Annotated in this window: 52 protein-coding genes and 1 other RNA gene (1 of these 53 cut by a window edge); 33 read left to right on the top strand and 20 right to left on the bottom strand. The window is 49.1% G+C overall.

Annotation, left to right across the window (positions count from 1 at the left end):
* Positions 1-2930: the 3' portion of a hypothetical protein gene (locus ACYZZ0_RS15365; RefSeq protein WP_461537526.1), read on the top strand. It extends 70 nt beyond the left edge of the window; only the last 2930 of its 3000 coding nucleotides appear in the window; the start codon falls outside the window, past its left edge; it ends in the stop codon at positions 2928-2930.
* A 600-nt stretch (positions 2931-3530) separates the two neighbouring features.
* Here the strand turns inward: ACYZZ0_RS15365 and ACYZZ0_RS15360 are convergent.
* The 7 genes from ACYZZ0_RS15360 to bioB form a co-directional block, all read right to left on the bottom strand.
* Complete coding sequence (locus ACYZZ0_RS15360) at positions 3531-3872, bottom strand: DUF2288 family protein (protein ID WP_461537525.1); 342 nt, start codon at positions 3870-3872, stop codon at positions 3531-3533.
* Between the two features lie 96 nt (positions 3873-3968).
* Positions 3969-5774, bottom strand: coding sequence for an acyl-CoA dehydrogenase C-terminal domain-containing protein (locus ACYZZ0_RS15355; RefSeq protein WP_461537524.1), 1806 nt, complete (start codon positions 5772-5774; stop codon positions 3969-3971).
* Positions 5775-6056: 282 nt separating this feature from the next.
* Positions 6057-6731, bottom strand: a complete 675-nt coding sequence (gene bioD / locus ACYZZ0_RS15350; RefSeq protein WP_461537523.1) for a dethiobiotin synthase — start codon at positions 6729-6731, stop codon at positions 6057-6059.
* A 16-nt stretch (positions 6732-6747) separates the two neighbouring features.
* Positions 6748-7560 (bottom strand): malonyl-ACP O-methyltransferase BioC, encoded by an 813-nt coding sequence (gene bioC / locus ACYZZ0_RS15345; protein ID WP_461537522.1) that lies wholly within the window; start codon positions 7558-7560, stop codon positions 6748-6750.
* The gene (locus ACYZZ0_RS15340; RefSeq protein ID WP_461537521.1) at positions 7557-8306 is read right to left on the bottom strand and encodes an alpha/beta fold hydrolase; all 750 of its coding nucleotides are present in this window, start codon (positions 8304-8306) and stop codon (positions 7557-7559) included. Before ACYZZ0_RS15340 ends, bioC begins: the two co-directional genes overlap by 4 nt.
* Positions 8303-9481 (bottom strand): 8-amino-7-oxononanoate synthase, encoded by a 1179-nt coding sequence (bioF, locus tag ACYZZ0_RS15335; RefSeq protein ID WP_461537520.1) that lies wholly within the window; start codon positions 9479-9481, stop codon positions 8303-8305. The genes ACYZZ0_RS15340 and bioF overlap by 4 nt, the downstream gene beginning before the upstream one ends.
* Before the next feature lie 9 nt (positions 9482-9490).
* Positions 9491-10549, bottom strand: coding sequence for a biotin synthase BioB (gene bioB / locus ACYZZ0_RS15330; protein WP_461537519.1), 1059 nt, complete (start codon positions 10547-10549; stop codon positions 9491-9493).
* Between the two features lie 598 nt (positions 10550-11147).
* Here bioB and ACYZZ0_RS15325 point away from each other — a divergent pair.
* The 4 genes from ACYZZ0_RS15325 to ACYZZ0_RS15310 all read left to right on the top strand — a co-directional run bounded on the left by ACYZZ0_RS15325 (position 11148) and on the right by ACYZZ0_RS15310 (position 14837).
* Positions 11148-11870: a double zinc ribbon domain-containing protein gene (locus tag ACYZZ0_RS15325; protein WP_461537518.1), complete on the top strand. Its 723-nt coding sequence runs from the start codon at positions 11148-11150 to the stop codon at positions 11868-11870.
* A gap of 95 nt (positions 11871-11965) precedes the next feature.
* Positions 11966-12955, top strand: coding sequence for a serine/threonine protein kinase (locus ACYZZ0_RS15320; RefSeq protein ID WP_461537517.1), 990 nt, complete (start codon positions 11966-11968; stop codon positions 12953-12955).
* A gap of 94 nt (positions 12956-13049) precedes the next feature.
* On the top strand, positions 13050-14075 hold the full coding sequence (locus ACYZZ0_RS15315; protein WP_461537516.1) for a threonine aldolase family protein: 1026 nt from the start codon (positions 13050-13052) through the stop codon (positions 14073-14075).
* A 69-nt stretch (positions 14076-14144) separates the two neighbouring features.
* Complete coding sequence (locus ACYZZ0_RS15310) at positions 14145-14837, top strand: hypothetical protein (protein WP_461537515.1); 693 nt, start codon at positions 14145-14147, stop codon at positions 14835-14837.
* A gap of 14 nt (positions 14838-14851) precedes the next feature.
* Here the strand turns inward: ACYZZ0_RS15310 and ACYZZ0_RS15305 are convergent, their stop codons facing one another.
* From ACYZZ0_RS15305 to ACYZZ0_RS15295, 3 genes are all read right to left on the bottom strand, one after another.
* Positions 14852-15586, bottom strand: coding sequence for a DNA-3-methyladenine glycosylase I (locus ACYZZ0_RS15305; protein WP_461537514.1), 735 nt, complete (start codon positions 15584-15586; stop codon positions 14852-14854).
* A gap of 94 nt (positions 15587-15680) precedes the next feature.
* On the bottom strand, positions 15681-17057 hold the full coding sequence (locus ACYZZ0_RS15300; protein ID WP_461537513.1) for an endonuclease/exonuclease/phosphatase family protein: 1377 nt from the start codon (positions 17055-17057) through the stop codon (positions 15681-15683).
* Between the two features lie 126 nt (positions 17058-17183).
* Positions 17184-17846, bottom strand: a complete 663-nt coding sequence (locus ACYZZ0_RS15295) for a 5-formyltetrahydrofolate cyclo-ligase (RefSeq protein WP_461537512.1) — start codon at positions 17844-17846, stop codon at positions 17184-17186.
* A 182-nt stretch (positions 17847-18028) separates the two neighbouring features.
* Between ACYZZ0_RS15295 and ACYZZ0_RS15290 the strand changes: the two genes are divergently transcribed.
* Complete coding sequence (locus tag ACYZZ0_RS15290; protein WP_461537511.1) at positions 18029-18802, top strand: helix-turn-helix domain-containing protein; 774 nt, start codon at positions 18029-18031, stop codon at positions 18800-18802.
* Positions 18803-18974: 172 nt separating this feature from the next.
* Complete coding sequence (gene putA / locus ACYZZ0_RS15285) at positions 18975-22151, top strand: bifunctional proline dehydrogenase/L-glutamate gamma-semialdehyde dehydrogenase PutA (protein WP_461537510.1); 3177 nt, start codon at positions 18975-18977, stop codon at positions 22149-22151.
* Between the two features lie 66 nt (positions 22152-22217).
* On the opposite strand, the gene ACYZZ0_RS15280 is transcribed toward putA, so the two are convergent.
* A complete protein-coding gene (locus ACYZZ0_RS15280; RefSeq protein ID WP_461537509.1) occupies positions 22218-22787 on the bottom strand; it encodes a DUF4136 domain-containing protein in 570 nt (189 codons plus the stop codon).
* A 100-nt stretch (positions 22788-22887) separates the two neighbouring features.
* Positions 22888-24378, bottom strand: coding sequence for a sodium/proline symporter PutP (gene putP, locus ACYZZ0_RS15275; protein WP_461537508.1), 1491 nt, complete (start codon positions 24376-24378; stop codon positions 22888-22890).
* A gap of 187 nt (positions 24379-24565) precedes the next feature.
* Here putP and ACYZZ0_RS15270 point away from each other — a divergent pair, with 187 nt between their 5' ends.
* Both ACYZZ0_RS15270 and ACYZZ0_RS15265 read left to right on the top strand, forming a co-directional pair.
* Positions 24566-25345, top strand: coding sequence for a hypothetical protein (locus ACYZZ0_RS15270; RefSeq protein ID WP_461537507.1), 780 nt, complete (start codon positions 24566-24568; stop codon positions 25343-25345).
* 32 nt (positions 25346-25377) lie between these two features.
* Positions 25378-26871 (top strand): Npt1/Npt2 family nucleotide transporter, encoded by a 1494-nt coding sequence (locus ACYZZ0_RS15265; protein ID WP_461537506.1) that lies wholly within the window; start codon positions 25378-25380, stop codon positions 26869-26871.
* Positions 26872-26882: 11 nt separating this feature from the next.
* On the opposite strand, the gene ACYZZ0_RS15260 is transcribed toward ACYZZ0_RS15265, so the two are convergent.
* Positions 26883-27596: an NYN domain-containing protein gene (locus tag ACYZZ0_RS15260; RefSeq protein ID WP_461537505.1), complete on the bottom strand. Its 714-nt coding sequence runs from the start codon at positions 27594-27596 to the stop codon at positions 26883-26885.
* A gap of 202 nt (positions 27597-27798) precedes the next feature.
* Here ACYZZ0_RS15260 and cysK point away from each other — a divergent pair, with 202 nt between their 5' ends.
* The 5 genes from cysK (at position 27799) to ACYZZ0_RS15235 (ending at position 31622) form a co-directional block, all read left to right on the top strand.
* Positions 27799-28770: a cysteine synthase A gene (cysK, locus tag ACYZZ0_RS15255; protein WP_461537504.1), complete on the top strand. Its 972-nt coding sequence runs from the start codon at positions 27799-27801 to the stop codon at positions 28768-28770.
* Positions 28771-28920: 150 nt separating this feature from the next.
* Positions 28921-29376, top strand: coding sequence for an RDD family protein (locus ACYZZ0_RS15250; RefSeq protein ID WP_461537503.1), 456 nt, complete (start codon positions 28921-28923; stop codon positions 29374-29376).
* Between the two features lie 68 nt (positions 29377-29444).
* Positions 29445-30440, top strand: coding sequence for a 23S rRNA (adenine(1618)-N(6))-methyltransferase RlmF (rlmF, locus tag ACYZZ0_RS15245; RefSeq protein ID WP_461537502.1), 996 nt, complete (start codon positions 29445-29447; stop codon positions 30438-30440).
* Positions 30440-31108 (top strand): tRNA (adenine(22)-N(1))-methyltransferase, encoded by a 669-nt coding sequence (locus tag ACYZZ0_RS15240; protein WP_461537501.1) that lies wholly within the window; start codon positions 30440-30442, stop codon positions 31106-31108. The genes rlmF and ACYZZ0_RS15240 overlap by 1 nt, the downstream gene beginning before the upstream one ends.
* A gap of 124 nt (positions 31109-31232) precedes the next feature.
* On the top strand, positions 31233-31622 hold the full coding sequence (locus ACYZZ0_RS15235; RefSeq protein WP_461537500.1) for a DUF4019 domain-containing protein: 390 nt from the start codon (positions 31233-31235) through the stop codon (positions 31620-31622).
* 21 nt (positions 31623-31643) lie between these two features.
* Here the strand turns inward: ACYZZ0_RS15235 and ACYZZ0_RS15230 are convergent, their stop codons facing one another.
* Complete coding sequence (locus ACYZZ0_RS15230) at positions 31644-32462, bottom strand: VOC family protein (protein ID WP_461537499.1); 819 nt, start codon at positions 32460-32462, stop codon at positions 31644-31646.
* Between the two features lie 151 nt (positions 32463-32613).
* Here ACYZZ0_RS15230 and tenA point away from each other — a divergent pair, with 151 nt between their 5' ends.
* Complete coding sequence (tenA, locus tag ACYZZ0_RS15225) at positions 32614-33306, top strand: thiaminase II (RefSeq protein WP_461537498.1); 693 nt, start codon at positions 32614-32616, stop codon at positions 33304-33306.
* Positions 33307-33330: 24 nt separating this feature from the next.
* Here the strand turns inward: tenA and ACYZZ0_RS15220 are convergent, their stop codons facing one another.
* Entirely contained in the window at positions 33331-34053 is a 723-nt protein-coding gene (locus ACYZZ0_RS15220; protein WP_461537497.1) for a hypothetical protein, read from the bottom strand.
* 194 nt (positions 34054-34247) lie between these two features.
* On the opposite strand from ACYZZ0_RS15220, the gene ACYZZ0_RS15215 reads away from it, so the two are divergent.
* From ACYZZ0_RS15215 to ACYZZ0_RS15205, 3 genes are all read left to right on the top strand, one after another.
* Positions 34248-34787, top strand: coding sequence for a hydrolase (locus tag ACYZZ0_RS15215; protein ID WP_461537496.1), 540 nt, complete (start codon positions 34248-34250; stop codon positions 34785-34787).
* Between the two features lie 223 nt (positions 34788-35010).
* The gene (locus ACYZZ0_RS15210; RefSeq protein WP_461537495.1) at positions 35011-36150 is read left to right on the top strand and encodes a hypothetical protein; all 1140 of its coding nucleotides are present in this window, start codon (positions 35011-35013) and stop codon (positions 36148-36150) included.
* Between the two features lie 101 nt (positions 36151-36251).
* Positions 36252-36608 carry a hypothetical protein gene (locus ACYZZ0_RS15205; protein WP_461537494.1) on the top strand — a complete coding sequence of 119 codons (357 nt, stop codon included), beginning with the start codon at positions 36252-36254 and terminating at the stop codon, positions 36606-36608.
* 52 nt (positions 36609-36660) lie between these two features.
* Here ACYZZ0_RS15205 and ACYZZ0_RS15200 read toward each other — a convergent pair whose 3' ends face one another.
* Complete coding sequence (locus tag ACYZZ0_RS15200; RefSeq protein WP_461537493.1) at positions 36661-36897, bottom strand: YdcH family protein; 237 nt, start codon at positions 36895-36897, stop codon at positions 36661-36663.
* Between the two features lie 214 nt (positions 36898-37111).
* On the opposite strand from ACYZZ0_RS15200, the gene ACYZZ0_RS15195 reads away from it, so the two are divergent.
* From ACYZZ0_RS15195 to ACYZZ0_RS15180, 4 genes are all read left to right on the top strand, one after another.
* Positions 37112-37924, top strand: coding sequence for a hypothetical protein (locus ACYZZ0_RS15195; RefSeq protein ID WP_461537492.1), 813 nt, complete (start codon positions 37112-37114; stop codon positions 37922-37924).
* 152 nt (positions 37925-38076) lie between these two features.
* Complete coding sequence (locus ACYZZ0_RS15190; protein ID WP_461537491.1) at positions 38077-40254, top strand: McrB family protein; 2178 nt, start codon at positions 38077-38079, stop codon at positions 40252-40254.
* Positions 40255-40256: 2 nt separating this feature from the next.
* Entirely contained in the window at positions 40257-41582 is a 1326-nt protein-coding gene (locus tag ACYZZ0_RS15185; protein WP_461537490.1) for an McrC family protein, read from the top strand.
* Complete coding sequence (locus tag ACYZZ0_RS15180; RefSeq protein WP_461537489.1) at positions 41582-41977, top strand: MazG nucleotide pyrophosphohydrolase domain-containing protein; 396 nt, start codon at positions 41582-41584, stop codon at positions 41975-41977. Before ACYZZ0_RS15185 ends, ACYZZ0_RS15180 begins: the two co-directional genes overlap by 1 nt.
* A 2-nt stretch (positions 41978-41979) precedes the next feature.
* Here the strand turns inward: ACYZZ0_RS15180 and ssrS are convergent.
* From ssrS to ACYZZ0_RS15165, 3 genes are all read right to left on the bottom strand, one after another.
* Positions 41980-42173, bottom strand: a non-coding RNA gene (gene ssrS / locus ACYZZ0_RS15175) — 6S RNA.
* 98 nt (positions 42174-42271) lie between these two features.
* Entirely contained in the window at positions 42272-42592 is a 321-nt protein-coding gene (locus ACYZZ0_RS15170) for a cell division protein ZapA (RefSeq protein ID WP_461537488.1), read from the bottom strand.
* Entirely contained in the window at positions 42589-42798 is a 210-nt protein-coding gene (locus ACYZZ0_RS15165; RefSeq protein ID WP_461537487.1) for a TIGR02449 family protein, read from the bottom strand. The genes ACYZZ0_RS15170 and ACYZZ0_RS15165 overlap by 4 nt, the downstream gene beginning before the upstream one ends.
* Before the next feature lie 223 nt (positions 42799-43021).
* Between ACYZZ0_RS15165 and ACYZZ0_RS15160 the strand changes: the two genes are divergently transcribed.
* The 11 genes from ACYZZ0_RS15160 to ACYZZ0_RS15110 all read left to right on the top strand — a co-directional run bounded on the left by ACYZZ0_RS15160 (position 43022) and on the right by ACYZZ0_RS15110 (position 56928).
* Positions 43022-43630, top strand: a complete 609-nt coding sequence (locus tag ACYZZ0_RS15160; RefSeq protein ID WP_461537486.1) for a UPF0149 family protein — start codon at positions 43022-43024, stop codon at positions 43628-43630.
* 143 nt (positions 43631-43773) lie between these two features.
* Positions 43774-45090 (top strand): Xaa-Pro aminopeptidase, encoded by a 1317-nt coding sequence (gene pepP, locus ACYZZ0_RS15155; protein WP_461537485.1) that lies wholly within the window; start codon positions 43774-43776, stop codon positions 45088-45090.
* A gap of 37 nt (positions 45091-45127) precedes the next feature.
* Positions 45128-46402, top strand: a complete 1275-nt coding sequence (gene ubiH, locus ACYZZ0_RS15150; RefSeq protein WP_461537484.1) for a 2-octaprenyl-6-methoxyphenyl hydroxylase — start codon at positions 45128-45130, stop codon at positions 46400-46402.
* A 66-nt stretch (positions 46403-46468) separates the two neighbouring features.
* On the top strand, positions 46469-47740 hold the full coding sequence (locus ACYZZ0_RS15145) for an FAD-dependent monooxygenase (protein WP_461537483.1): 1272 nt from the start codon (positions 46469-46471) through the stop codon (positions 47738-47740).
* Between the two features lie 130 nt (positions 47741-47870).
* Positions 47871-48665, top strand: coding sequence for a hypothetical protein (locus ACYZZ0_RS15140; RefSeq protein WP_461537482.1), 795 nt, complete (start codon positions 47871-47873; stop codon positions 48663-48665).
* A 101-nt stretch (positions 48666-48766) separates the two neighbouring features.
* A complete protein-coding gene (locus ACYZZ0_RS15135; protein WP_461537481.1) occupies positions 48767-49150 on the top strand; it encodes a hypothetical protein in 384 nt (127 codons plus the stop codon).
* Positions 49151-49260: 110 nt separating this feature from the next.
* Positions 49261-49602 carry an ArsR/SmtB family transcription factor gene (locus tag ACYZZ0_RS15130; protein WP_461537480.1) on the top strand — a complete coding sequence of 114 codons (342 nt, stop codon included), beginning with the start codon at positions 49261-49263 and terminating at the stop codon, positions 49600-49602.
* A gap of 179 nt (positions 49603-49781) precedes the next feature.
* Positions 49782-51173 (top strand): efflux transporter outer membrane subunit, encoded by a 1392-nt coding sequence (locus ACYZZ0_RS15125; RefSeq protein WP_461537479.1) that lies wholly within the window; start codon positions 49782-49784, stop codon positions 51171-51173.
* Between the two features lie 24 nt (positions 51174-51197).
* A complete protein-coding gene (locus ACYZZ0_RS15120; RefSeq protein WP_461537478.1) occupies positions 51198-52439 on the top strand; it encodes an efflux RND transporter periplasmic adaptor subunit in 1242 nt (413 codons plus the stop codon).
* Positions 52436-55564, top strand: a complete 3129-nt coding sequence (locus ACYZZ0_RS15115; RefSeq protein ID WP_461537477.1) for an efflux RND transporter permease subunit — start codon at positions 52436-52438, stop codon at positions 55562-55564. The genes ACYZZ0_RS15120 and ACYZZ0_RS15115 overlap by 4 nt, the downstream gene beginning before the upstream one ends.
* Before the next feature lie 251 nt (positions 55565-55815).
* Positions 55816-56928 (top strand): LNS2 domain-containing protein, encoded by a 1113-nt coding sequence (locus ACYZZ0_RS15110; RefSeq protein WP_461537476.1) that lies wholly within the window; start codon positions 55816-55818, stop codon positions 56926-56928.
* A 37-nt stretch (positions 56929-56965) separates the two neighbouring features.
* Here the strand turns inward: ACYZZ0_RS15110 and ACYZZ0_RS15105 are convergent, their stop codons facing one another.
* Positions 56966-57592 (bottom strand): hypothetical protein, encoded by a 627-nt coding sequence (locus tag ACYZZ0_RS15105; protein ID WP_461537475.1) that lies wholly within the window; start codon positions 57590-57592, stop codon positions 56966-56968.
* Positions 57593-57671 lie beyond the last annotated feature (79 nt).

Below are 57671 nucleotides of genomic sequence, written 5' to 3'. Positions count from 1 at the left end.
AACCTAAAACCAAAGCTAAAGGTCGCTGGAAAAAAGGTTTTAGTATTCCATGGTTCAAAAAGAAGCCAGCTCAGGAACAGCCTGTCTCAGACACCACGACAGATAGTCAGACTAAAGCCAAAGCTGACAAAGGAAAAAATAAAACTAAAACCAAGCCTGATTTCAGAGCCTATGAGCAGCAAAAAACTCCTGAGGAGACCCAAGGCAGACCTGGCCGAGTAGGCAGCTTCTTTCGCTCTGTGTTCAGCATGACCAAAACCATGAGTTTTATGCGACGTAACCCGGAGCCCGAACCTGTAGATCCACTGGACTCCGATGAAACTCTGGTTGGTAAAGCAGTGAAGTCAGGCCTGGTTAGCAGGGAACAAGCGGGCCAGATGCGGGAGAAATATAGTGAAGAAGTTGTCGATGTCTTGTTAAAAACGCCTTACCTTCAAGAGCAGGTGATACTGGGAAACAAACTCTCCGAATCCGACCTTAAAATGATTGACCTGATGGCAGCTCGTTTGAATGGTCTCAGAGTCATTGCTCATCGACCGGAAAGTGTACTGCAGCGTCAGGCTGATGCCATGTTGGGAAGAACGCTGGATCTGGGGGATGCAGCTCAACTGAGTCCGGTGCTGACCAAATATATTGACTACCTCGGCAAAAGTATTCAGCCGGATTTTGCCAAGAAAGCCTTATTGAAGCTTCTGCTGCAGCAAGTAAAAGACAAAATAAAAGAAGCAGAGCACAAGCCCGGCAGTAAAACCTATAGTGATTTGTTTCGAGCGCTCAAGCAGGTCAAACAGCTGGTGCCTCAGGAGCGAACGCGACAGACTGTTGCCATGTTGCAGAACCGGGTTCGGGAAAATGCTCTCACAATTGTAAAGCGTGAATTCAAGGAGCAGCTTAAACAGCAGCTGGCAGGACTGAACGAGGCCGGAGCATCACGATCTGTTGAACTTAATCTTGATCTGGAACTGGATGGTGGACTGTTTGGAGTGAACCTGCTGGGAGGTAATATTGGTCTCAAGTATGAGTTCCAGGCAGAGGCCGGTGATGACGGCAAAATCCGCGACCAGCATGGTACCTCGGTATCTCTCGGGCTGACCATCGGCAATGATGTGATCAAGGGAAAGGCTGCTGTTGGAGGCGGCGCAGGGATTGAGCGTACTTTTAATAACCTGGATGACTTTGTTGAATTCCACTCCAATGATCTTTTAACAGCGTTGCTCACCCGCAAGCCGGGGAATACACGCCGTGCCCGAAGGGTAAGACAACTGGATGAGCTCAAGCGCAGAAACCTGGCTGAGAATGAACAACTGGTGCAGCGGTTGGTTGAGGTCGGTGCTATCGCTGGTGGCGATCGAATAGGTGCTGAAGCCGCTCGTAAACCGAAATTTCTTGAAGCGAAATTATTGAAAGTTGATGCCAGCATTGGTGCCAGTATGCTGGATGATATGGTCAGTGGTGAGTACCAGATTGAAAATACCCTGACCCGTTATAAAAAGCGGATCGAGTTTATGGATGCGCTGAAAGAGCGTCCTGATCTGGTTGATGATATTGCACCCAAATCATTCTCCCTGGTCTGGGATGGGAAAACGCTTGACGGTGAGGCCGGACATGCCCAGCTGGATAATTTAAAAGGCCAGTTAGAGACCCATGCTGGACGTTATGCCAAGGCACAAGGGCCCAACAAACAACTGGTGCATCAACAACAGCTGGTTCTGCGACATCAGCTCAAGCAAGCAATGTCTTTACTCTATGCGGAATATGATCACTATGGCGCTGTCGTGAACCGTTATGAGGGGCGTTTCAAGGGAGGCAACAAGGCAGAGATTCGCAAGATCAAGCACCGGCTGGAATCTGCGCGTGGAGCCAACGGCCGGGGTACCTATTTAAAATCGCTGATAGCCACACACTGCAAACTTGATCAGCTGTATCGTATGACTTTCAACGAGGATGAAACACCGGTAACCCATGATGCTGCATTCATGACGTTGCTGGACAGCATGGAAACGGATTACCGCCAGCCTCGCATGAATATGACAATGGGCAACCTGCGTGAATTGTCGGCTAAACAAAAAGCCAAATCCAAATCTACGGTGCAGACCGGTACCTTTACTTTCAAGATCCCCAAGACCAAGTACGAGATCAGTGCAGAAGTGTCGTATGAGAAGACGAAAGGTCACCCGAACCCTGACTTTGACGGCACCTCTGCATCTGTCAGCTTCACTCTGACTGGTGGGGCAATGCTATCCGCGGCACTCAAGGCATTCAAAGGTAATCCGCCTGGCATGAGTGCAATGGGATTTGCCAAGAATGAAGAGTGGTTATCACTGGGTGAAAATGTATTACCTGATTTGGGTCTGGATTTCAGTAGTGATGTACAGGTGGTTTTCAATATGGGCAAAGGTGAAAAAGGCTGGCGTCTGGAAAACCTGCGTATTATGGCCGGAGACCGGCTTGGTCTGAACAGTCCTACGGTATCTATACCAGCAGGCAGCTGGGGAGAACTCAAGCTGCAGGCCGGTGCCAGCTTGTCTTCTGTGGATAAACTCTATGAGCGCATTGGCGATGATACCGCAGGGTATATCCAGACCCGGTATAATGGCTGGAAACTGCAGAACGAAGTTGATGGTGATACATCTCGCTGGGCTGAGTTCAAGATGCAGCATGAAGCACAGCTGCGTGGACTGCTGAAAAATATTGGCAAGGAAGGTAGTAATGCCCGTCTTGAGATCAAGGAAATTATCAGTGATCTGAAAAAAGTTGATGAGCTTGGCGGAAAAAAACCGATGAAACAGCTCCGAGATCACCTGTATAAGCTGGCTGAGAATGAACAGTATGACGAAGCGATGGAAGTGTTCGAGCAGATACTGGATTTACAGTATAAGCACCTGTATGTGCCTGAAGCGCGCAGTCGCTTTGGTAAGGTAAAAGCCTGATGGCTTGAGCGGAAACAGCCAGTGAGTAAGAGAGGACAATCTTGCTACTGGCAAACTGGAGTGAGCGGTGGTGACTATGTCTCTCCAACAATGTCACTCAAAAAGGGCTCACTCCATCAGGATTTGAGATTACAGATTCACAAAGTCAGCATCTGTGCTGCGGCAGTGGTAACAACTCCCAGTGTAAAAACAGCTATGAGTACGGAAACCAAGTCAGGCGATCTTTTGTAATGCATATTTCAGTCCTGCAACCTGTACATCATTGAAGCCGGGTAAGCTGCTCAGTTGTACAAGCGTGTATCGTGAGAATTATTAAAATTATGCCGCTGCTAAAAATGCACCGTTATGATCTATGACAAACCAGATTTCAAAAAGTTCATCTCGTTTTTATAAAAAAAGCATAACTTTTTTGTCGAATGTTAGATCATGTAGACGTCAATATATCACTATTGCTGCAGCAGTCGAGATCGGCAGAAAATTTTTATTCTTAAAAGGTTAAAATGAGGGATAAAAGGCAAGAATACGAGACTGATGGCAACAATATGCTGACCAGTCCCGGAGGGTCATTTTCTTCTTTTTAAGGGGCGGAGATTAGCTTGGTTAGTCTGTCTCACGATCCTGAACCAGAACCCATGGCGGTACCACAACAGCCCATAGCATGCGGTCATTCTCGAACCACTTTTTAGCCTGATCATCATTGGCAAACATGATGGACTTTTGATCAATCAGTTTCTCGATTAATGCAGTATTATTTTCGACCAGCAGAGTAGCTGTCTCGATGAGATCCAGATCTGCCCTTACCGCAATAACACGTCCCTGGGCATAGGAGCGTTGTAGCTCAAGCCAGGGGATTTGAGCCGTTTGCAGATTCAGGGTCTGGTTGATAGCGAGAGAATCATCAGTCAAAGGATTTTCCGGCACGTTGTTATTGGACTCAGGCATATAAAAAACAGTCAGAGTAAATACAAAAACAGGAGACTACCATGAAAGTAGTCTCCTGTATGACTGTTAAAAGAGTATGTCGCTAGCTGTTAAGGGTTACAGCAGTTCGCCAAAGTCTTCCTCTTTCATATTCATCAGGTTATCCGGACCGGACTCGATGCAGCTCTTGTGCATCGCAGCACGGGGCAGGATACGCTGGAAATAGAACTCGGCAGTTTGCACCTTGGCGGTATAGAAACCGGTTTCGGTAGTACCTTCAGTCAGCTTTTCTTTCGCGACTCTGGCCATATTGGTCCAGAAATAAGCCAGGCAGACATAGCCCGCATACATCAGGTAGTCGACAGAAGCAGCACCGACAGCTTCGCGGTTCTGCATTGCCGTCATACCCACTTTGGTGGTGATCTCACCCCATTCTTTGTTCATTGCCGCCAGCTTTTCAACGAATGGCTTGATGTCTTCATTGCTTTCGTTGGCCTGACAGAACTTGTGGATGATTTTGGTGAAGGCTCGCAGTGACTGACCCTGAGTCATCAATACCTTACGACCCAGCAAGTCCAGTGCCTGGATGCCGGTGGTGCCTTCGTACAACAGTGAGATTCGGCTGTCACGTACGTTCTGTTCCATGCCCCATTCGCGAATGAAGCCGTGGCCACCGTAGCACTGCAGACCCAGGTTGGCAGATTCAAAACCGGTTTCGGTGATGAATGCTTTTACAATCGGAGTCAGCAGACCCAGCAGTTCATCAGCCTGCTTGCGCTCTTCTTCATCAGTAGACTGGTGCACAATATCAGCCAGCTGAGAGGTGTAGTAAACCAGTGCACGGTTGCCTTCTGTCAGAGCCTTGATGGTCAGCAACATACGTCGTACATCAGGATGGACAATAATCGGGTCAGCCGGGCCATCCGGGTTTTTCGGGCCACTCAGGGAACGCATTTGCAGACGTTCACGGGCATAGCGCAGAGCCCCCTGGTAAGCAACTTCACCGTGAGCAAGACCCTGCAGACCGGTACCAATCCGGGCAGTGTTCATAAAGGTGAACATGCAGTTCAGGCCCTTGTTCGGAGGTCCAATCAGGAAGCCGGTGGCGCCGTCAAAGTTCATGACACAGGTTGCATTGGCGTGGATACCCATCTTGTGTTCGATGGAACCACAAGTGACGTTGTTTCTTTCTCCAACATTACCTGCTGCATCCGGCAGGAACTTGGGAACGATAAACAGGGAAATACCCTTGGTACCCTTGGGAGCATCAGGCAGTCGTGCCAGAACGATATGGACAATGTTTTCAGCCATATCATGCTCACCGGCAGAAATGAAAATCTTGGTGCCGGTGATTTTGTAGCTGCCATCCGCCTGAGGCTCGGCTTTACTGCGCAGCATGCCGAGATCGGTACCACAGTGGGACTCAGTCAGGCACATGGTGCCGGTCCACTCACCGGAAACCATTTTGGTCAGGTAGGTATTTTGCTGTTCTTTGGTGCCGTGAGCTTCGAGTGTATTCATGGCGCCATGACTCAGACCGGGGTACATGCCCCATGACCAGTTGGCCGAGCCCATTAATTCACTCATGACAATACCCAGAGAACTGGGCAGGCCCTGACCACCGTGTTCTGTGTCCTGTGCCAGCGATGGCCAGCCACCTTCTACAAATTGCTTGTAGGCTTCCTTGAAGCCTTCAGGTGTTTTAACGCCTTCTTCACTCCAGGTACAACCTTCTTCGTCTCCGGAACGATTCAGCGGCGCCAGCACTTGTTCGGTGAAGCGAGCACCTTCTTCCAGAATTGCATCCACCATATCCGGAGTCGCTTCTTCAGCACCGGGCAGAGAGGCATAGTGTTGCGGGTAGTCGAGCAGCTCATCTCGCACAAAACGAATATCACGGAGTGGGGCTTTATAGTCCGGCATTTTTTATACCCTCTGAGATGTGGTGATTCGGTGCGCACAAGCTTTGGAGCGTTCTGCGGCCATTATATTTATTTTAGTAGTATTTAAACGTTTGTTTGAAACTTACGTTTAGAAAAAAATCTTGTCAAGAGCGAACGTAATAGAACAAAAGTGATATAAGCCTGCCTGACTGACAGCTAAGTAGAAGATAAAACTGGTAAGGGGCGGTTTTCTGGGCGTTTGCAGAAGGCTGGTGTTGAGATGTAGCCAGTACTCACTGGCTACACAAATACAGGAAAAAATTCAGGCAGGAAGAGTTAAACCGGCACAGGCGAACATCTGATCTTCGTCGTCCAGCCAGGGAACATATCCCAGAAATGGTGCTTTAATCAGCTGTTTGAGTGTTTCAAGATTATCTTCTTTACGGCTCATTTCCGGATCTATCTGGTTTGCGACCCAGCCGGCAATATTCAACCGATCCCGGCAAATAGCTTCATACGTCAGCATGGCGTGATTAATACACCCCAACTTCATGCCAACGACAAGAATAACCGGAATATCAAGTAACCTTGGAAGGTCGGAAAAAGCTTCTTCCCTGTTCAGTGGCACTCGCCAGCCGCCAGCACCTTCTATCAGGGTGAAATCGGCATTGCGAGCCATTGTTTTACGACAGTGATCTGCCAGTACAGGAGCACTTATCAGTATATCGGAATCTTCAGCCGCAATATGGGGTGCAATCGGAGGTTCAACTGCGACTGGGTTTACTTCGGGATAGGGCAGATTGAACGTCATGGCTTCACTCAGAGCCAGCGCATCACCATTTCTCAGACCATCTTCAGTTTCTTCACACCCGGCTGCTACCGGTTTAATGGCAGCTGTCGTCAGCCCCTCTTCCTTTGCCCTGTGGAGCAGAGCAACACTGACAAAGGTTTTCCCGGCATCGGTATCGGTTCCGGTTACAAAATAGGTTTTTCCCATTGCCGCTACTCCTGGCTTATTGGGGGAACTCTGGCTTTCGTAAAACACCGTAAATTACCTGCCAGCTTGAAGGCAGGCCATCAGCTTCCCGGAAAGTCTCATATGCAGCCTGAAGTTGCTGCAGACGCTTGCGACCGGTCAACCCGCTGGCTTTATTCTTTAGCACGGTATTAACGCCGAGAGCCTTCAGCTCCCGCAACAGTGTCAGGGTATCAGGGTAGTACAGGACTTCCTGACTGCACTCGAGTATTTCAGTCTGTAGTGGACCGGACATGATACGGTGCTGTTGAACATCAAATGACTCGTAGCGGTTCACATGCATACTTTGATCCACCTGGCGCCAGGACTGTTGCAGCTCCTTCATACTGCCCGCTGCCAGTGATGAAAAAATAAAGTATCCACCGGGTTTCAGAATCCGGCTGACTTGCTGCAGGGTATGATTCAGTGAGTCACACCATTGAATTGCCAGACTGGAAAATGCCAGATCAAAACTGTTGGCTTTAAACGGCAGATGATCAATATCACCAGCACACCAGTGCCGGTTCTGATTGTGATTATAGCGATAGGCGTGTTGCAGCATTCCCATCGCCATATCCAGCCCGATAATTTGCGCTTCGGGAAACCGGCTGGCCAGTTGGGCTGTTTGATGACCGGTGCCGGAGCCCAGGTCCAGGATATGAGAGCATTCGGGCAGGGCCGGAATATTGTTCAGCACGTGACGGGCGACACGTTCCTGCAAAGTCGCTGCAGCATCATAGGTATCTGCAGCCCGACTGAAGTTGGCTGCGATACGGTTTTTGCTGTCCGGCGCGGCGGTCAGTTCCATCATAAGTGGCTCGCTGCCTTGATTCTTGCTGCAATGGTTACCGGATCATCCAGAAAGAAGGTATGTCCTCCGGCAAAGGTCTCCACCCTGTGTTCAGGCCATGCTGACAACATATCATCCCGGACTGAAACAGGTACCAGCGCATCTTTTTCACCCAGCAGATGAGTTACCGGACATTGCACATCGGAAAGCACCGGTCGGAAGTCATCGTTCAGTCGCTGTAACAGAGGCACCAATACAATATCCTGAGGAGCAGCTGCTTTTAGCTGGGTCTGAATATCTCTGCTTTGCTGTCGCATGGCAGAACTGCCTTTAGTGCACAGGCCGGCAAATTGCCGTAGTGTCAGTGCCAGATTGGTTTCGGACTGTTGATAAAAAGCATTGAAAACATCAACTTTCATAGCGTGCTCCCAATCCTGCCGTTGCACAAAACAGGGGTTGCCGCCCAATGTCACCAAAGCATTGACTGATTCCGGGTAGCGAGAGGCATACAGCGCACAAAGTTGAGCACCCAGTGACCAGCCGACGAGTGTTACGGAAGTAGCTTCTGTATCTTGTACCTTCTGATGCAGAAGATTGACCAGTGAATCCCAGCTACAAGTGTCAGTACACTCATTCACACTCTCTGAACTGAAACCGGGCAGAGCCATACGGCTGACATTGAAATCTGCGGCTAGCTGATCAGCCAGAGGCTCCAGTACGGATTCGGGCATTGCCCAGCCGGAAACCAGAATAAGTGATGGTTTCATGCAGTGGCCTCCCGAATATCTGCTGCCAGTTCGTCCAGGGCATCCAGTAACCGGTCAACCTGATCTATAGAGTGCGCTGCGCTGAAGGTGAAACGCAGTCGGGACTCACCCTGAGGCACTGTAGGCGGACGAATAGCGGTAACCAGAATACCTTGCTGCTTTAGATGCTGGCTGAGGCGCAGGGCATTTTCCGCAGAGCCAACCTTTAGCGGTTGAATCGGTGTCTGAGAATTCATTAACTCCAGCCCCATCTGCTCACATCCGTTGCGGAACCGGGAAATCAAATCATTCAGATGTGAACGTCGCCAGTCTTCTTGTTCCAGAATTTTCAGGCTGGTCAAGGTTGCTGCTGCAACGGCTGGTGGCATTGAGGTGGTGTAGATATAACTGCGGGCAAACTGGATCAGGGTTTCGATCAGAGCTTCAGAGCCGGCAACAAATGCGCCGGATGTGCCAAAGCCTTTACCCAGCGTGCCAACCAGTACCGGAAGCTGATCCATATCCAGATTAAAGTGGCTGGCACAGCCTCGACCACCTTTACCCAGTACGCCAAAACCATGCGCATCATCGACCATCAACCAGCTGTCGTGCTTTTTGGCTTTCTCTGCAAGTTCAGGGAGTGGTGCAAGATTGCCGTCCATGCTAAAGACGCCATCAGTAACAACCAGTTTTCGGTTAGCTTCCGAGCGCGCCAGTCGAGTTTCGAGCGACTCCGGATCAACATGCAGGTAGCGCTGGAAGCGGGCACCACATAACTGACCGGCATCCAGCAGCGAAGCATGATTCAGCCGGTCATGAAAAATTGCATCTTTACTGCCAAGCAAGGCACTGATAACGCCGAGGTTAGCCATATAGCCGGTAGTAAACAGCAGCACTCTGGGGCGGCCGGTAAATTCAGCCAGTGCATCTTCCAGTTCATGATGGGCACGGCTGTGGCCTATCACCAGATGTGAAGCGCCACCACCCACACCGTATTCGGCGGCTGCTTTCTGAAAGCTGGCTAGTACCTCCGGGTGGTTTGCCAACCCGAGGTAATCGTTACTGCAGAAAGCCAGACAGGGTGATCCGTCGATAATGACCTCCGGGCCCTGAGGGGTTTCCAGAGTTAACCTGCGACGGAAAAGCTGTGCCTTGTGCCGGGCTTCCAGTCCGGCTTCCAGATCAAATGCTGTCATGGCAAGGCATCAGGAGGCTGCGTCATAGGCCATGGAATCAACCTGCTGTGCTGCCACAGACTGGTTAATCATGGCTTCCTGTACTTCATCAGAAACCTGGCAATGACGCTCTTCCGGCTTGATGCCGAGGCGCTGCAGCAGTTGCATATCGTGGGTGCGAGTCGGGTTTTCTGCGGTCAGCAGCTTGTCGCCGGTGAAGATGGAGTTGGCACCTGCCATAAAGGCTAGAGCCTGGGTCTGGTCATTCATCCACTCGCGACCGGCAGACAGACGAACATACGACTTAGGCATCATAATCCGGGCGACCGCGATAGTGCGGATAAACTCGAAGTGATCCAGATCTTCCACATCTTCCATCGGTGTACCCTTGATTTTGATCAGCATGTTGATCGGTACACTTTCCGGATGCTCCGGCAGGTTGGCCAGTTGAACCAGCAGCCCTGCACGGTCTTTGGCTTGTTCGCCCATACCCACAATACCGCCACTGCAGATTTTCATTCCGGCATCGCGCACATTAGACAGTGTGCTCAGACGGTCAGAGTAGGTACGAGTGGTAATAATGTCGCCATAGTATTCCGGCGAGGTATCCAGGTTGTGGTTGTAATAATCCAGACCGGCGTTGGCCAGTTCCTGAGCCTGAGACTCATCCAGCATGCCGAGAGTCATGCAGGTTTCCATGCCCAGTGCTTTTACCTGACGTACCATTTCCAGCACATAAGGCATGTCTTTCTTGGTTGGGCTGCGCCATGCAGCACCCATGCAGAAACGGGTTGAACCGGTTTGCTTGGCACGTTTGGCCTGGGTCAGGACTTTTTCAATTTCCAGCAGCTTCTCTTTTTCCAGTCCGGTGTTGTAATGGCCGCTCTGGGGACAGTATTTGCAGTCTTCCGGACAGGCACCGGTTTTAATAGAGAGCAGGGTGCTGAGCTGAACCCGGTTGGGGTTAAAGTGTTTGCGATGAGCCACCTGTGCTTCAAACAGCAGATCATTGAACGGCATATTGAACAGGGCCTGGACTTCCTCGGTAGTCCAGTCATGGCGAGTATCACTCTGAGTCACAGCTGTCATCTTGTTGGGCCCGGTTTCAGGTTGTGAATAATCGAGGGTTCCTGCATCAGCACTTGAATCTTGTTTTTGTTATTTCGTTCCAATTCAGCGCACATTGTAATGGTGTTAGCAGGAAATCGTCGCTTATTCATTAAGGAAATAATTATTACTGGGCATCATAATCAACACGCAGTAGCTGTCAACAATCAATAGCCTTTGCCGGTTTACAGTTGGTTGTTTTGTGATCGATTTTTTGTTGTTGCTGTGTTTTGATAATGTTGTGCCATGTAATGAGGCGCAAAAGCGGGTATCAGACAGGGGTGTATTTCCTTGCCTGTGACTGTTTAAATAGGAATATGCATGCCGGTATTCAGGATGGAACAGGCAAAGCACTTTTCTTCTGCGGTATAAGTACCCAGACACTCACTTTCAAATATTTTGGCGGCGTCTTTTTCCAACCTTGCTGTGTTGCAGCTCTGGTCACGTAGCTACAGCTACGCTCCCGGCGCTACGCCTTGAAGGATGAAAAAATCCACACGTCAAAATATTCGAAAGCAAATGTCTGGGCACTATCTGAACATTTATATGAGAACACCATTGATGACATGGAGCTGTCGGTATGGTTGTACTGCAAAAACTTTTCGGCTGGACCAATTTATTACAACGGGTGCGCGTCAGCTGCCTGCTTTGTGGTAACAGTACGCCACTGGAACAACGTCTCTGTTCTGACTGTCTTTCCCTTTTACCTTCAAACCGGAATGCTTGCGAGCGCTGCTCGGAACCTTTGCCTTTTGATGTCGACGGGCTCTGTGTCGAATGTATTCAGCACCCACCTTTGTTTGATCGTTGCATCGCCCCGCTGAGATTTGATTATCCGGTCAATCTCATCGTCCATGCATTCAAGTTCAAGGGAGAGCTGGGGTATATCAATCCGGTATCCGATCTGCTGTGGGAATATATTCAACGCAGTTATGAATATGATGAATGGCCGCAGGCGCTGATCCCGGTTCCCCTGCATCCGAAGCGGTTTCGCCAGCGGGGTTACAATCAGGCTGAGCTGATAGCAAAGCGATTGTCGTCCCAAAGCGCAATTCCCATGCTCGATGGAGCTGTCAGAAGAACCCGTTATCTGCGGCCGCAGCAGGGCTTACCCAAATCCGGGCGTTATAAAAACATACGGCGGTCGTTTGCTGTTGACGGGGATATGTCATTGAAACACGTGGCGCTGGTGGATGATGTAGTAACAACCGGCGCGACCGTGACAGAAATAACCCGGGTGCTGAAGCAGGCAGGTGTGCAGCGGGTCGATATCTGGTGTCTGGCGCGGACGCCACTGGATTAGGCTGTTCGTTCTGCTGATGGTGGTTTGGCTATCAATAAGAATCAACAGAGCCTAGACTATCCGGTGTTTTTTGTTCTCGACTCTGGAAGGATCACATGCCTGCAGCTGCGACAGGTCACCCTTATGATGCATTGACGCCGGATATGGTGCTGGATGCCGTGGAAAGTAAAGGCTACCTCACCGATGCCAGAATTATCGCTCTCAACAGCTATGAAAACCGGGTCTACCACGTAGGCATTGAAGATGCGCCTGCGCTGGTCGTGAAGTTTTATCGTCCCAATCGCTGGAGCCGGGAGCAGATTCTGGAAGAGCATCAGTTCTCACATGAACTGATGGAGCAGGAGTTACCGATTATCGCACCACTCCGTTTTGGCGGAGAAACCCTGCATCAGCATAAAGACTTCCAGTTTGCCCTGTTTCCTGCCCGTGGTGGCCATCCGCCGGAGCTGGATAATCTCGATCATATGCTGATACTTGGGCGGTTGATGGGGCGCATTCATCATGTTGGTGCCACAACTTCGTTTGAACACCGGCCTGCGATCAATACCGAGTCCTATGCTGACCAGAGCGTCGAGTTCCTGCTGGAAAATGATTTTATCCCATCCAGCCTGCTGGAAGCCTACGAAACCCTGAGCCGGGATTTGCTGAAACGGGTTCATGAAATAGAAAAACAGTTTGATGTTGCTTCTATCCGGCTGCATGGAGACTGCCATATCGGCAATATTCTCTGGCGTCAGGATAATCCCAGTTTTGTTGATTTTGATGACTGTCGCAGTGGTCCTGCAGTTCAGGATCTGTGGATGTTCCTGTCGGGGGATCGTCGGAATCAGACTGCGGTGCTGTCTGAATTGATGGAAGGCTACAGTGAGTTCTGCGAATTCAATCCGGTTGAACTCAACTTGATTGAATACCTGCGCACCCTGCGAATCATGCATTACAGCGCCTGGCTGGCCCGTCGCTGGAGTGATCCGGCATTCCCCATGGCTTTCCCCTGGTTTAATACCGAGCGCTACTGGGCTGACCATATTCTCGAGCTAAGAGAACAACTGGCAGCACTGGATGAACCACCGCTGGTGCTGTACTGAAATATCGCTAAAACATACGGCATGTGATGCAACGTATTGCTATCACATGCCTGATACCAAAAATGAAATAAACTGAGTTGAACACACGCAATCCATGATCTCTTTCGCCAGTGACAACTATGCTTCCGTCTGCCCGGAAATCATGCACGCCCTGATGGCTGCCAACCAAAATCATGCTTCAGCCTATGGTGCAGACCCTTTAACAGATGAAGCCGTTAAAGTCGTACAGAATGCGCTGGAAACCGAAGCTCCGGTCTACTTTGTCTTTAATGGCACAGCTGCCAATACCCTTGCCCTTAAAAGCTCACTGCGCAGTTATGACAGTGTCATCTGCGCAGATACGTCTCATCTCCATACTCATGAAGTCGCTGCACCGATTAATGCCTGTGGGGTGAAGTTTCTGGTCAAGGAAAATGTACAAGGCAAGCTGAGACCCGAAGATATTCGTCTGGCCTATACCGAAGAGTCCCGTTGGGGACGACACTCTACACGTCCCAGGCTGGTAACCATCAGCCAGCCAACCGAATTTGGTACTGTTTATACACTTGATGAACTGCAGGTTATTCGACAGCTGTGTGATGAGCTGGATTTGCTACTGCATATCGATGGCTGCCGTCTCTACAATGCTGCTGATGCACTGGGCTGCAGTCTGGCAGATACAGCCCGTTTTGCTGATGTCCTTTCGTTGGGTGGTACCAAGGCTGGCCTGATGTTTGGTGAAGCTATTGTATTCTTTAATGAAGCGCTGGCAGAAGGCTTTGAATACCTGCAGAAGCAGGGCCTGCAACTTAACTCCAAAATGCGCTTTGGGGCGGTACAGTTCAAGCGCTTGCTGGAAGATGATTTATGGCATCGACTGGCATCACATAGTAATGCTATGGCCCAGCGCATGTGGCAGGGACTGTCAAAGCATGATGGCGTGAAAGCTTTTTGTCCGGTAGAAACCAACCAGTTATTTGTCTACCTGCCTGCTGATGTTATTGCACCACTACAGGAAGATTTTCCATTCTATACCTATGATGAAACCACGGGCATGGTGAGGCTGATTACCAGCCATGATACGACCATTGAACAGGTCGATGCCTTTCTGCAGCGGTTTCATCAACTGGCCGCTGGCTGATACTCGATAAAGTGTAATCCGAAAAGCCTCTGCCTAGTGGAGGCTCACCGATTCTTCCGGGTAAAGTCTATGAGTTTTGATTTTATCTTTATGCTGACCCGTGACGACCGTACTGTCGCTGATGCGGAGCAGCATGTCTTAACTGCACTTGAGTGTGGTGTGAAACACATAGGTTTCAAGGATATTGGTGTGCCTTCGGCTACCCTGCGCAAGCTTAATCGACAAATCAAAGCTGCCGGAGCAACCAGCTATCTTGAAGTGGTTTCCCTGGATCGAGACAGCGAACTGGCGTCAGCCAGTACGGCAGTCGATATTGGCGTGGATTACCTATTGGGAGGCACCCGGGCGGAGGATGTGATTCCAGTCATTAAAGAGACCGGGATTCACTACTGCCCATTCCCGGGAACGATTATCGGCCACCCCAGTGAGCTGCATGGTTCGATTGAAGATATTCGAAACAGTACCGAAGCACTGGCCGGTTTTGATGAAGTTTACGGGCTTGATCTGCTGGCTTACCGGGCGCTGCCTGACACAGATATTCCGTTGTTAATGAATACCGTAGCTGCAGCCACCCGAAAGCCAATCATCATTGCCGGCTCGATAGAGACACCGGAACAAATCCAGAGTGTTTATGACTCAGGCGCTGCAGCCTTCACGATAGGAACAGCCGTCATGAACGGCTGTTATCCTGTGGCCGCCAGCAATATAAAAGGCCAGTTAGCCGCTGTACTGAATACAGTTTCCGGGCTGTTACAGGTTTGACATAGCAAGTCTTATCAAGCCATTTCCATTTTTTGGAGAGATTCTTCCCCTGCTTCCTCTGCATGTATCCGGTTATCTCCGATACTGAGGGAGATCAGCCTGCTCAGCTCTGTTAATGAACGACCACTGTCTTCACTTAGCTGGTTGAAGAATGCCTGTGTCTGACGCAGTGATGTCTGAGTGCCAACACCACCATCGATAATACCCCAGGTTCGCAGATAGTTTTCCACATCTCGGGTCATCAAAAAGGTGTCTTTACCCAAAGCCCTGAGAGCATAAGGTCCGGTATTTCCCCCGAGTCTTGAACCCCGTTTTTTCAGGAACTGCCAGAGGCTGGTAATATCAGTGGATGGCCACTCGGCAACAAACTCGCCAAAGCTGCCATGCTCTTTGCGAACATCCTCGATCATCAAAGCATTGTCGCGGATACTCCAGACCTTTTTGAGGTGACGGATAATCCGCGGATCGGCAGCTTTTCGTTCAAGCATGTCGTCCGGCATCATCAGCAGTTTTTCTATATCAAACTGCCAGAATATATCCTCAAAATCAGGCCACTTCTGATCCACAATCCGCCAGACAAAGCCGGACTGAAAGACTTTGCGAGTCAGTTCTGCCAGGTAACGATCGTCGCCCAATTGTTTTAGTACTTCGGTAGAGAGAGGTCTGGGCAATAAGGATTCCAGTGCCTGTTCACCCCCCTTGCGTTCACAGGCCCGTTGATAAATTGACTGGTAACTTTCAGTTTTCATTATTGGTACTTAACCTGTGAATAAAAAGTTGAATAGCCGGATACAGAAAGGCCCTGTACAACAGGGCCTTTCTGTATAACAAATTGAAAGCAGATTATTCGCTCAGGTCAAGATCTGCCCATACCAGACGGTGGTCGGATGATACACCTTTGCCGACACCCAGCTTGGCATCTTTCACCAGATGGTAGCCTTCTTCATTGCTGGCTGGCCAGAATACACCGGACGCCTTCACACCAAGGTTACTGGAAGGAATAACATAGTCCAAACGCAGGCTGCTGGTGTTGGTGATGCGTCGTGGCTCCTGTGCCGGTTTGGCATCGTCAGAGCAGCGGTACTTGCAGTCATCAGAGCCGATAAACGCTTCAGCACCGTTACTAACCGGTGTCAGGTTGCCGGTTGTGGCATGAACGTTGACCAGAGAGTTGCCCAGCAGATCGGTAATCGCCTTGCGGTCACCGTCACCATTGAGCGGATCAGCATTCAGATCGCCTGCAATAACAAAGCGTGCACCGGCTTCCAGACCGCCGGTTTTACCCTTGTCGTCATAGAAGTAAGTTTCGGAAGCAATGTAGTCATTCCAGAAATCAACTTCGGCACGATTACGCTTGGTATTGTGTCCGGCAACATTGTTGAAGATCGGCGGAGCCGGGTGGGAAACCAGGAAGTGAACAGTTTTGTTGCCCAGTACCACTGGAACGTCAACGTGGTTCTTGGAGGACAGTGGCATCTTTTCCCACGCGGCAGCAGGGAACCAGGCATCACCACACTTCAGGCCGGCCGGAATTTTGCTGGCGTCATCGCACTGATCAATCTCGATGTTCTTTTCACCCGGCATATCCTTCCATTTGAAGTTCTGGAAAGTACGGATGTTGGCCTCATCAAACGGATACTTGGAGAAAACCGAGAAAGCGTACTGGCCGTGATAGAAGCCAAAGCCCCAGGCATCGTTCGGGCCGTCACCAACTTTACCGGAGCGATCCAGGTCGTAGCCGCTTTGCAGGCCGGTGTTGGTGGCAAAGTTCTTCTTGTGAGCATAGGTGACTGCAGGAGCGGCACTGTTCTGGGCATGGCTCAGGTAGTTGCTCTGGAAGCCTTCAATCGCTGCGGTGTTGTCGCCATTGCCGTTGTTGTTGAACTCGGCAAGAACAAAGACATCGGGATTAGTGCGCTGGATGGTTTCTGCAACATTGCGAATCTGAATAACAGCCTTGGCGGTTGTCTTTTCAGCGTCGGTCAGGGTGTTGGAAGGATCATTGTATTTTGCCAGCAGTTGATCCTGCTGCTGTCGGGTCATGGACAGTTCGGTGACCAGAGTTTCATAAGAGCTGCGGTCAAAAGAGAGGTTGTAGGCAGCGAAGCGAGCCTGATTAACGGCAGGAGGGGGCACCGGATCATCAGAATCATCACTGTCACAACCTGCCAGTGCGGCTGCCATCATGGCGACAGCCAGGGTACGTTTGACGAACTTCATAATCGTCCTTGCGCATCTGTGTTTGGTTTGGTGCGCTAACGTACATTATTGAATAATACAGAAAATATTCGGTCATGCCGCACTGGTGTGTCGGATAATATCTGTTCTATAAGTAGCAATGTTGGTTTATTTTGCAGGGTAAATGCTCACATCTGTATAGATTGCATGAGTCGGTACATCCCAGGATGAAACCGGCAAACGGCTAACTTTCTGGCATTCGTGCGCCAGACCGATCAGAACCGGAGTGGACTGAGAGGATGTCTGCTGTTTAAAACTGAAAGTGCGATCATAAAACCCCCCGCCCATACCGAGTCGGTTGCCTTTTTTATCAAACCCGGTCAGTGGCATCAGCACCAGATCAAGGCTCCATACAGGTCTGGGTTTAACGCTTCGAAGATCAGGCTCCAGAATACCAAACCGGTTGCGACGCATGGGTGTTGAAGGTGTCCAGGGCAGGAACAGTAAGTGGCCCTTACGAAACGGATGCAGTACCGGCAGATAAACTTTCTTGCCGCAGGCCAGTGCTTTTTTGGCAATTTCTATTGGATTTATTTCACCGTCGTTAACCAGATAAAGCCCGATATGATTGCTGCGCAAAAATGCAGGGTCAGAGCAAAAACGACGGGCTAAGTTTTGTGCGGCTTTATGTTGTTCTTCCCGGGTTAATGAACGTCTGGCTGTCCGGAGTTTCTGTCGAAGCTCCTTGCGCTTTTGGTTATTACTTTTTTGAGGACTGCTTTTTGAAGTGGCCTTGCCTGCACGTTTATTGGTGTTGTTGCCCGCTGCCATCAGTATCAATGCTCTGTACTTGTTTTCAGTTTTTACAGTGTAAATTGTGGCCTCTTAAATTGATACTTGAGCTCCTGCACAGGGCTGAAAGATGCCCCTTTCAAAAAGGAAATATTTTTGCATTATTTGGTGGTTTTTAAAGGTAGAATCGCGCCCGAAATTACACGCATTCATTTCGAGTAATGAAAACAATAGAGATCATTTCCCTGCCACAAGCTGAACATGCCCACTGTCACTCACATCATCAGATTGTGATTGCACTGGAGGGACTAGCGGATTTTGAAATTGAAGGGCGGTCAGGGCGAGTGACTCCGGGACAGGGCTGTATTTTACAGGCCATGACCCATCATGCGTTTGCCGGCCAGAACAATAATCAACTGATGTTGCTGAATATTGATGAAAGATCATCAGCTATTGAGCAGGAGTTACTGAATCGCTCTGGCTGGTTCCGGGTCGATGCCAACCTGACCCGGTTAATCAGCGTAGCCAGTACCGAATTACAGCAGTTTCCTGAGGACGGTCTGCTGGAAGATGCACTTTTCAGCAGTATGCTGAGAAGTCTGGCACTCAGGGACCGACAAAGCAGGCTGCGATCAGAAAAGAAAGTATTTGATCTGGAGTTACTGCAGGAATATATCCGGGCCAATCTGGAGCGGTCATTACCGGTTTCCGAGCTGGCGGCGATGTCCTGTATGAGTGCCAGCCGGTTGCATGAAGTCTTTCGGGAGCGGATAGGTAAAACACCTCACCAGTATATTATTGCCCAGCGGCTCGATCAGGCGCGACGGCTGTTGGTTGAAACGGTCGATCCTGTCAGCGAGATTGCACATCGCTGCGGCTTTTCGAGCCAAAGCGCTCTCAGCCATGCGATGAAAAAATATCTGGGTATTACCCCGCTGAGTTACCGCAAACAAAACACCGGAGCAGAGCGTATCTATCAGGGCGCAATCCACTGATTTTGGTTATTCTTTACCCCTGCTCTGTAGATTTGAATAAAAAGTCCGGAGTTTTTCGCAAGACGACTCGAGGCTACAGCAATTAGAGTCAGGCTCAATAGAATAAACAGTGCCGGCCAAAAGCCGGGACACCGTGCGAAATATGCGTGCTGTGTCGTAAGGGGAAAAGAATATGTTCCAGGTTTCACAGGCCTTTCGACCTGATTTTTTCGAACAGGGGACTGGTGCCCTGCGCCAGTTGATTTCGCCGCATTACGGTGTTGATGAATCTGAATTGCTGCAGGAACTGATTGCCGTTGCAGAACCGACTCCGGGGTTACTGGCTGACACAACTGAACGTGCCACCCGGTTAATTGAAGATGTTCGGCAGCGCGACGATGCCATTCATATGGTGGATGCACTGTTGCTGCAATACAGCCTCGACACCCATGAAGGTATTCTGCTGATGTGCTTGGCTGAAGCCCTGATGCGTATTCCTGACTCTGAAACGGCTGATGCCCTGATTCGCGATAAACTTAGTGTTGCTGACTGGCAAAGACACCTGAAACAAAGTGATTCACTGCTGGTGAATGCGTCTACCTGGGGCCTGATGCTGACTGGTAAAGTGGTCACCATGGACCGCAATGAAGACGGCTCTTCTTCCGGTGTGATTAACCGCCTGGTCAACAAAATGGGTGAACCTGTTATTCGTCAGGCGGTAAACCAGGCGATGAAAATCATGGGGCGTCACTTTGTGCTGGGACGTACCATTGAAGAAGCTATCAAGAATGGCCGCAAGCCGCGGGAAAAAGGTTACACCTACTCGTTTGATATGCTGGGTGAAGCCGCACTGTCAGCAGCTGATGCAGAAAAATACGGTCAAGATTACCTGTCCGCGATCAAGGCTGTGGGCGAGTTGAACAGCAACGAGAAGTCTTCGTCTCCGGCTCCGACGCTTTCTATTAAACTTTCCGCACTCCATCCGCGCTATGAGCAGGCTCAGTATCAGCGCGTGATGTCGGAAATGTTTGAAACCGTGCTCAACCTGCTGCGTGAAGCCCGTCAGCGTAATGTCGGCGTTACTATTGATGCAGAGGAAGCGGACCGGCTGGAAATCTCGCTGGATCTTTTTGAAAAACTGTATCGTCACCCGGAGATCAAAGGCTGGGGCAATTTCGGTCTGGTTGTTCAGGCATATTCCAAGCGTGCATTGCCAGTACTTTGCTGGTTGACCGCTCTTTCCAAAGAACAGGGTGACCGGATTCCGGTTCGTCTGGTTAAAGGTGCTTACTGGGACAGCGAAATCAAACTGTGCCAGCAAAATGGCATCGAATCTTATCCGGTATTTACCCGCAAAGAAGCGACAGATGTTTCCTATCTGGCCTGTGCCCGGTTCCTGTTGAGTGAACAGGCAAAAGGCCGGATTTATCCACAGTTTGCCAGCCACAATGCGCATACTGTTGCCAGTATTCTGGCGATGGCATCTCATAATGAATACGAGTTCCAGCGTCTGCATGGTATGGGCGATGCGCTGTATAACACGGTGCTGGAACAGCAGGATATGCAGACTGTGCGTATCTATGCGCCGGTTGGTAGCCATAAAGATCTGCTGCCCTATCTGGTTCGCCGTCTGCTGGAGAATGGTGCCAACTCGTCGTTTGTACATCGTCTGGTAGATGCCAATACACCGGTTTCTGATCTGGTGCATCATCCGGTCAATGTGCTGAAACAGCGTTCGTCACTGGCGAATGACAAGATTCCTCTGCCCGGCGATTTGTTTGGCGCTTCCCGCAAAAATTCCCGTGGTGTGAATTCCGATATTGCTTCCATTCGGGAACCATTCGATGCCGAAGTGGCATCCTTTATGAACAAAAAGTGGTGCTATGGCCCGATTGTAAATGGCCAGCTGCGAGAGCGTGCCGAGCCTCAGATTATTTACAGTCCTTACAACCACAGTGAAACTACAGGCCAGATCAGCTGGTCTACAGAAGACGATGTATCTGAAGCTGTGAATCTGGCTGCCGGTGCCTACCTGCGCTGGAATGATACCCCGGCTGCAGAGCGTGCAGCCTGTCTGGAGCGACTGGCTGACGCGCTGGAAGAACATCGCGCCGAGCTGATTGCACTTTGTCACCGTGAAGCCGGCAAGACTCTGCATGACAGTGTTGATGAGGTTCGAGAGGCTGTCGATTTCTGTCGCTTCTATGCGATTCAGGCCCGGGAAAAGTTTGCAGATGAAATTGTCATGCCGGGACCTACCGGTGAGTCCAATACGCTTCGGCTTGAAGGCCGTGGGGTATTTGCCTGCATCAGTCCGTGGAACTTCCCGCTGGCGATTTTCCTGGGACAGGTGACTGCAGCATTGGCAGCTGGTAATACCGTTGTTGCCAAACCAGCTGAGCAAACCAGCCTGATTGCTGCGTTGGCTATTGAGCTGATGCTGGAAGCAGGGGTTCCGGCAGATGTCGTCCAGCTGTTGCCGGGTGATGGCGTCACTGTTGGTCATCGTCTGGTATCTGATGAACGCATTGCCGGCGTTGCTTTTACCGGTTCAACAGAAACAGCCAAACTGATTAATCGTACTCTGGCTGCACGTGAAGGTGCTATTGCGCCGCTGATTGCCGAAACCGGTGGTCAGAATGCCATGCTTGTGGACTCCACTGCGCTGCCGGAGCAGGTGGTGCGTGATGTGGTGCAATCTGCTTTTGCCAGTGCTGGTCAGCGCTGTTCAGCATTGCGGGTATTGTTTGTTCAGACTGATGTCGCTGACCGAATCACTGAGCTGCTGAAAGGTGCCATGGCTGAACTGCAAGTTGGCTTGCCTTATCTGCATGCAACTGATGTCGGCCCGGTTATTGATGAAGAGGCTCGCGCAGGACTGGAACAGCATATTGCCCACCTGCACCAGGAAGCCAAATTCCTGGCCCAGACCGAGCTCTCTGAAGCGTGCTCCCATGGTTGCTTTGTCGCTCCGGTAGCGTTTGAAATTGACAGCATTGAACAGCTGAAGAAAGAGCACTTTGGCCCGATTCTTCATGTTGTTCGTTATCAGGCTTCAGAGCTGGATCAGGTGATCACTTCTATCAATAACACCGGCTTTGGTCTGACATTGGGGGTTCATACCCGTAACGAAGCGACAGCGGAGCAAATTGCATCCGGTGTAAGAGTCGGCAATGTCTATATCAATCGCAACCAGATTGGTGCTGTTGTTGGTGTTCAGCCATTCGGTGGGCAAGGGCTGTCCGGTACCGGACCAAAAGCGGGTGGTCCACACTACCTGTACCGTTTTGCGACAGAACGGACCCGAACCGTGAACACGACAGCAGTCGGTGGTAATGCGACACTCTTGTCACTTGGAAATGACAACTAAGCATCAGTGTTGAATTTAGAGGGAGCCTGAGTGCTCCCTCTCTGGTATTTGCCTTACTCAGCTCATTTAATGCTGCTGAGGCAGAGGGAATCCTGAAAGAATCAGAGTGATTGCCTGATTAATCTTTGCAATTCGTTTTTCAGGTGTAGTTTTTCGGGATAATTTAGACCATGAATGCCCGGTCCAGATCAGTGTTCTGGTTTGTGGATCGACCACATCAATGATCAGTGTGCCCTGTTCATACTGACGAGTTGTTGCTTCCACTCCAAACCCGGTTATCCAGGGGTAGTAGCCATAACCGCCGTAGAGTTTGGTGACTTCCTGTTGCTGTCGCACTTTTACTTCGGTGCGGTCGTTGATCAGAAAATCAACTTTTCCAGCAGGGCTTTCTCCTGCATCCAGTTTTATCCGTTGGAAACCTTTTGCTGCCAGCTCTCGATCGACTGCTGTGCGAATGCGCTGTCGGGTAAGACCTTCACTGTCATAACCAAGTTTGTTCTGGCTGGTGTTGAGCCAGGTATAGGTCTTCAGGCTTGATAAAGTGTGGGCAGGATCATAATCCCAATCGACATTCTGGGACGCACACCCGCTGAGAATGGTAAACAGTAAAATACTTAACAGTCGGAAAAGAGTCATTATGATCAGCCCTCTTGAGTGAAGGCAGGTTATTCTTTGTAAGAGATAACCTGCCTGTTTATCAGGACGTTTGATTAGTCCTTGTTTTAAGGACTTGTTATCAGGACTCGGCCGCTACCTGATCAAAAATCTGTACGACTTCATCATCAGGCTCCTGAGTCACCAGACTTGCCACGATAACGGCAATGGTGGCCAGAATAATGCCCGGAATAATTTCATACAGATCGAACCAGCCACCTTGCAGTTGTTTCCAGACAACAACAGTCACACCACCGGTGATAATGCCTGCCAGCGCACCGGCATAGTTCATGCGGCTCCAGAACAGGCTCAGTACCAGAGCCGGACCAAAGGCGGCACCGAAGCCGGCCCAGGCGTAGGAAACCAGACCCAGCACGGAGCTGTCGGGGTTCATTGCCAGCATGAGAGCAACCAGAGCGATGCCGATGACGGCAAAACGGCCGACTTTCATAACCTGCTCGGGAGTAGCATCCTTGTTCACCACCGCACGGTATACATCTTCCGCCAGGGCTGAAGAGGAAACCAGCAGCTGGGAGTCAGCTGTACTCATAACCGCAGCCAGAATAGCTGCCAGCAGAATACCGGCGACAACAGGATGGAACAGGGTATTAACCAGGATCATGAAGATGGTTTCGCCATCGCCCAGTTCTCCGCCCATATGAGCGTTCACGTACAGCAGGCCAACAAAACCAACCAGCATGGCGCCGAGCATGGACAGGCCGGACCAGGTTACTGCAATGCGACGGGCAGTCGAAATATCTTCACTGCTTCTGACTGCAGCAAAACGCGCCAGAATATGTGGCTGACCAAAGTAACCCAGACCCCAGCCCAGCAGCGACAGTACGGAAATCCATCCCAGTGCTTTACCGTTGGCATCAGTAAATGGATTTAACAGGGAAGCATTGAACTTCTCCATCTGCCCCATCATTTCAAACAGACCGGTGTCCATAATCTGCATGGCCATGATGGGAACAATCACCAGCGCAGCTGCCATCAGCAGGCCTTGTACCAGGTCAGTCCAGGATACGGCAAGGAAACCGCCGAACAGGGTGTAGGCAATGATACAGCCGGCACCGGTAACAACCGCGATCTTGTAATCAAGCTCAAATACGGTTTCAAACAGCTTGCCGCCGGCAACCAGACCTGAACTGGTATAGAACAGGAAGAACAGCAGAATGAAAACTGCAGAAACAACTTGCAGTGACTTCGATTCACTCTTGAAACGGTTGGTGAAGAAGGCGGGCAGTGTGAGAGCGTTGTCGGCTGCGATGGTATAATTCCGCAGACGTTTAGCAACATACAGCCAGTTCAGCCAGGTACCTGCCAGCAAACCTCCGGCCAACCAGAAAGCCTCGAAGCCTGAAGCAAAGGCATAACCGGGCAGACCCAGTAGCAACCAGCCACTCATATCCGATGCTCCGGCACTTAATGCTGCTGGCCAGGGACCCAATGAGCGCCCACCAAGAAAGTAATCGGATGAACCGGACGTCTTTTTCCAGGCAATAAACCCGATAAAAAGCATTAATAACAGATAAGCAACAAACGTCGCCGTTATGGCGAAGGTAGACTCCATGCAGTTCCCCCTGCAACAACTGTCTGGTGGATTTTTTATTGTTGGAATTGAGCCCGCTTTTATATTTATAAAACGTAGCGTCAGATCCGTGCGGCGGAAATTATATCATGATCACCCTGTCCTCGCAGGCAGGCTGAACTAGTCTGCATAAGGGTGCGTCGTTTATCTGGTAGCGGGGCTGAAAAGAATGTTGTTGGATGAGTATGTCGCATATTGCTGCCAGTCCAATGCACAAGCTCCGTCTCCCTTTATGCTTAAACTGACAGCCGATTTCGTAGCAGCTATGCAGGCTTTGAAAGAAACGTCAGAACAAGAGTCCAGGGAGTATGGTTGCCATCTGTTTCTGCCTTCTGCCGGCAGACAGGCAAAAATCAGCTGCGGATCTCTTATCAGGGGCAGCACCTGTTTTGTTGCTTTTAATGATGAGCCTGTTTCACAGCCGGATCATATTGGTACGGCTCATGTTCATCCATCCCGAATAGCCGGCTTCTCCAGTGTGCCGCACTCTTATGGCGATATTCAGTTGGCCTGGCGTTTTTCCCGCATTCAGCACAAAGCTGCTCATCTTGGTGTGGTTGTGTCCTGTGACAAGATTTATCTGATTGTGATCCGCGATGTCACGCAGCCTGTTCCTGATGAACCGCCGGCTGAAGTTTCAAGTCTGAACAGCCATCTGGACAGTTACTTTCAACAGTTTGGCTATGCATCCAGAGCCGGATATGAGGGGTTGATTCATACCGTTGATCTGCTCCGGCAGTGTGGAATGGAACAAAAAGCACGACAAAAACTTGACGATTTTCTGCTGCGGGCACCTGAAATGGGTACTGTGATTCAGGGGGTAACCCTCAGCAAGGGACTAATGATGGCCAATCGGCTGCATTTTGAATTTTACAGCGGCCAGTTTCCTTCTTCCGACACGGGAGAAATGACGCTGACTCTGGGTTCTGATCCGGTCTATAGCAGCTGAAATAATACCAATTGTATTCTGGAGTGACAGCCATGATAAAACAGTGGGGGTCTGTGTATGGTCGTATTCAAAAAGTAATGGAGGTTCATGCTTTAACCCTGAAATTGGCTCTGATGTTGTTTTTTACCATTATTAATTTCGACATCATGCGGAATCTGAAAGAGTCACTACTGGTTACCCGGGTTGGGGCTGAGGCGATTCCTTTTGTTAAGTTCTGGGTTGTTGTTCCTTGTGCTTTCTTATTTCTATTGGGGTATAGCTGGCTGGCGAATCATTTGTGTCGTACCCGGCTTTTTATTATTTCAATAACGCCTTTTCTGCTTTGGATGCTGTTTTTTTCCTGGGGAATTTATCCTGCTATTGATCAGCTGACCCCGGTGAGTTTTTGTGACTGGCTTGCAAGGTTGTTACCCGAACAACTGCATATTGTTGTTGAGCTGGTTTATCACTGGCCACTGGTCTTATTTTTTGCACTGGCAGAATTATGGGGGTCCGGTGTTATTGCTTTGTTGTTCTGGACGACGGTTAATGATTTACACAGCTCAACCAGCGCATTGAAATCCTATCCCTTGATTGCAATGCTGGGGAATTCAGCATCAATTATTGCCGGGCCACTGGTTATTGTGTGTATATCCTCTAACCGGGAAATGGGAGCAGCAATTGGCTGGCAGAGGAGTATGGATCAGCTGACTTTTATTTTTCTGTTGAATGGGTTACTCATTCTGCTGTTGTATCTTAGCTGTACAAAACGCTGGCGACAGGTAGATAAAGTAAAGGGGGCAAAGAGAGTAAAAAGAGGGAAGGGAAAAATAAATCAACCTGCCCATGTTACCAACTTGCCCTTGTTTGAAAGTATCCGGTTTCTGATGCAGTCATCCAGTCTTGGTTTTATTGCTCTGATCATGCTGTTTTACTGTATTTGCATCAATATGGTCGAAGTGGCGTGGAAAAGTCAGGTTGTTCAGTTTTATAGCACCGAACTGGAGTATGCCGGTTTTATGGGACAACTGACTTTTCTGAATGGTTTGGGTTGCCTGCTCTGTGGTTTTGTACTGCAGCGATTGTTAAGAAAAGGCTGGAAACGTGCGGCTTTGGCAACTCCGCTCCTGATGGCTATCACGGCAATTCCTTTCTTTATTGCAGTCATTTACAACCGCCACTTGCATCAGACTACAGGGTTTTTGTCTTATGAGCTGTTATCCATGGCGGTTTATCTTGGTCTGGCAAATAATGTTCTAAGCAAGTCAGCAAAATACACCCTGTTTGATGCCACCAAGGAAATGGTTTTTGTGCCATTAACCAGTGAAGAAAAATATAAAGGCAAAGCGGCTATTGAACTACTGGTAAGCCGGCTGGGTAAGTCAGGTAGCGCCTTTATGCAACAGGGATTGATTGTTGCTATGGGTTCACTCTCGCTGGCAATGTTCTGGCTGGGAGGCATATTTCTGGTTGCAGCACTGCTCTGGCTGGGGGCTGTTGGCTGTCTGTCGCAGCAGCTTGATAGCTCGACGACAGGCAGCCATTAACAGGTGGGGTTTTACAAGCCGGAAACCAGCCTTACGTACTGATTTGCTCGTGTTTCATCGGTTTCAAATGCTCCGGTCGCTTTTACCATTCGGGAAAGGTTTTTAAACCGATACCCCTCTCCTTGCAGTGGCGCTTCGACGCTTTGTCCCAGCTTGGACAGTGATAGCCACTGATTATCCGGGCTAAGTTCGCGACAGGCCTCGGTCAGATTTTTGATAAGAGACATGGGAAGCTGGTTAGGTGATTCCCGGTGACCTTTCTGGCTGGCAGGCCGGATATTAGTAAAAGTATCACAGGCTTCCGGTAGCGCTTCCGGTGTGCGGCCCAGCTCTCCATAGCCATGAACATAGCCGCCAGACTGGCGAATGAGCAGAATGGGCGTGGCAAAATCACTGTCGTGAGTGACTATTACAAAATGTTGTACCTTGCCGCTATGTAGTAGTTTGAAGGCGTCGTACATCATGAGGAAGTCGCTACTGCTGTTTCCTGACCCCTGACTGAACTGGTGAATGGTACGTAGTCCGTGCCGGCGTGCAGGGGCTTCCCAGGATCGGGTATGCGGCCGGGAAAAATCGGCATAGGCACGAATGATAGGACGTTGTCCTGTAAGCAGAGTCTTCTTTACTACCGTATCTACATGACGGGGTGAAATATTCTCGGCATCAAACAGAATAGCAATACGGCCCTGGCTGTCGGGCTTCTGTATGGTGTTGTTATTATCCATCAGCCTTTAACCACAAAATAGCTCCATCGTTGTTCTAGCATGCCACTTTAGCCTTGGACACGCTACCAACCGAGCTTCTTGCTGACTAAATAGCGCCCCTTATTCTTAAATCATCTTACAAAATGAAAATTAATTACTTTGTGCTCTTCGTATTGACGTTTATAGTCTTGAGCTTCATGCAGCCAGAATAACGAGAGCAGAGATGGCACGGATTTTTGACGACAATGCACAGGCAATTGGTAATACCCCGTTAGTAAAACTGAATCGCCTCGCCTCCGGTCACAATATTTTTGCCAAGATTGAATCCCGTAACCCGGCCAACAGTGTGAAATGCCGCATTGGTGCCAGTATGATCTGGGACGCGGAAAAATCAGGCAAACTCAAACCGGGTATGGAGCTGATTGAACCTACCAGTGGCAACACCGGTATTGCGCTGGCATTTGTTGCTTCTTCCCGTGGTATTCCGCTGACACTGACCATGCCTTCATCCATGAGCATTGAGCGGCGCAAAGTGATGAAGGCTCTGGGGGCCAATATTGTGCTTACCGAGCCTGCCAAAGGTATGCCCGGTGCTATTGCCAAGGCAAAAGAACTGGCAGAAACCAACCCGGATAAATATCTGCTGCTGCAACAGTTTGAAAATCCGGCCAACCCGAGAATTCACGAAGAAACTACCGGCCCGGAAATCTGGCATGATCTGGATGGTGAAATTGATGTCTTTGTCGCGGGTGTTGGCACCGGTGGCACAATTTCCGGTGTATCCCGTTATATCAAAGAGATTCAGGGCAAAGCGATTACTTCCGTTGCGGTTGAGCCGGTTGATTCCCCTATTATCAGCCAGACTCTGGCAGGTGAAGAGCCCAAGCCTGCCCCGCATAAGATTCAGGGTATTGGCGCCGGCTTTATTCCGGGCAACCTGGATCTGACACTGGTTGATCAGGTTGAGCCAATTTCCAATGAAGAAGCGATGGAAACTGCGCATCGATTGATGAAGGAAGAAGGCATTCTTGCCGGTATTTCCAGTGGTGCTGCCGTAGCTGCTGCTCTGAGAGTGGCTGAGCAGGTAAAGCATAAGGGCAAGAATATTGTGGTGCTGCTGCCGGACTCCGGTGAGCGTTATCTGTCTACAGCCCTGTTTGATGGCATGTTCAGTGAGAATGAAACAGTTCAGTAATACTATTTATTGGGCAAGTGTTTAATGATAGATTGGCGGCACCTTTAAACTTAAGGTATGCCGCTAATCTTGGGTTACTTGAATAAATAGAACCGATCCAACCTGAGAAGCCAGCATACTCTTTCATTCGAATAATACGGTTAGTTGAGTATGTTTATTCGTCGGCTTTTGGCATTTTCAATTGATGTCCTCCCCATCACCTTATTTTGTGCAGCGTTTTTCTGGTTTTTCCAGGGCTTTGATGTCGTATACAGCCAGTTTGTTAACTTTCCGAATGATTATGAAGCGAAAAAATCATTCTACGAACAAAGAAATATAATCAGAGATTTATCGACAATTTTATGTATTGTCTATTTCGTTATTTTTGAAGGTTCAAACATAAAAAACTCGATTGGGAAAGCTTTGCTGGGAGTCAGAGTTGTTCACACTGATGGTGAACCCTTAACATTTCGCACCTCGGCAAAACGAAATGTGGTTAAATTTGTGGCACTGCTTCCCGCCGGTCTAGGGTTTTTGTACCCGCTTTTTAACAAAGAACGGCTGTTCTATCATGATAAAGTTGCAGGTACACGTGTAAGGCGTATCGCTCAAGGTGAGAGCAGCTAGACATCTTTTAACTCAGGAGAAGGAATGGTCGTTATAATAGCGGTTCATTCCATGTTCCTGAACGATGTATGTCCAGTTCCAGATACAGATCAACCCAAAAAAAGACAAAATCAGCTGAGGGCCGATTACACCCTCGTAGCAGGCATCACAAACCTTATGATTTTGAGCTTTTGGTGGTTTGCTGCCCTGATTTGAAGCGGTATCTAAAAAAAAATCCAGCTGGACAGATTACTATTGATTTTGCCAACCCGACTGCAGTCAGGCTGCTTAATAAAGCCCTGCTGGCAGACAGTTATGGCATCAAGTTCTGGGATATTCCCGAGCACTTCCTGTGTCCACCCATACCAGGACGGGCTGACAGTATTCATACTATTGCAGATCTATTGGCTGGCAGTAATGGTGGCAGGATTCCCAAAGGCAAAAGTATCTGTGGACTGGATATTGGCTGTGGTGCCAGCCTAATTTATCCATTGCTGGGAAATGCGCTTTATGGCTGGCGGTTTGCTGCATCAGATATTGACCGGAAGTCTCTGGGAATCGCTGAACAAATCATTCAGGCAAACAAGCTGAGCCGTTCAATTCATTGTCGGTTCCAGCCTGATTCAAAGCATATCTTTACCGGGATTGTAACGCCGGATGATCGGTTTGATTTTACTGTTTGCAACCCGCCGTTTCATCGTTCTGCTGAAGAAGCACTGGCGGGTAGCCAGCGTAAAAGTCGTAATCTGCAACGTAGTCGTCAGAGCGGAAAGAACAAGCCGACAACATCTTCCCGGACTCCGGTGCTTAATTTCGGTGGCCGCAGTAATGAACTCTGGTGTGAAGGTGGAGAAGCTGCTTTTGTACGCAAGATGATTGAGCAAAGCGTACCGTTTGCAAAACAGTGTCTGTGGTTTACCAGTCTTGTGGCCAAAAAAGAAAACCTGCCTGCTATCTACAAAGCCCTGAAGAAAGCAAAAGCTGTTCAGGTTGAAACGCTTTCCATGGGACAGGGACAGAAAACCAGTCGAATGGTGTGCTGGACATTCCATAATACCGAAGAACAACAGCAGTGGTTCAATTAATGGCAGAGGTAAAACTGAGTGCGCGGTTGCAGCTGATTAATCAGATGGTAACTCGCCACTATGATCATATCTGGGACTGCTGCTGTGATCATGGCTTACTGGGTACCGCGCTGCTACAGCGTCGGGCTGGGCATGTTATTCATTTTGTGGATATCGTGGAGTCATTGATGGCTGAGGTCGAACACAAGCTTACTCAAAGATTCCCCCCACCGGACCATAACTGGCAGGTGCATTGCCTTGATGTTGCTTGCTTGCCTCTGGCGGCAAAAGAGCAGTCTCAATTGGTGATTATCGCCGGGATAGGTGGTGACCTGATGGTTGAACTTGTTCAGAAGATTGTTGCAGCCTACCCGGAGCATAATTTGGAGTTTCTTCTTTGCCCGGTATATCACACCTATAAAGTCAGAGTATCGCTGCAAGCCCTGGGGCTTGGGTTGGTTGATGAACGGCTTCTGCAGGATAATCAGCAGTACTATGAAATGATTCATGTATCCCGGTACAGCTCCGAACCTGTTTCTGTCACCGGTACACATATGTGGCAGCTGGACCGCCCTGAGCATCAGTCGTATCTGCAGCGAACACTGAAACACTATCAAAGAATACAACAGGGTGGTCGCAGGGATGTCTCGAATATTATTACTGCCTATCAGACTCTGTTATCTGCCTGAATGTAATGAGCGGTTTGATAAGTAAAACGGGCGCATATTGACAGAAACAGTCAGCCCTTTCGCTGTGATAAGTTGATAGCCTTGTTGTCGGGGCCAGCATAACTCTATCCAGCGAGGGGATAAAGTGCGGACTATTTTGACAGCCTTGATATTCTGGGGAGCCTCACTGGCTCATGCGAGCAGTGAGCAGGTTAGGGCAGAAGCCTGGTTACAGTTGATTGATAATGGTGCCTATCAGGAAAGCTGGGAACAGTCGGCCCGTTATTTCCAGCAACAGATCGCCAGTGATGACTGGAATGCCATGATACGACAGGCACGGGCCTTGATGGGTCTGGTTGAAACCAGAACACTGGTGAGCTCGGAAAATCATACCCGTTTTCCCGGAGCGCCTGAGGGTGACTATCTGGTTTTTGTGTATAACACGGCTTTCCAAAACAAGGCTGATGCAGTTGAAACCGTCGCCTTTGTCAAAAATGACGGCGACTGGAAGGCTGTTGGTTACTACATCAGGTAGTTATTATCAGACACTGTAATCTTAAATGACCTCGATACGATAACCATCGGGGTCATGAAGGATCTGTGCTTTTTCTGATTTGAGTGTCAGGCCTTTGAAGCCGGTTTCGGCTCCGACACAGTACTGAAAATCAGGTTCATCATTGAATTTGAAAATGTGCTGAAGCTCAATCATCGTCGCATTCTTTTGCCACAGAGGTTCCCTGATCGCCAGACTTTCAACATCCGCGACTTCCTCCGCAGAATAGCCCAGAAAATAAAGATCAAACCCACGCTGGGAAACAGCCATCTTTGATAATAACTTCAGCCCCGGAATCTGGTTATAAAATGCCAGACTCGAATCAATGTTTTTGGCGCGGTACGTCACGAGTGACAGGACTGGAAGGTTACCCAAAACATAATCTGTATTTTCAGGCTCTGTCGTATGGTTGTGCTGGAATTTGTGCTGAATTAACTCCAGGCAGTAACCATTGGGGTCATAAAAGTGGCACAGGTAAGCGACGTCAGGTACCTGGAATGCATCTGTGACTTCAACGCCCTGATCAAGCAACTTCTGTCTGGCGATATCAACATCTTTAATGCTGATGGCAATTTTCCAGTACCCTTCCAGACTATTTCTGTCCTTTGGAAAGCAGGCAATATTGGCCGGGTCACAGATCAACTCGAGTATGGCTTCTTCTCTTTCTGGTGAAGGGTCAAAACTGAATTGCAAATATTGAACACCGTCAACAGTGCTGGATTCCAGCAATGTCATACCGAGCTGGTTCTGGTAAAACGCCAGACTCTGTTCGGCATTGGCAATATACAAAGATACTTTATGCAAAGAGTGCTTGGATGACATGAACTGGTGCTTTTTCAGGGTGAATAAAGAGTTTATATGTCCCCTGCATCGTATCAAATTCTCATGAAAAGAGGGCATGAAAATAGTGACAGGCAAACAGCTGTAGACAGGTTACAATCTTCATCCACATACACCTGAACGAGCTGTAACCATGGCAGGTATGTCTGCAATTAATAACACTGAATCTCTTTATGGAAAACTGAGAGCGGCTTGTGCTGAAGATTGGCACGCCTACTGTCACCATCCCTTTGTGCAGGGTATTGCTGATGGTACTTTGCCTCAGGAATCATTTCGTCATTACCTGCAGCAGGACTATCTGTTCCTGATTCATTTTGCCAGAGCCTATGCGCTGGCTGCCTATAAGGCGGATGATCTTGATGATATTCGTGCAGCTTCAGAAGGTGCTTCGCTGACTTTGTCCGAGATGCAGCTGCATCTGGATTACTGTGCCCAGTGGGGCATGAGTGAGGCTGATATTGTTAACCAGCCGGAAGCCAGAGCGACCATGGCTTATACCCGTTATGTGCTGGAGCGCGGTATGGCCGGTGATATTCTGGATCTGTATGTTGCTCTGTCACCCTGCGCTGTTGGCTATGCCGAAATCGGTTCTCGGTTGCTCAACGACCCGGCAACAAAGCGGGAAGGTAACCCCTACTGGGAATGGATTCAGACTTATGGGGGGGAAGAGTTTATTGCCGGTGCTGTAAAGCAGGTTGAGATGATCGACCGGCTGGCTGAGAGTCGTTTTAATGAAAAACGAATGGAAGCCCTCACTCAAACTTTCCGGGAAGCAACCCGGCTTGAAGTCGGCTTCTGGGATATGGGTCGGGATTGCAGTTTCTGATTGCTAACTGTTTAAAGACGTTTATTACAACGGAATAAACGTCATGCTCACAATACTGTGAGCCACTTTGTTGATCGCCCGCTGGGTTTTATCGGCCATTATGCGGGCCATCATATCCTGATGAGCAATTAACTTGCCGAACAACCTTTCAAAGCTCAGATTGATCTCTGCCCCGGTCGCATTGGTATAAATTAACAGTTCACCGTTTTCATCCCGAGCTTGTTTCAGTCGCCACATCAGAATCTCAATATTACGCGCGCATATATAGAGTTTCTGCTGGTCAAGATCATCCAGCACGAACAACTCGTCCCGGTAGCCATAAGAATGACGCAGGATATCTATCAGCCCGGCCATCAGGGCGAAAACCCTGTCACCTTTAAAGTCCGGTGACAGCGCCAGATCCATTGCTTCTATGCCCTGTTTCATATTGAGCTCAGTAAACTTCAGTGGGCCATTGTGTTTGAGTTCATTAAGGCGGCTATAGATAGTAGCGCCTGGCTTTTTATTAAGTTCCCGCGGGTTACGCTTGTAGAGTTTTTCTGTCAGTTCAATAACCAGACTGCGAGTCACCTCAATATGCAGATCGGCGACCATATCGATATCGGATTTGGCGATATCTTTCAGTTCCAGTGATGTCGGAGTACTGCATCCCGCTGCAACAAGAGCAAAACCCAGCAGGAAATAGCGAAAACTGAGATGAAATAAAAAAGGTAGCCGCACTGTCAAAGTTCTGTATCCTTGGATCACTGGAATTTTCCTGTTGATCTCTTGTTATTGCTTTCAGGACAGAGGTCATATTCTGTACAGCAGAATAGCCTTCGACGATAGTGCATAAGCCGGTTGCTTTTCAATAGAGCATGACGGGCTTACGGAATAAAAAACAGACCGCTGCCAACAACAAAAAACAGAGAGCGGTCCGGGCTAAACTGGAGTAAAAAAGCATGCTGAGTCTTGATAACACCGCTCTGGTCATTGTTGATGTTCAGGGAAAGCTGGCAACCCTGATGCATCAGCAGCAAGAGTTGTTCAAAAATCTGGCGGTTATGACCGCGGGTGCCAAAGAGTTGTCGCTGCCGGTGATCTGGATGGAACAATTACCGGAAAAGCTGGGGCCGACCATTACTGAAATCTCGGAAGTACTGGCAGATCAAAAGCCACTGAGAAAATCATCATTCAGCTGTTATGGCGAACCTTCCTTTGTGGCCGAGCTGGAAAAACTGGGTGTAAAGCAGCTACTGGTGGTGGGTATTGAAGCCCATATCTGTGTTTATCAAACGGCGATGGATCTTCACAATGCAGGTTATGAGGTAGAAGTTGTTGCGGATGCTGTGGGCACCCGCAAGGAAGAGAACAAGCAGATTGCACTGGATAAACTCTCTCAGGCAGGTGTAAAACTGACCACGACCGAGATGGCGCTGTTTGAACTGATGAAAACAGCCAATGTGCCTCAGTTCAGGGCCATTGCAAAACTGGTTAAATAAATTTCCAGACCTGTTCCGGCAATGGCTGCTTTCCTGCTTAAGACTGTTTGTTGCATAACTGCAAAACAGTCTTCCAGAGCTCTGCTATTGGTGCCAAAGGGCGCTCTTTATACTGCGGGTTATGACGTTCGTTCGGCATAGCCCCTGACAAGACACCTGAAGATTATTCAGTCTGTACCCATCGAGATTATGCCGACCCGGTTTACACAGGAAGGCATGCAGTATGGCGTTCAACCAACTGGAATATCAGCGGCGTATCAAGCAGGATAATCCCTCTTTTCGCGAAGGTGGCAGCTCACTTGGAGCAATCAATAAACTGGTTGCCCGCAATGCACCTGCTTCCGAGGTAAAACAGGCATTAAGCGAAATGCCTCCGCACAAGATTCAGCAATATCAACACAGTATTCGTTATCTGATCGATTTTTATCCCGGCTGGATTGATGTTGCCGAAATGCTGGCAGAAGACCACCGTGTTATGAAAGATGGCCAGCCTGTTACTTTTCAGCTTTCAGTCGGAGATGAACATCGGGCACATGGTGATCTGCTCTATGGCGTTCACCCTTCCCGCACGCTGGATGTCTACAAAATGGTCAATGCCGGCAAATTGTCGATTTGTGACAATTATAATAACGCCGCAGAAATTGGTACCGGGCTGGCATTTGGTCGTACCTGGGATGGCAATGGCCTGCTGGATACCAGACCGGAAGATGTTGCCCGTATGGTAACGAGCAAAGCGGCAAACTCTGATGCTCCCTGTGCTACCCATGATCTCCAGCCAGGACGGTTTGCCAGTTATGCCAGAGGATTGATGAACTCCCGTTACAGTCCGGCTGATACACTCGAGCTGCCGGACAGCCGGGTTCAGAAAGATACCCACCACACACTGGATGAAATCCGTAAAGTAAATTCCAGAGCAGCAAAGAAAGAGATCAAACTGCATCATATGGCGCATGCCCATTTCTTTAAAGCTGTGCGCCGGGCCTGCAAGGGTGGGATAGCCATGGCTGCATCTGCACCTGAATTTACCGCCACAGGAGCCCGGGTTCACTTTCTGCTGGATGGCCTGGGTGACCTAGGCAAGATTGCACGCAAGGAAATCTTCAATAAATGCACACCTATTACCAGCTCGGAACTGGCATTTTGCTTTCGCTACTGGGATCGGCTGCAGCATGTAGTACGCTTTTATCTCAATGGTATTGAGGTCAAAGCTCCATGGGAGGCTGAATGGACTGCTAACGATGCCAACAACAAGCCCGTCAGCTCAAATAAAGAGGCCTGGTTACGTTATGGTTGGTACCGCAAGTTAACAGCACGTAACGGGAAGAGTTTTCCCTCTGGCTGGGCCGTGCAGCCGGTAAGCTGATAAATCCTGCAGTTTCGTTTTTGGGTATTTGGTATAAGCTGAGACCAGTGTGCATTCTTTGGCTTTATCCCTTGGGCCGTGGCCCATGTAAGGAGTGAGCATTGAAACGAAGACTATTGCCTCTGTCATCGCTTCTGGTTTGGCTCAGTTTTGCCTGCCCTCTATGGGCAGGACCGGTGAATGTAACTTCGCTGCAGCAACCGATACTGGGAACACCCTCGGGGCGGTATATGTTTGGTCAAATCTCTGATTCCAGGTCGGATCAGTTTATGCTCGATATCGAAACGGGCCGGCTCTGGGTTATTGAGTTTGATGCGAAAGGGAATCGACGATTAAAACCGGTACCTTTTGTTCAGCTGTATGGTGAAGAGGCCAATGTGCCGGAGCCGCTGGACAGGGAGAATCAATATCGGGACGAGCTTCGAAACAAGACGCTGAAAGAAACGAAATCAAGGTGAGAAATAATCAAGAGGCGCTGAAATAGCGCCTCTTTTCTTTGCTCTGCGGGTGTTAGCTGGTCAGCATTTGATACAGCTGATCTTTAAGGTGCAGTCGCTGCTTTTTAACGGTTTCAAGATGCTGGTCCGAGCAATGCTCGATTTCCTGCTCGAATCGCACTACCTGCTTGTTTACTTCATGGTATTCGTCAAACAGACGGGCAAAGTGACGATCGCTGATTTTCAGCTGGTGGATCTTTTCCTTGTGCTCGGGAAATTCATGTAACAGGTCGTGTTTTTCTAGCAGCATTGGCATTCCTTTATGCGCTTAGGTTATTGGGATTAAAGCCTTCCTTAACCTCTGTTATACGCTCAAATATTTATTGCTGCATGATGTGCATCATGGAATTGAGTGGTTATTTCTCACCCTGCAAAGAGGACTGACAGCAGGAAAGATAAGTTAAACGGACTAAAATTAAGTGGGCAGCTCTTAACGAAAACCAAGGCTCAATATGAAGAAGTATGTGCCTGATCTTATCCTCTTTATAGCGCTGCTTTTCTGGGCTGGTTTTCCTGCTCTGGCAGTGACGCATCCTTCGGATTTAGAAGAAGAGCTGCAGTTAATTGACCAGCTTGAAATTGCCATTGATCACTACGCGAAAACAGATGAACTTTATGATATTGGTGGTTATCACTTTGATGATATTAATGAACTATTTCTCTACTGGATCGAGCGAATAACTCTACAGTCTGAGCAAGTCAGAATCAGTCATGCTAGCAGTTGTGCTGCAATGCTTGTTAATAATGGTTTGCACGAGGAGGTACAGAGTAATCAATTAGTAGTACTGGTTGATCAGCTGCCACCGGTTGAGTTTGATGTTGAGAGTTTTATCCAGTTGGCGGGTTTGATCAATTTATGTACTACCCATATTCTTCATACAGGTGTTGTTAAACAAAAAATTTTTCAGTGGTTGACGCTATGGCCAGCACATCAATGGTTGAGTTACTCACCTGAAAAGCTGCTATTTATGCTGATGAATACATGCCAGTCAGACCATGAAGGTGATGCTCAGGACTGGTCTGAATGGTTGGATACTGTGTTGGCTTCTCTTATTCTTGACCAACAGCGTACAGCGATAAAACATTTAATTTTGGCTTTTTCTGCAACAAACCCTGCTAGCTATCTGGCGAACCTTCAGATAGTAGTTCAGACAGAGTATGAGTGCTCAAATTATTTTCTAACACTGGTTGATGATGGAGAACCTTTCAAGCTTAAAGGTGAACAAAAACAATTAATGGATTTATTGAGACCGCGTTTGGCCGGTGGAGCATACTGAGAAAATTATTTTTCTAATCTTCTCCCTTTCATATGGGGGCGTAGTTTAATCGAGATTTCCTTAGAAACTGGCATCCTTGGTTGTGTTTCGATAACGTGCTGTCGGAATAAGCTCATGACCCGCCTGCAGAACTTTCTAAGGATCTTTCTGAAATGCCCGCCTACCTATTGACCTGGAACCCAAAGCACTATTCGACTGGTGGAGAAGGTTCAGCGACCGGCACGCTGGATTATCTCGCCGGAGATGAAGTGCGCTGGAGCTGTAACAGTCAGCAACCTCAAATAGGTGACAGGGTTTATCTGGTAAGACTGGGTGTAGGGCAACATCCAAAAGGAATAATAGCCAGTGGTACGGTAACGAAAGATAGCTATAAAGGCCCCCACTGGTCCGACGACAGTAAATTGCACAGCTATATCAAGTTTCGTATTGACGAGTTGCGACAGAGTTGTGAGCAGGGGTTGCTGTTTGCCTTGCTGTTGAAATCTGCGATGCCGGGACAACAGTGGAACCCGCAATCATCCGGTATTGAAGTACAGTCTCATTATCTGGCCAGACTCGAACAGTTATGGCTGAAAGGCCGTACCCGCCACAGTTTTTCATTGCTGTTGGAAGAAACCTTCAGTAATACGCCGAATCAAAGCTGGCTGGAAACCTATCGTGAGCGCTGCCTTCATGTGGCTGATATTCGGCAAAGAGGAGAGTTGGGCGATGATGACTTGAAACTGCTATGGCAGGAACGTTTTAACGGGGTAAGTAGTGAGAAAGGCAGCTACCTTCAAACGGATGCTTTTGAAGCTAACCTGTCATTTTTACGTCAGCTGACATCTGAAATTATAAATAACCCGATGCCGGATACATATGTCCGAAGTTGGCAGCAATGGACTGAAAACGGAACATTCAAAAAGACTAACTGGTCTGCTATCAAACGAGTATTTGCTGCAGCCGACCCGGAACATCTGACACTTCTTATTAATCATGGTCTTTATCTGAAGCCGTTCTGCCAGGAACTGAAAAAACAGTTTCAAATAGATGTGGCAATAGATGAGAACTGGTGTATTTCCAGTTACAACCTGCTTGAAGCGCTGCAGTCCTGTTTTCCTGTTGAGTGGGATTGCTATCAGCGAAATATTGCTATCTGGCGGGTATTCCAGCTGTTCAAGGGTAACTCCGGAGAAGGGCATGAAATGGCAGTCTCTTCTGAGTCCGGGGATGCTGATACTCAGGGAAGCGTTGAAACGGATCCGGGATGCGAGCAGGTACAGCTGCCAGCGATGGCAACACCCGCTACCAATACTATTTTTTATGGCCCTCCCGGCACAGGAAAAACCTGGTATACGGTTGAGGCCGCAGTGACCCATGCTGATCCGGACTTTGACTGGAATGATGACCGGCAGCGATTAAAAGCCCGTTACGATGAACTGGTAGCCGCCGGGCGTATCCGGTTTGTGACGTTTCACCAGAGCTTCAGTTATGAAGAGTTTGTGGAAGGTTTGCGAGCCAGAACTGATGAGGCGGGGCAAATCTGTTATGAAGTTGAAGCCGGTATCTTCAAACAAATTTGTGATGATGCAAAGTACGGCTTCGCCAAAAAAACATCTGGTCAAAATCAATATTTCAGCACCGGGTCATCCACAGGCCAGGGTGAAAACTATGTACTGGTCATTGATGAAATAAACAGAGGCAATATCTCCAAGGTATTTGGTGAGCTGATCACTCTGATCGAGCCTTCCAAGCGTTCCGGTCAGCCGGAAGCCCTGAGTGTCCGGTTGCCCTATTCAAAGGACACATTCAGTGTTCCTTCCAATCTGCATATTATCGGTACCATGAATACTGCCGACCGGTCGCTGGCGATGATGGATACAGCATTGCGTCGTCGTTTTGATTTCAAGGAAATGATGCCTGACACCCGTCTGCTGGAAGCAATCGATGTTTATGGACTCAACATTGGCCAGATGCTGGCAATGATGAATCGTCGGATCACCTTTCTTTACGACAGGGAGCATACACTGGGGCATGCTTTCTTTATGCCGCTGGTGGATATTTCTGATGAGGATGAGCGGTTTCAGGCGTTGCAGTCAGTTTTCAGAGATAAAGTGATTCCCCTGCTTGAAGAATACTTTTTTGAAGACTGGGACAAAATCAGATTAGTTCTGGCAGATAACCAGACAGCAGATACGGCAATGCAGTTTGTTGTAAAAGAGCAGGTATCAACTCAGGCTCTGTTTGGCCGTGAATACTCAGATAGTGGGCTGGATGAAGATAACAACAGCTATCGTATTAATCAGGCTGCTTTTGGCAATATTGAAACTTACCGGAAAATTGTTGCCTGAATATGGAGTCGGTAATAACCCTGCCTGAATATGGCTATCTCAGCGAAGCTGCGGGTTCTGACTGCAGGCAGGTAGACAGCGTTACATTTCAGTATTTGGAAAAACTGAGCCTTGACCTGCAGCGTGGTCCCGGATTTCTGAAACTATGTGCCCGGAATGGCCAGAAGGCATTGCAGGTACAGAATTATGTGGGTGTGCTTCAGACGCCTGCAGGTGTTCAGATCGAAATTCTGCCTAAAACATCCCGTAGCATGTCGGATATCGATGCCCGTCAGGCGTTACTGAATATGCTGCGCCACTTGCCGGCTTTTCGTCATATTGAAACAACTGAGGCTCAGATAGCTTCGTGCAGAATGCCTCTACTGGAAGTTTTTATTCGGCAGTTTTTGCAGAGTGTGAATCATCTGGTAAAGCGCGGGTTGCGATCGGAATACGTGCGACAAGAAGAAAATCAGAGTTTTATGAAAGGCAAGCTGCTGGCCACAAAGCAGCTGCGTCATAATCTGGTGAACCGGCATCACTTTTATGTGGAGTATGATGAGTACTTGCTCGACAGGCCGGTCAATCGCCTTATTCATTCTGCCCTGAAGCGGGTGTCAGGTATTACCCGATCCAATGCCAGCCAGAAACTGTGTCGTGAACTGAGCTTTGCTTTTAATGATGTGCCGTTGAGCCGGAATGTTTCAGCAGACTTTGCCGCAATGAAATTGGGTCGGGGGATGAATCATTACCAGCAATCTATTGCTTGGAGTCGGCTTGTTCTGGAAGGGTTATCGCCGCTGGCAATGCAGGGAAAGACCAGGGCTTTGTCTCTGCTTTTCCCGATGGAAGCTCTATTCGAATCCTATGTTGCCCATGTTTTACGGAAACAACTGTCTCCACCCTGGCAGTTGAAAGAGCAGGCCAGCAAGCATGCGCTGGTGCAATATGGCAACAGCCACTGGTTCAGGCTCAAGCCTGATTTACTGGTAATGACAAATGGGCGCCCAGAGCTGGTGCTGGATACCAAATGGAAGATGCTGGACAGCTCCGGGGGAAATGCAATAGATAAGTTTGGACTGTCGCAAGCCGACTTTTATCAGATGTTTGCCTATGGGCATAAATATCTTCAGGGTCGGGGAAATCTGGTGCTGATCTATCCGAAAACAGGTCGTTTCATTTGTCCGGTTCAGCAAAGTTTTGATTTTAGTAGTGAGCTGAAACTCTGGGTTGTACCTTTTGATATTGCAGCGGGTGTTACTGATAATAAGCGGCTGTTGTTGCCGGATGCACTGCAATCTGACATCAGCTGTTTTCACTCCGGACTAGAAGAAGTAGAGAATAACTAGTGAATCCTCAGCACCTCATTGAATTACTTGATGTTGTCAAAGCCAAAAACAAGATTGACCAGAACAGTAGCTGGTCAAATGGCAGTGAAACCTATCTGCGGGAAATTGGCCTGGAACTGGGGGAAGTTGCCGAAGAGCTGAACCTGTCAAACCGGCAAGGTTATCTGGAAGAAGAGCTGGGGGATGTATTCTGGGATTACCTGAACCTGCTGCTGTGTCTTGAGCAGGAAGGCCGGATCGATCTTTCCCGAGTGTTTGAGCGATCTGTGGATAAGTACCGTGAGCGTATTGAAGGTATTCAGTCTGGCAAAAGCTGGGCAGAGATCAAGCAAGTCCAGAAAGAACGACTAGAGCGTGAACACATGAGGATAAGTGACGGGAAGGAAGAAAAATAAAAGGTTTCTCCGGTACTACCGCTGTCATTCTCGCCCTTGAACTGTCGTTCAAGGTTGGGCGCTGCCGAGAGGTATCGGGCTTTCCGCTTCATCTACAAGAGACGGCGGACATGCACTCCCACCTCTGCAGGGAGCACCCTGCGTCTGGATTATCAGCTCAGGGACATGTAACGACTGGCGCATAACCCAGAGAAACCTGAATCAAGTATATCGGCTTGAATTCAGGTGTCTGTAGTTTTTTGTCACGATTGACCGAATAAGATTTATGATGCTGGGATCTTATATCCCTGAAACCTATAACTCCTCCGGTTGCAGGTTGTCCTGCAGGGCTGCATCAAGTTTGTCGGTGAGGTTGCGAAGATGACGCTGGGTGCTCATCTGCATCGCTGAGGATTGCTTGCTGTTATGCAGCATTTCGTGGGTGATATTGAGGGCGGCCATAACGGCGATACGTTCCAGCCCGATAACCTTGCCACCGGCACGGATATCTCTCATCTTGGCATCCAGGTAGCGGGCGGCCTCGAACAGGGCCTCTTCTTCTTCCTGACTGCAGCTGATCCGGTAATCCTTTTCCAGAATATTAACCACAGTAGTCTTAACGCTGTTTGCGCTCATGTTTCCTGCTCCAGTGCTTTGAGGCGGCTGATCATGGCTTCAACTTTGGTTCTGGCCAGTTCGTTCTTCTCAATCAGCTGCGCCCGTTCGCTCTTCCATGCTTGTTCGCTGGATCGAAGTAACCGGTTTTCCTGCCTTAACTGATCGCACAATTCAATCAGCTGGTCAATCCGGCGTGCCAGCCCTGTGATGTCATCTTCTCCCATTAACCTCTGACACTCATCGGATGTATCGGATCGGAAGGATTTTCCCCATTTCCGCTACTATAGCTTTAATAAAAATAGTTCACAATCCGCGGCTTCCCTGCTGTTGCAAGCGCCTGCGGGCTGACGGCACACTGCAACAGCAGTAGAATGTGCTGTTGCCCGGCAGCGTTTAAAATAGCAGCGCCGGGATACTGTCCTTCGCTGGTTAACACTGGATTACTGAATGTCCTCCTTTGATTCGAATTCCGAGAATGCTCCCGAGCAGACCATCAGCTTTGATGACCTGTGTGATGTTTTTCTGGAGCATGGCTGTCATACACCACCCTCTGAGCTTCATGGTTTGCTGACTGGCTGGCTGTGTGGTGGCGGTCGCAGTGCCAAACAGTGGATGGGTTTGGCAGCACAGCATCTGGACTTGGATTCGGCCATGCCGCAAAAAAGCCAGATGCAGCTACTGATTATGCTGGCCCAGACCCTGCGTCAGCTGAAAGGCGAAGGCTTCGGCTTTGATATGTTGCTGCCGGATGATGAAACCGAAATGGAGCAGCGTATCAACGGGCTGTCTCACTGGTGCAACGGCTTTCTGGCGGGCTTTGGTCTGGCAGGCAAGCAACCTGAAAATAAGGAAGTCGAAGCTTCTCTGAAAGATCTGGCCAACCTGGCAGCGATTGAAGCCGAAGGTGCCGAAGAGGGTGATGAAGCCGAGCGTGACTGGTTGGAAGTCAGTGAATATGTGCGTGTAGCTGCGTTGATGATTTTTAGTGAGTGCAATGCAGAAGATGTAAAGCCGCCGGAACAGCAAATTCCCGGCAATAATGTGACCCGCCACTGAGAACGTTCTTGGGGTTAATGGAGGCTGACATAAGCTACCGGTTATGATGGCCTTCATCCAAGAGTCTGTTCATGATCTTTCTTGGATAGCGAAAGATCATGAACAGGCTCTAAAGCAATAACAAATCAGGAATTACACCGCTTATGATCCGTCTGCCAAGAGAAGAATATGCCCGACGTCGCCGTCAGCTGATGTCGCTGATAAGTAAGGATGGCATGGTGGTGATTCCGGCGGCCCCCGAGGTCTCTCGCAATCGTGACTCCGAATATGCCTATCGCCAGGACAGTCATTTTTATTACCTGACCGGTTTCAATGAACCGGAAGCTGTGCTGGTGCTGATTCCCGGCCGTGAAGAAGGCGAACAGATTCTGTTCTGCCGGGAACGTCATCCGGAAATGGAAATCTGGACCGGGCGCCGGGCCGGAAAGGCGGGTGCTATCAATGAATATGACATGGATGAATCGTTTCCGATTTCAGCCTGCGATGAGCAGATGCCTAAACTGATGGCGGGCCGTCACAGTGTTTATGCCTGTTCCGGTGCCAGCAAGACATTTGATGAACAGCTGCAGCAGTGGCTTGGATCCACTCGTCGCTTCAAGCAGGAAGCGGCACAGGCACCTGACAGAGTGATCTCACTGGATCAGATCCTGAGTGAAATGCGCCTGTTCAAGTCCGATGCAGAACTGGATGTAATGCGTCATGCGGCGTTGATCAGCAGCCGGGCCCATATGCGGGCGATGATGGTTTGTCGGGAAGGACTGTCGGAGTATTCGCTGGAGGCCGAGATAATTCATGAATCCGGTTTCCGGGGTGCCCGGTTCCAGGCATACAATCCTATTGTCGGTGGCGGTGAAAATGCCTGCACCCTGCATTACAACGACAACGATGCACCTTTGAAAGACGGTGATTTGGTGTTGATTGATGCCGGTTGTGAAGTGGATAACTATGCCTCTGACATTACCCGCACATTCCCGGTTAATGGCAAATTCAGTCCCGAGCAAAAAGCGGTCTATGAAATTGTGCTGGATGCACAACAACAGGCAGTAGACGCTGTGCAGCCCGGAAACAGTTTCAATGATCCTCACGAGGTAACGGTCAAGGTTATTACCGAAGGACTGGTTCGACTGGGGCTGCTGGAGGGTGACGTTGATCAGCTGATTGAAGAGGGTGCCTACAAGGCGTTTTATATGCACCGTACCAGTCACTGGATCGGTATGGATGTTCATGATGTGGGTGAGTACAAGATAAACGGCGAGTGGCGTGAGCTCAGGGAAGGTATGGTACTGACCGTCGAGCCGGGTATTTATATTGCTCCGGATAATGAACAGGTCGAAGCACGCTGGCGTGGTATCGGAATTCGAATTGAAGACGATATTGCCGTCACTGCTACGGGTAATGAAAACCTGACGGCTTTTGTACCGAAACAGGTTGATGAAATTGAACAGCTGATGGCTTCATAATCAGCACTAACGAAACTGAGAATATCGGAAAGAGTGTATGTCCAGACCAGCCCCGGCTTTGGAAACTGAATTTGATAGCGATGTTGTGATCATTGGTGGTGGCATGGTCGGTGCAGCGCTGGCACTAGCGCTAGCGCCACTGGCTCGTTCTGGACTTAAAGTTACAGTGATTGAGCCCAAACCATTAAAGCTGGATGAGGCGGATAAAACTCTTCAGCCCAGCTATCAACCTAGCTATGACGCCAGAGCTTCAGCCCTGTCTTATGGTGCAAGGCTGATTTTTGAGCAGCTGGGTGTCTGGGATGATTTGTCGTCTGTTGTGACACCGATCCGCCACGTACACGTTTCCGAGAAAGGACAGTTTGGTATTACCCGGCTTAACCATAAAGAGTCCAATGTTCCGGCACTGGGCTATGTGGTTGAGAACCGGTTACTGGGGCAATGTCTTCTGGGTCAGCTGGAACAGCATAAGGAAATCCGGTTCCGATGCCCGGCTGAAGTGCAGGCGATGCAAGCGGTTGAAGGTGGTATGTCGCTGACGCTTAATGAAAACGGTGAGGTAAGCACTCTGCGAGCGCGACTGGCAGTGCTTGCAGATGGTGGCCGCTCGGCACTGGGAGAATCACTGGGTATCGAGACTGATGTTCATGAGTATGGTGATACTGCAATTATCACTAATGTGACTCCCGGCAAACATCATGACTACGTCGCCTGGGAGCGCTTTACTGATCAGGGGGCGATGGCGTTGTTACCCTTGAGCGAGGGCCGCTGTGCACTGGTCTGGACCATGTCTCATGAGCTGGCTGCAGAACGGATGGCACTGGATGACAACACATTCCTTGATACCCTGCAGAAACGATTCGGGTTTCGAATGGGGCGCTTTACCCGGGTTGGTGAACGTCACTGTTATCCGCTCAGCCTGAAGCAGGCGAGAGAGCAGGTACGTCCCGGTTTAGTGGTACTGGGTAATGCTGCGCATAGTATGCATCCTGTTGCCGGGCAGGGTTTCAATCTGTCGTTACGTGATGCCGTCGCTCTGGCGGATGTGATTAAAGACAATGTTATGGCGCGCAAGTCTCCCGGAGCACTGAAACCATTGCTGGGTTATGTTGATGACCAGCAGCGAGACCAGTTGTTGACCATGCGCTTCTGTGATCTGTTGGTTAAAGGTTTTGGTGAGCCCGGTATGATTCCGGCATTTGGCCGTAACTTGGGCTTGGCTGCTATGGAAGCTGTACCGCCTCTTCGTCGTTTATTTGCACGTGAGGCAATGGGGGTTGGCAGTATTAAAACTCCCCGTACAGAGTTGTAATATACCCGTTACAGAATTTCCTATGCGTGCAGCATTTAGACAAAGAGTTAAGACAGCGAGGTAAGCATGTCAGAGCGTTTGAATAATCATCATGCCGGATCAACCGAATTCGATATTATGATTGTCGGTGGTGGTATGGTAGGCAGCGCGCTGGCCTGTGCTCTTGATGGGCATGGAATGAAGGTTGCCTTGCTGGATGCGGGTTCGGCTCCAACAGACAGTGTGCCGGTAACAACCGGTTTTGACCCAAGGGTCTGTGCCCTGACTGAAGCCTCTCGCCAACTGTTTGTTCAGCTCGGTGCCTGGAAGGATATGGTGGCTGACCGGGTTTGCCCCTACAAAAGAATGTATGTCTGGGATGGTGAGGGAACAGGCAATATCCAGTTTGGTGCAGCTGAAATGCACTTGTCCTCCCTGGGACATATTGTGGAAAACAATGTTATTCAGGGCGCGTTAAACAAGCGGCTGAGTGCTGGCGATGTCAGCTGCCTGTATGACAGCAAGGTTCAGTCGATAGAGCCGGGCTTCGTTACTCAGGTTGGCTTGACCGATGGCCGGGTTTATAAGGCAAAACTGGTTGTCGGCGCTGATGGTGCCGAATCAAAAATGCGGCAGTTGGCCGGTATTCCATTGAATCGCCGTGACTGTCTGCATCATGCGGTGGTAACCACAATTGAGACCGAGCGTTATCATGATGATACCGCCTGGCAACGCTTCTCCAATACTGGTCCATTGGCATTTTTGCCTTTGCCTGATCAGGATGGAAAACATCGATGCTCTGTCGTCTGGTCGCAGGTTCCCGAGGAAGCTACCCGTATCATGCAGCTGGATGATGCCGAATTCTGTCGTCAACTGACACGGGCATCTGAAGGATGTCTCGGTAAGGTTGTTGCTGCTACGGAACGCTTCAGTTATCCGTTGCGACACCGTCATGTCCGGCGCTATTACAGTGATTCAGTAGTTCTGGTCGGTGATGCTGCGCATACTATTCACCCGCTGGCCGGTCAGGGTGTAAACCTTGGATTACTGGATGTTGCCGTGCTGGCAGAAGAGCTGATTCATGCTTTTGAGCGGGGAGCCAATATTGCCGGCGCCAGTGTTCTGTCCCGTTATCAGCGGCGACGTATGGGTGACAATCTGGCCATGCTGGGAGCGATGGAAGGATTTCAGCACCTGTTCGGAGCTGATGCCTTGCCAGTACGCTGGCTGCGAAATGCCGGGTTAAAACTGACCAACCGCCTGCCGGAAGTCAAACACAAGTTGATTCGCCATGCGATGGGACTGGAAGGTGATTTGCCTCGCTTGTGCCGGGAACAGACTGAATCCCCAGCAGCCTGAAGAAGTGCTGGGTGCAACGCGGGTTACTCTGTTTTTAGGTAACCGGCTTTAAGCAGCTTTTGTTTCAACAACTGTTTCAGCAACTATAGTTAGCGCCATTCCTGCATAGAAAAACTCAAGGAGTGGCGCAATGAAACAGGCAATTTTTCTGTTACTTGCCTTGCTGGTTGGCTATATGGCCGGCATACAGTCCGGTACCAAGCGCAAACAGCCCTCGGAAGTTGATTCTCCCTCAACTACTCCTGCAGAAATATCCCGAAAAGAAACTTCACCGCAAGAACCTGACTGCACCAACCCGAAAGGTGTGGATCAGCAGATCTGGTGTACAGCTCGCAACAGTTATAACGAATATTCAGAACAGGCCAAGAATCCAGATAACCCTGAGGGATGGAATAAATATCTGGAAGGATATAAAGATGGATTATATGACGCCCACCATGCCCGTTCTTTGAAAGTATCTGAAGAGTCCAGTGTTGTTGCTGAATACGAACTGGGTTATAGCAAGGGCTATGATGCCGCCATGGAAGCCATGGGGCTGGTGACATATGACTGTGCCACGGAAGCAGTCCAGAGTGAATACCAGGCCCGTTGGTGTGAGGCTGCTGATCTTTTTGCCCAGGCCAATATTGGAGATCGGGCAGGTAATAATCCGGTGCTGCGGACACGCTTTATCGACGGTTACATGTCAGGAGAAAGCCTGGCCTTGGTGATTCCGGCTACTGTAGGAGAGCTTTTGGTGAAAGCTGGTACCGATACTCCGGATTCCAGGTTGCCACTGGTTATGGGGCAGCAGGACAGTGATTTACCTGAGGCCGCGAAGGCTTTTCGGGACGGGCTGGAGCAGGGGTACAGCAGTATGGTGGATAAAGTGCAGGATATTATCAGTCAGGTTATGCAGCAATTCATGTTTTCGCCCCGGCATTGAACTTTGAGGTGAGTGTGCACTTGCTTTTTGTGGGGCTGCTGTAATGGTTGGAACTTCTGTCTATACTTTAACCAAGACTGAAGTACAGGAGTTTCGGAGCCATGCAGTCAAAGGCCCCGCAGGTAGTCAAGGGAAGTACCATTTCTTCGTCAGTACCGTGTAGTGCTGATATCCCCACCCTTTCAGATTTTGAGCTGAAGCTTAAAAAGCCGGCAGTTTGTCGGCTGGAAGCCATGCTCAGAGGCTTTATTTTCAATGCTTTCAGCTTTCCACTGTTGCTAACCGCTGGTTTGTTGATTATTGGATTTGGGCTGAATTCAGTGGGGATATACGGGTATGTGGTCAAGCACATGTTGCTAATAGCTGAGATCGAACCATCCAGTGCCCTGTTCTGGTTTGAGTCACTGCTTGGGAGCGTATTTGTGCTGGCATTGGTATTGGCAATGATTGCCCCGTTAAAACCGGATCAACCAGAACCACACTAAATCTTCACGGTATGCCGGACTCACTGCTATTAATTCTCAATAGGGATTGATGGCAGTGAGTTTGTTATGATGTAGGCTTCAGTGATTATTTGAAGAACCCGTTAGGCCCTATGCCGGATCCAGCCGAATCTGCATCAGATAATGCAACCTTACCGTTAAATGACCAGGCCCATTCCCGTCTGGCTTCTATTTTCCGTCTGCTGGGAGAAGAAGGCCGGTTGAAAATGGTACTGGCCTGCCTGTCGGGACCCAAGCCGGTATGTTGTCTGGCAACTGTAGCGAATCTGTCTCAGTCCCTGGCTAGTCATCATTTACGTCACTTACGTGAAGCGCGAATTCTGAAAGCCAGCCGACAGGGTAAAAACATGTTGTATGAACTGGATGACCGCCACATTGAATGTGTATTGAAGGACATGGTCAGCCACGTGCTCGAGCCGGCTGATGATCATTAGGATTTGTCCGGCTACTGCTTTTCCTCTCTGAAAGTCTGCGTGACATACCTCTGAAAAAACTGACAAACTTTCGATACATTTTCCCGTTTAAATAAGATGCTTTGCTGAAGTGACTGTATTTATATGCTGTCGTAATGAAACAGTCACCATAAAACACAAGCGGGGAGATTGTATTGATAATGCGTCCTGGGGCACAGGCGATGCTGATGCTGCTGGTTTTGAGTGGCTGCTCTTTTGTGCCAACATCCGAGCCTCTGCCGGTTACCGTTCCAACCGAATTCTCTCAGTCAGGTGAGCGTCAGCTGACAGATAAATGGTGGCGTGAGTTTGGTGATGCCACGCTGAATCAGCTGGTCGAAAAGGCATTGTCGGAAAACTTCAGTCTTCAGGCCGGTTGGAAACGTCTGGAGCAGGCAGAGGCCGTTGCGATTAAGGCTGGAGCCAGCCGGTTACCTGCGGTATCACTGACTGCCGGGCAATCTCGTATACGACAGGATACCAGCAGTGATATTGGCAATACCAACAAACGCAGCTTTGGTTTGCAGGCCAGCTATGAACTCGATTTATGGGGCCGGGTTGCCGCAGAGGCCGAAAGTGCCAGAGCCAGTTATTTTGCCAGTGCTGAATCACTGGATGCAGCGGCTATAACGCTTGCCGCATCGGTTACCAATACATGGTACAAGTTGCTGGCCCAACGCGAGCAGGTTGTACTGGTTCAGTCCCAACTGGAAAGTACTGAAGATACGCTCCAGCTGACCCGTATGCGCTATCAGTATGGTCAGGTCGCATTTACTGACGTGCTGCAGCAGGAACAGTTACTGCAGTCAACGCAGGCGGATCTGGTGCTGGCACAGAGTGAGCTGGATGTACTTCAGCAGCAGCTTAATATTCTTCTGGGCGATACACCTCAGACATCCGGAAACTTCCCTTCATCTGTTTTACCTCTTATACCGGTACTACCGGATACTGGCATTCCGGCCAATGTCATTGCCCGTCGGCCTGATTTGCGACAGCAGTGGTACAGCTATGAAGCTGCCCGCCAGAAAATCGGTGTTGCAGAAGCGGATCGGATGCCGGCTTTAACACTTAAAGCATCATTTGATTCTACTGCCAGCAGCTGGGGTAATTTATTCGACAGTTGGGCACTGGCACTGGCAGGCAATCTGGCTGCTCCGGTGTTTGATGGTGGACGACGTTCTGCTGAAGCTGACCGCGCGGAGGCTGCAGCCGGAGAAGCACTGCATACCTATACCCAGTCCGTACTTGATGCGCTGGGCGAAGTTGAAGCTGCACTGACCAGAGAAGCGGCACAACAGCATTATCTGGATAAAACCCTTGAGCAAACCGCTTTGGCAAAGCAGGTACTGGAACAGATCCGGCTGCGTTATGCCAAGGGAACCGAGAACTACCTGGCCGTACTGAATGCACAGCAACAGTTATACAAGCTTGAAAGACAGCTACTGACATCCAGAGTGCAGCACCTGGAGTACAGGGTTGATCTTTATCGGGCATTGGGTGGCGGTTTTCTCACAGCCTCAGCCGACATGAATTCAGCAAAATCAGCGCAGTAATATCGCAAAGATTCAGGAACACACATGAGTTCAACACAACAGAAAAATGCTGCGTCCAGCTTGAAGGGCCGGGCGTTCAAAGTATTGCCGGTACTTTTGCTGATAGCCGGTGTCGGAGCGGCCTGGCTGCTGATGAAAAATTCCCCCCGGGTAGACAAGGTTAAAATTGAACCTAAAGCCCGGCTGGTTAATGTAGAGACGGCTGCGTTCAGTTCATACCAACCGGTCATTGAAGTTTCCGGAGAAGTAAAAGCGGCCCGCTCCCTGACCTTGTACCCCCGGGTTGGTGGCAGAGTACAGTCACTGGAATCAGATCTGTTGCCTGGTGAGCTGGTGGCACAGGGTGATATTTTGCTGAAGCTTGATCCGGCAGATTACCAGCTGACTATCAGAGAAAAGCAGAGTGCACTGACAAAAGCAGAAGCTCAACTGTTACAGGAGAAAGGACAACAGGCTATTGCCCGCAGGGAATATGAGCTGATGGGTCAGAAGCTGAGTGCAGACGACGAAGCTTTTGTTTTGCGCAAGCCGGAACTGGCGATTGCACGCTCGGCTGTTGATAGTGCCACTGTTCAGCTACAGCAGGCGCAACTGAATCTGGAACGCACGCAGGTTAAAGCACCGTTTAACTCACGTATTCTGAGTCGGAATATTGAACCGGGTAGTGAAGTAAGCACAGGTACCGCTCTGCTTGAGTTGGTCAGCACCGATGAATTCTGGCTGGAAGTCAGTGTCCCTGTAAGCCAGCTGGGTTGGATTGTTTTTCCGAAAGATAAAGCTCAGGGATCTCAGGTCAAGATTACCAGTAACACGGCCTGGAACATGAATAGCAGCCGATCTGGTGAAGTTCTGTCCCTCCTTCCCCGTTTGGAAGAAAGCACTCGTATGGCCAGAGTAATCATTAGCATTGATGATCCGATGGCACTTAAACCTGAAAACAATGGTTTGCCTAAAGTTCTGGTTGGAGATTTTCTGCAGGCCGGTATCAGCGGACATGAACTTGATAATGTCATTCTGGTATCCCGTGAATGGCTGCATGGCGATAATAAAATATGGCTGATGAACGATCTTGATCAACTGGAAATACGACAAGTTGAAGTGTTATTCCGTGGTCGCGATCAGGTAGTGCTGAAAGGTGGAGTTCAAGCCGGCGAAAGAATTATTACAACGCTGTTGCCTGTTGTAGTGGAAGGTATGCCGCTGAAAGTTATGCCAACCGAACTGGCAAGCAAGGAACTGCCAGATCAGGAGGTGGCATCACTATGAGTCAGGATACATTGAAGACACCTGACGAAGATACTTCTCATGGTGTTATTGCATGGATGGTGCGTAATCGGGTTACGCCCAACCTGTTGATGCTGGTCTGCCTGATTGGTGGACTGGTTATGTCGCTGCTGATTCGCAAGGAAGTATTCCCCGAGTTTGATCTTGATTATGTCTACGTTAGCGTCAGCTATCCTGGCTCAACACCGGATGAAATCGAGCAGGGCGTAGTACTGGCGATAGAGAATGAAATCCGTGGTATTGAAGGTATCAAGGAAATCACCTCAACAGCCAGTGAGGGTTTTGGTCGGGTTGTTGCCGAGGTAATGAAAGGTGCCGATCCGGATAATGTGTTGCGTGATATTGATCAGGCCGTTGATACAATTTCTACTTTTCCGGATGAAGCCGAAAAGCCGACAGTAACCCGTTCTCCCCGCAAGTGGGAAACCATGGAGCTGGTGCTTCATGGTGATGCTTCAGATCTGGCATTACGCCAGCTGGGTGAGGAAGTCAAAGACCGCTTGCTCAAACACAAGGGGCTAACGCAGGTAGAAATTGATAACCCGCTGGATTATGAGGTTCAGGTTGAAATATCCCGGGATCAGTTACGCCGTTACGATCTGAGCTTGTCGACAGTCGCGGCAACAATTCAGAATTCTGCGCTGGAACTGTCGGGTGGCACCATCCGCAGTGACAGTGGTGATATTATTCTGAAGGTCGACCAGAAACAGGAGTGGGCCCGGGAATTCTCAACAATTCCGTTACTGACTCAAAAAGACGGCAGTACTCTTTTTCTTGGAGATATAGCCCGGGTGCGTGACGGCTTTGAAGAAGCCAACGAATACGACCTTTATCAGGGGCAACCTGCGACTTATATCAATATCTACCGGACAGGTGATCAGACACCTATTGGTATCTCTGATGCCGTAAAGGAAGTGATGCCTGAGTTGCTGGCCATGCTGCCTCCCGGGGTTGGTCTGGATATCTCGGACGATGATTCGGTCATCTACCAGCAGCGGATGGATTTGCTGATGAAGAATGCCTTTCTGGGGCTGTTGCTGGTGCTGATTGTGCTGGGACTGTTTCTGGAATTCAGGCTGGCAGTATGGGTCACCATGGGTATTCCGGTTTCCTTCCTCGGAGCGATGCTGTTACTGCCTTCTGTTGATGTCTCAATCAACATGGTGTCCATGTTCGCCTTTATTATTGCGCTGGGTATTGTGGTTGATGATGCCATTATTGCTGGTGAGAATATTTATGAGCATATGCAGCAGGGCATGTCATTTGTTGACTCGGCAATCATTGGTGCCCGGGAAGTTGCTGTTCCACTGACGTTCAGTATTCTGACTAATATTGTCGCCTTTATGCCGCTGTATTCCCTGCCCGGATTTATGGGCAAAATGTTTGTGGCTATTCCTCTGGTTGTGAGCAGTGTCTTTGTTATTTCATGGATTGAATCCTTGCTGATTCTGCCCACTCATCTGGCGCATCTTAAAAAAGAAAGCTCGTCATTCTGGGTGCAGCAGTTTAATCGTGTTCAGCGTTCTGTGGATAAGTCGCTGACCCGGTTTGTGCAGGGATCATTCCGGCCATGGCTGGAGAAGGTCATCAGACATCGGTATCTGGCTGTCTCCCTTGGTCTGGTATTGCTGGTGTTGGTATTGGCATTTATCAGTTCAGGCCGAATGGGATTCAGTTTGATGCCGCGTACTGAATCAGACCGTGCTTCTGTTGTTGCAACACTTCCCTTCGGTGCACCGCTGGCTCAGAAGGAAGCATTACGGGAGCAGCTTGAAGCTGCAGCTTACCGAGTGGCGGATAAGCATGGTCGTGACCAGTTACTCAAAAGTGTTGGAGCCAGTATTCGCGAGAGTGAAGTCAGGGTCTTTATGGAGTTGCAGGAGCCTGATATCAGACCGATCAACACCGGACAGGTAGTCAAGTTATGGCGGCAGGAAACCGGTGATATTCCCGGCCTCAACGGTATTGTTTACTCTTCAACCGGACGCGGACCGGGTGGTGGTAAGGCACTGACTGTCGAGCTTAGCCACAGAGATTCTCAGGTTCTGGAGCAGGCCAGTGCAAAACTGGCAACTGCACTGGAAGATTATGTTGGTGTTTCTGATATCGAGGATGAGTTCTCGGCCGGTAAAACCATGATGACCCTGAAGATCCTGCCGGCCGGTGAAAGCCTTGGTTTGACAGCCCAGAACATTGCCCGCCAGGTACGCGATGCTTTTTATGGTGCACAGGCACTTCGCCAGCAACGGGGAGCAAACGAGTTCAAGGTGATGGTACGGTTGCCTGAATCGGAACGTTTGAGTGAATATGACCTCGAGCATCTGGAAATTCGAACACCGGATGGCAGCTATGTGCCGTTGTATCAGGTTGCTGAAGTGGTCAGGGGTATTTCTCCGGCTACTATCAGTCGTCGGGAAGGTCGTCGAACCAATGATATTACCGCTAATGTCGAGCCCAGGCCTTCAACACCGATGGTGGTTAATGCGCTGCGGGAGGATGTATTCCCGGTTTTGAAAGCTGCCTACCCAGGACTGGAAATCAACCTGCAGGGATCACAGGCCAGACAGGCTGAGAGTATGTCCAGTCTGATGCTGAGTGGCCTGCTGGCGTTGGCTCTGATCTACGCCCTGCTGGCGATACCGTTCCGCAGTTATACCCAGCCTTTAATTGTTATGGTTGTGATTCCATTCGGACTGGTTGGTGCTGTCGCAGGCCACCTGCTGATGGGTTATTCAATGAGTATTATCAGTATTCTCGGGATTGTGGCGCTGAGTGGAGTGGTGATTAACGATAGCCTGATTCTGGTGAACTACGCCAATAAGCAACATGAAGCCGGGAAAAGTGCACTGACAGCTATCGTTGATGCTGCGGTACGTCGTTTCAGACCCATTATTTTGACCACAATGACTACTTTTGGTGGTCTTGTACCGATGATATTTGAAACATCTCGTCAGGCTAAATTCCTGATTCCAATGGCGGTTTCTTTAGGATTTGGGATTCTGTTCGCTACGTTCATTACATTGGTGCTATTGCCATGTTTGTATGGAATTCTGGAAGATATGAAAGTACTACCCTCTTATTTTAAAGAAAAGCTAAGCTCACCTTGAATAATTAAATTGGAATTGAAGACAGCCGTACCAGCTGTCTTCAATCTTTCGATAATTAATTTTTCTTCGTTTCACTAGGTTGAGTTTATAAAGAAAAGAAATTGAATCCTCTTTGCTTAATACAAATTTTTAACTGTTTTAAAAGCAGTGTTTATTTGTTTTTAAGTATTTCGTCAGATTGAGCGCTTGGTATGCCTTTATTGGTCTATAAGAAATATTTATATAAAAAAGAATGAATGCAAGAGGTAATAATGAGGGCAGCTATATGCCTTGGAATAATGGTTTATGCTGGAATGTTGGTCGGTGGTGAGTTTGACCATATGCCGCAGCCGTTGAGTATGTTTGGTTGTCATGGACAATGGATTCATGACTTGTCTAAGAGTGATGCAGTAGGCTATTTTCAAAAAAGTTTAAATGGTGTGTCCGACACTATCGTCTGGCTAAGTCAAGTAGAAGGTCCGCTTCAACTTAATTCTTCGCCACTTTATGGGAATCAAACTTATGTCTTTGGATGTTATCAGGAAATTTTAATAAAGAAGGCACGTGCTTCTTTTTCTGGTGATTTAAGGATCCTTTTTTCAGGTAATTATGGGCATGATACAAGGCATTTCGATTCTTGTAATGCCAATGGAGTATATCCAATTTCCATTGGCGGCTTTTTGACTGGTATTAATGTTATAGCCCTTCCAATAACAGACGATGTATATAGTTATAGCTACGTTTATGTTCTGCCTGATCCTCCATCAGGTTCCCCTGATATAAAGCCATTAAAATTTGCTGTATTGGATATAGATGATACTGCTGTTTTTACTGCAAAGTGTGACATCAATAATATGATTTTGAACTGTCAGCAAGCTCCTGCAAATGGTTTTATGAAACATGTTGCAAGGTGCTTGTATGATGAAGGGTATACCATTGTTTATTTGTCGCGCCGGGACTATATGCTGTACAGCCTGACTCGCTGGCAGCTAAGAAAGAATGGTTTTCCGGAAGGTTTGATATTTCTTGATCTTAATAATGTCCTGGATACGAGTAGCGGTAGCAGGCCACAGACACCATCGCTTCATAAAGTGACAACACTGGCTTGGCTCAGTAATTATGGTGAGCTGTCCGTTGGGTTTGGTGATAAGGAAAGTGATAATGAACAGTACAAACAGGCTAAAGTGAAGGTTATTTTTCAACTACAGCATAAGTATAGCTATTTTGTAGATAAAACAGCTGATGTAACAGAGTTCGTTTTAAAGCAGCAAGGTCATCAACCCCCCGGCCTTAAAAGAACGATTAATCTGAAGCAACCGGAAGAGACATGGGGTTGGGATGAGATTAAATCAGTAATACAAGCTGAATCTGAAATGAGTATTTGATAGAGCCAGCGTTATTGTCTGGCTGGCTCTTTGCATTCTATCTTATAGCTTCCAAAACAGTTGGCCCCTTCCCGGAAGCACCTTCAATCTTCAGCTCACCCACGCCCTGTATGGTTTTGTCTGCAGGGTCATAGATACCGGCAAATCCGCCACTGATTCCGGCAGGAATACTTTGGTTTATGGTCCACTCAACATTCAGATGAGTTCCCTTGCAGGCAATTGGCGGTGGTGGAGGCATGTGATGTCCCGGTCCGCCCGGAGGGTGAGGTCTGTGATGCGGCGGAGGGCCGGGAGGATGATGAGGAGGTCTGTGTCCCGGACGGTGGTGACCATGCTTTCCTCGTCCTCTTCTCTGAGCCTGTATATCTCCTGAAGAGGCGTCAGTAACCTGAGAGGGTGCCTCACCTTCAGCTTGATGAGGGCGCAAATGAGGTGGTTTGGGGCGTGACATTACAAAAAAAACGGTTTTTTCTGTCCCGGAGTGCTGTAACTGAAATACGCCGTGACGCCCGTCGGTAATAAATTCAATTTCATGTCCGGTCAGGGTATTTGTAGATTTATATACACCTGCAGGAATTTTGCACTCTTCTGTTACCAGTCGGGCGGATGCCTGAAAACTGAATAACAGCAAGAGAACACTGATAAAACCTGACATCCTTGTCATAGTGGCTCCGAAAGTTTGTTCTCAACTGTTATATCAGTATAGCCATGAGCGGCTGGCCGGATGTCTAATGGTGAGCAGT

This window comes from Spongorhabdus nitratireducens (genome assembly GCA_947387575.1).
Lineage (GTDB): Bacteria > Pseudomonadota > Gammaproteobacteria > Pseudomonadales > Endozoicomonadaceae > CANDOC01.
The sequence above is the reverse complement of the archived record's forward strand: the minus strand, read 5'-3'. Positions and strand labels throughout refer to the sequence as shown.

What these genes read in the sequence shown, in the direction of transcription:
- ACYZZ0_RS15360 (WP_461537525.1), bottom strand. Translation starts at nt 3,872, where the DNA reads ATGCCTGAGTCCAATAACAACGTGCCGGAAAATCCTTTGACTGATGAT.
- ACYZZ0_RS15355 (WP_461537524.1), bottom strand. Translation starts at nt 5,774, where the DNA reads ATGCCGGACTATAAAGCCCCACTCCGTGATATTCGTTTTGTGCGAGAT.
- bioD (WP_461537523.1), bottom strand. Translation starts at nt 6,731, where the DNA reads ATGGGAAAAACCTATTTTGTAACCGGAACCGATACCGATGCCGGGAAA.
- bioC (WP_461537522.1), bottom strand. Translation starts at nt 7,560, where the DNA reads ATGATGGAACTGACCGCCGCGCCGGACAGCAAAAACCGTATCGCAGCC.
- ACYZZ0_RS15340 (WP_461537521.1), bottom strand. Translation starts at nt 8,306, where the DNA reads ATGAAACCATCACTTATTCTGGTTTCCGGCTGGGCAATGCCCGAATCC.
- bioF (WP_461537520.1), bottom strand. Translation starts at nt 9,481, where the DNA reads ATGACAGCATTTGATCTGGAAGCCGGACTGGAAGCCCGGCACAAGGCA.
- bioB (WP_461537519.1), bottom strand. Translation starts at nt 10,549, where the DNA reads ATGACAGCTGTGACTCAGAGTGATACTCGCCATGACTGGACTACCGAG.
- ACYZZ0_RS15325 (WP_461537518.1), top strand. Translation starts at nt 11,148, where the DNA reads ATGGTTGTACTGCAAAAACTTTTCGGCTGGACCAATTTATTACAACGG.
- ACYZZ0_RS15320 (WP_461537517.1), top strand. Translation starts at nt 11,966, where the DNA reads ATGCCTGCAGCTGCGACAGGTCACCCTTATGATGCATTGACGCCGGAT.
- ACYZZ0_RS15315 (WP_461537516.1), top strand. Translation starts at nt 13,050, where the DNA reads ATGATCTCTTTCGCCAGTGACAACTATGCTTCCGTCTGCCCGGAAATC.
- ACYZZ0_RS15310 (WP_461537515.1), top strand. Translation starts at nt 14,145, where the DNA reads ATGAGTTTTGATTTTATCTTTATGCTGACCCGTGACGACCGTACTGTC.
- ACYZZ0_RS15305 (WP_461537514.1), bottom strand. Translation starts at nt 15,586, where the DNA reads ATGAAAACTGAAAGTTACCAGTCAATTTATCAACGGGCCTGTGAACGC.
- ACYZZ0_RS15300 (WP_461537513.1), bottom strand. Translation starts at nt 17,057, where the DNA reads ATGAAGTTCGTCAAACGTACCCTGGCTGTCGCCATGATGGCAGCCGCA.
- ACYZZ0_RS15295 (WP_461537512.1), bottom strand. Translation starts at nt 17,846, where the DNA reads ATGGCAGCGGGCAACAACACCAATAAACGTGCAGGCAAGGCCACTTCA.
- ACYZZ0_RS15290 (WP_461537511.1), top strand. Translation starts at nt 18,029, where the DNA reads ATGAAAACAATAGAGATCATTTCCCTGCCACAAGCTGAACATGCCCAC.
- putA (WP_461537510.1), top strand. Translation starts at nt 18,975, where the DNA reads ATGTTCCAGGTTTCACAGGCCTTTCGACCTGATTTTTTCGAACAGGGG.
- ACYZZ0_RS15280 (WP_461537509.1), bottom strand. Translation starts at nt 22,787, where the DNA reads ATGACTCTTTTCCGACTGTTAAGTATTTTACTGTTTACCATTCTCAGC.
- putP (WP_461537508.1), bottom strand. Translation starts at nt 24,378, where the DNA reads ATGGAGTCTACCTTCGCCATAACGGCGACGTTTGTTGCTTATCTGTTA.
- ACYZZ0_RS15270 (WP_461537507.1), top strand. Translation starts at nt 24,566, where the DNA reads ATGTTGTTGGATGAGTATGTCGCATATTGCTGCCAGTCCAATGCACAA.
- ACYZZ0_RS15265 (WP_461537506.1), top strand. Translation starts at nt 25,378, where the DNA reads ATGATAAAACAGTGGGGGTCTGTGTATGGTCGTATTCAAAAAGTAATG.
- ACYZZ0_RS15260 (WP_461537505.1), bottom strand. Translation starts at nt 27,596, where the DNA reads ATGGATAATAACAACACCATACAGAAGCCCGACAGCCAGGGCCGTATT.
- cysK (WP_461537504.1), top strand. Translation starts at nt 27,799, where the DNA reads ATGGCACGGATTTTTGACGACAATGCACAGGCAATTGGTAATACCCCG.
- ACYZZ0_RS15250 (WP_461537503.1), top strand. Translation starts at nt 28,921, where the DNA reads ATGTTTATTCGTCGGCTTTTGGCATTTTCAATTGATGTCCTCCCCATC.
- rlmF (WP_461537502.1), top strand. Translation starts at nt 29,445, where the DNA reads ATGTCCAGTTCCAGATACAGATCAACCCAAAAAAAGACAAAATCAGCT.
- ACYZZ0_RS15240 (WP_461537501.1), top strand. Translation starts at nt 30,440, where the DNA reads ATGGCAGAGGTAAAACTGAGTGCGCGGTTGCAGCTGATTAATCAGATG.
- ACYZZ0_RS15230 (WP_461537499.1), bottom strand. Translation starts at nt 32,462, where the DNA reads ATGTCATCCAAGCACTCTTTGCATAAAGTATCTTTGTATATTGCCAAT.
- tenA (WP_461537498.1), top strand. Translation starts at nt 32,614, where the DNA reads ATGGCAGGTATGTCTGCAATTAATAACACTGAATCTCTTTATGGAAAA.
- ACYZZ0_RS15215 (WP_461537496.1), top strand. Translation starts at nt 34,248, where the DNA reads ATGCTGAGTCTTGATAACACCGCTCTGGTCATTGTTGATGTTCAGGGA.
- ACYZZ0_RS15210 (WP_461537495.1), top strand. Translation starts at nt 35,011, where the DNA reads ATGGCGTTCAACCAACTGGAATATCAGCGGCGTATCAAGCAGGATAAT.
- ACYZZ0_RS15200 (WP_461537493.1), bottom strand. Translation starts at nt 36,897, where the DNA reads ATGCTGCTAGAAAAACACGACCTGTTACATGAATTTCCCGAGCACAAG.
- ACYZZ0_RS15190 (WP_461537491.1), top strand. Translation starts at nt 38,077, where the DNA reads ATGCCCGCCTACCTATTGACCTGGAACCCAAAGCACTATTCGACTGGT.
- ACYZZ0_RS15185 (WP_461537490.1), top strand. Translation starts at nt 40,257, where the DNA reads ATGGAGTCGGTAATAACCCTGCCTGAATATGGCTATCTCAGCGAAGCT.
- ACYZZ0_RS15170 (WP_461537488.1), bottom strand. Translation starts at nt 42,592, where the DNA reads ATGAGCGCAAACAGCGTTAAGACTACTGTGGTTAATATTCTGGAAAAG.
- ACYZZ0_RS15165 (WP_461537487.1), bottom strand. Translation starts at nt 42,798, where the DNA reads ATGGGAGAAGATGACATCACAGGGCTGGCACGCCGGATTGACCAGCTG.
- ACYZZ0_RS15160 (WP_461537486.1), top strand. Translation starts at nt 43,022, where the DNA reads ATGTCCTCCTTTGATTCGAATTCCGAGAATGCTCCCGAGCAGACCATC.
- pepP (WP_461537485.1), top strand. Translation starts at nt 43,774, where the DNA reads ATGATCCGTCTGCCAAGAGAAGAATATGCCCGACGTCGCCGTCAGCTG.
- ubiH (WP_461537484.1), top strand. Translation starts at nt 45,128, where the DNA reads ATGTCCAGACCAGCCCCGGCTTTGGAAACTGAATTTGATAGCGATGTT.
- ACYZZ0_RS15145 (WP_461537483.1), top strand. Translation starts at nt 46,469, where the DNA reads ATGTCAGAGCGTTTGAATAATCATCATGCCGGATCAACCGAATTCGAT.
- ACYZZ0_RS15140 (WP_461537482.1), top strand. Translation starts at nt 47,871, where the DNA reads ATGAAACAGGCAATTTTTCTGTTACTTGCCTTGCTGGTTGGCTATATG.
- ACYZZ0_RS15135 (WP_461537481.1), top strand. Translation starts at nt 48,767, where the DNA reads ATGCAGTCAAAGGCCCCGCAGGTAGTCAAGGGAAGTACCATTTCTTCG.
- ACYZZ0_RS15130 (WP_461537480.1), top strand. Translation starts at nt 49,261, where the DNA reads ATGCCGGATCCAGCCGAATCTGCATCAGATAATGCAACCTTACCGTTA.
- ACYZZ0_RS15125 (WP_461537479.1), top strand. Translation starts at nt 49,782, where the DNA reads ATGCGTCCTGGGGCACAGGCGATGCTGATGCTGCTGGTTTTGAGTGGC.
- ACYZZ0_RS15120 (WP_461537478.1), top strand. Translation starts at nt 51,198, where the DNA reads ATGAGTTCAACACAACAGAAAAATGCTGCGTCCAGCTTGAAGGGCCGG.
- ACYZZ0_RS15115 (WP_461537477.1), top strand. Translation starts at nt 52,436, where the DNA reads ATGAGTCAGGATACATTGAAGACACCTGACGAAGATACTTCTCATGGT.
- ACYZZ0_RS15110 (WP_461537476.1), top strand. Translation starts at nt 55,816, where the DNA reads ATGAGGGCAGCTATATGCCTTGGAATAATGGTTTATGCTGGAATGTTG.
- ACYZZ0_RS15105 (WP_461537475.1), bottom strand. Translation starts at nt 57,592, where the DNA reads ATGACAAGGATGTCAGGTTTTATCAGTGTTCTCTTGCTGTTATTCAGT.